The organism is Moraxella tetraodonis (assembly GCF_022359095.1).
GTDB lineage: Bacteria > Pseudomonadota > Gammaproteobacteria > Pseudomonadales > Moraxellaceae > Faucicola > Faucicola tetraodonis.
Map to the genome: position 1 here is coordinate 1095761 of NZ_JACSYB010000001.1, position 57671 is coordinate 1153431.

Sequence of the window (57671 nt, forward strand, 5' to 3'; positions counted from 1 at the left end):
TGAAATTCAAGGTCATCCTGAGTGGCAAGAAGCAGTTTTTCATCTGATTAATTTATCGCAAGAATACGGCAATAAAATTATCTTTGCCAGTCGATTGCCTGTCAAGGCGTTAAATTTTGAGCTGCGAGATTTGCTATCAAGGCTTGCTCGAGCCGCGACTTTTCAATTGCCAACGGGCAGTGATAGGCTTGATAGACAGCTGATTTTGGAATCGGTATTACGCCGTCGTCATTGGCACTTTGACCCGCGCATCATTGACTATTTGCTCAATGAAGGTCCACATCGCATCGGCGCGATGTTGGCAGTGTTAAACGAATTGCAGCCATTGTTTTCTAACATGGAACGCACCCCATTAAACAAAGTGAGCAAAGCCAAAATTCAAGATGCGATGAACATCATTGATAATTTAACGCTCAATTTTGAATTGGCGGACTTTGATGAAATTGCAGAAAATGAAAATTTTTTAGATTTTTGATGGGGTTTGTCATAGGAATTGCGTGATAAATGGGTTAGAATCCATTAACAGTTTGGTGTAAAACAACAGGATATCCTATGAATAAACAGTACTTATGGACGGCTGCTGCGTTGACTGCGGGCGTGTTAGCAACCACACAAACATTTGCCCAAGTCACCTTGAATGTTACTGATAATACCGTGGTGACTGCCATTAATGGTCAAGAAGTCAAAAACGGCTTGCTTTCAAAGCCGCAAAAAACCTACAAACTTGAGCCAGGCAAACATGTGATTACTGCCAAGTACAATCGGTTGTACGAGCTGCGCGGTGACAATCACGATGTGTTACGTTCAAGCAATATTAGCGTTCCGGTAGAGCTTGCCGACAATCAAACGTATGTGTTGGATATGCTAGGCCAACCAGAAGACTATAATGCGGCCAAAGAATATGTCAAACAACCCACACTAGCGGTGCTACAAGGCAAGCAAGTCATTGCAAGTCAGCAAGCTACCTCAAGCAGTAGTTCAAGCATTTTTAGCGGGTTGGGTAATGCGTTAGGCGGTGTGTTTGGTGGTAGCTCAAAAGCGGTTGAAGCCAATCAACAAACCATCAATGCCTTAGGACAATCAGGCGGCGCGATTCCCGCTATCAATCAACCTAGTAATCAATATGGCAATCAAGCTGTTGTGACCACGGTCAGTTCATCGGATAGTCTGGATCAATTTATGCAGCTATGGTTGAGAGCAACGCCAGCAGAGCGTGATAAAATTCGTCAGTGGGTGCAAAAATAATCACCCCATGCGCCCCCATGCGCCAAAACAACGATGCCAAGTGCATCGTTTTTTATGGTCATTTACCATTGCTTAGTTTTACCATTAGTTAATAGATAAGACAGATTGTACTTCAAGTTTATCGAGGGCTGGCTGGTTGATTTGTAGTTGCTGTATACGGATACCTTGTTGTTCAAACTGATTAAATATATTGGTGATTACACTGGCCTGCGCGTGACTAAAAGCAACTTGGATAGTATTGCCATTCTCGACCACTTGCGCATTGACAATACCTGATTGGCTAAGTATTTGTTTGATAGCATCGGCTTGACTGACTGGTTGGGTTTGGTTGGGATTGATGTTACCTGCTTGACTGCGTAGCCAAAACACATCTGCCATGGTGTCATCGTATTTTTTTTGTGCTTGGTTGGCTTTGCTATGCAGCGTCCAACCACCGACACCAACCACAAAAAAAAGCAAGAAAATTGCCAATATCAGCAGCGCAATCTGATCACGACGTGATAAATTTTGAAAGGCATGACCCAGAGGCGTGGTTAGTTTTTGCAGGGATTGGCTCAGTGAGGGGTGCGGTTTCATAAATTCATCTCAGTCGTAGGTTTAGTCTGCCAATTCAATATCTATCATGGCAAGGGCACTGCCAGCAGAAGTTGGCTCCACTGCACTGGAAACCGCACTGGCAGTATTCGAAGACATTGCAGCGGGCATAGCAGCATCCACAGACCCTAGCTTGGCTTTTATCCCTTTGTTTACCATGTCATTGACGGCTTTGTTTAATGAATCGGCGCTTGATGATAAAAGCTGCAGTTGTAAGTGATTATTTTGAAAATTAAGCTGCTTGGCGGTCAGTTGGTACTGCTGCAATACCGGCTGTATGGACGACAATGTCTGAAGTAGGTTTGGCGTGGCTGATTGCTGGGTGGTTAATTTGCCAGATAACTGTCGTTGTAGGGTGAGTTTGCTACTGAGCGGCTCATTGGGGAACCACTGGGCGTATTGCTGCGCCAGCAAAGTTGCGGCTTGTTTTTGTGCTTGGTTATAATAATACCAACGAAGCGCATCGACCACAAAGGCTGTCAGCAGCGCACAAACCGTGACTAGGGCGATGACTTTGGCATAAGGCGCAAGCGTCGTTTTACCTTTGATTGTCGCAAAGTTAAAAAAATGTCTGACCGGGTCTTTGATTGGGGTAGGCAACAACTCAGACGATTCTATGGATAAATTAGGCATACTGGCTAATTGCTGAGCAACGGTTTCATCGTGAAAACCTGTTAAATATAGCGTTTCTAGCATGGGTAATTTGGTGATTACCAGCGGTAAAAAACTAACCGCCATGCCGTGATAAGTATGGAGTTTTAATAACTGGGTATCTGGATCTTGGTAATACACCGCGCTTGTAGTAGGTATAGCCCTAGTATTCATACTAGTATCTATGGTCGGCAACAATAAAAAATCTGGCAGTAAAGCGATTATTTCAATACCTGCCAACGAGGCAGCATTGATCCATGAATGAATATCGGCAGCATGAAGCCCAAACAACGCGGGTAACTCGCTATTGCTGACCGTTGGCTGAATTTTGACTTGTAAATCGTCTACCGACCCAATGCTGATATCTTCAAATAAATAGCGTCTGCCGGTATCGCCCAAAGCGTTGAGCTGGCTTGCTGAAAGGGTAGGCTGGATTGTTAATAAACTGACACTAGGAAAATAGAGACAGGCTTGTAGCTTGGCTGATTGCGTGGTTTGCAGATTAGCAAGGGTCGCAAGCGTTTGCCAATCGTCAGCCGTTTGCCAAGTCTGGGTGGTTTGTTGCCATAAACGTAAGGCAGCATGCTGAGTTGGCAACCAAATATGAATCACAGAAGTGTCCTACACAAAATTGACAAATTAAATCACCTAACAGGTGGGAACAAAGCGTTTGATCTCAGCGGCAAGACTGGGTGCCAATATACCCATATCATATACACGCGCTTCAGCCAGTGCAAAACCCTCTAAGGGATCATCCGTGAGAATATGGGCAATTTTAGCAATGATATTCATATGACAAACCACCACCATGCAGTCGCCAACCAATTCGCCTAGCGCCTCCACTGCGATGTCTGCATCGTTATCAGGGGTGATGCCCTCATACGTGGTCACAGGCACATGGGGAAAAAATTGCTGGATTTGGGCAAGTGTTTGCTGGGCGCGGTTGTAAGGACTGACGATAAAATGATCGGGCTCAAAGTTTTCGGCAAGCCACGCCGCGGTCTGTGAAGCTTGGGCTTGACCCAGTGCTGATAAATTTCTTTCATGGTCTGGCAGGGTATAAGCCCCTGCATCGCCATGACGAACTAAAATTAATTGCATATATTTACCTAAAAATATTTAAAGTTATGTTTGTCAGTTATGCTTTGGCTGCACTTGATGCGGCATGACGAATTCCACATCACTTCTAAACCCTGCTTCCATTAAGTTTAACGCAACCCCAAGTGGCGCTTTGTCTTCATAGATAATATCGTGCAAGGCATGGGTAATCGGCATATAAATACCCGCTTTCATGGCTTTTTCATTCACCTGCTGGATCGTATTAATCCCTTCAGCGGTTTGCCCCAGTTTTTTGATGGCTTGGTCAAGGCTCATGCCACGCCCTAACATATTACCAATCTGGTAATTACGGCTTAAGGTCGATGAACAAGTTGCATACAAATCACCCACGCCCGACAATCCCAAAAAGGTCAGCGGATTAGCCCCCGCTTTGACGCCAAATCGGCTCATCTCAGCCAATGCGCGGGTTAAAATCATGGCTTTGGTGTTTTCCCCGATGTCATAGGCAGCGGCCATGCCCATGGCAATGGCATAAATATTTTTAAGCGCGCCGCCAAGCTCCACGCCAATTAAATCATCACTGGCAAACACGCGAAAAAACGCACTGTGCAGCGCTGTCTGCACGGCAAGCCGTAGCGCTGCAGATTGGCTGGCAATCACGGTGGCAGACGGCATATTATTCATGATTTCTTTGGCGAGATTGGGGCCGCTCATCACGCCAAAAGCCACATTGGGCAATTCATCTGCGATCACATCACTCATTAGCGCAAAGGTATCTTTTTCCATACCTTTAGTTAGAGACACGATGGCTTGAGCGCTAATAAAAGGCGCAATTTTTTGTAAGGTTTCGCGAAAAGCAGCACTAGGCACTGCCACAAAAATCAAATCTTTGCCTTTGACGGCTGCTTGCAAATCATGGGTAAATTGCAGGCGCTCATCAAGCTTATGGTCGGGCAAATATTTTTTGTTGATATGGGTTTTTTGCATCGATTTGACGCTGCGTTTATCGCGTACCCAAAGCGTGACTTCGCAGCCATTTTTGGACGATAAATTTGCCATTGCCGTACCAAAACTACCACCGCCCAGCACGGCAATTTTAAGGGGGGCAGGTTGGTTGGCGAGCTGATTGTTTAAATCTGTCTCTAATACCGCTGTGGTGTCTGGTTTAGACTTTTTGACCGCTTTTTCAATGACGTCGGCAAACAGCTTGCTGGCTTTTTCACGATTGACATTCAGCTTTTCTAAATTTTCACTTAGATTGGTTGCTAACTGGGGTTTTTTCATTGAAAATCCTTGAATCCACTTGTCCTGCAAATACTGACAACAGGGCACCCTTTACATGAGCAAAATATAAAAACGGCTAGCTTAGCCGTTAGTTTGTGCCATTATCATAAACAATAAATGGTGTGACGTCTATCTTAGAACGCGGTGGGATGGTCGACACCGCTGTTCCAACATAGACAAAAGCAATGACTTGGTTATCATCAGTTACATTAAACAGTTGTTTGATGGCAGGCGCATTGGCAAGTGGGCCGGTGCGCCATACGGTGGCAAACCCTTGTGCCGACAAGGCAAGGAGGAGATTTTGCACCGCACAACTACTTGCCGCTACTTGTTCCCAATGGGGGACTTTATCATGGGGTTTAAAATCGGTCACACACGCGATAATCATCGGCGCACGCAGCGGCATATTTTCCGCTTTTTTGAGGGTTTTCTCGTCGGTTTCACCTTGTGCTATCGCCGCATTTTTTAACGCCGTGCCTAAGGTGTTGAGCGCTTGGTTTTCAAGTACGATAAAACGGTACGGGTTTAAATCCTTGTGATCGGGGGCGGATAGGGCGACTTCAATTGCTTGTTCGACTTGTGCGTGGGTAGGCGCAGGGGCGACAAGATTGCCGATTGAACGGCGCGATTTGATAAAGTCTAAAATTTCTGAATTTGTCATTTTTATTCCTTAAAGAGGTTATTGATTAGCGTTGCCATATTATCCGCTGTCGCTGATTGCAGTTGTGTTAAACCGTCAATCACGCCTTGCTGATTATCCAAAGTTTTATTTTGGCTAAGTTTAAATTTGGCTTCAAAATTATGAATGGTCAACTTAACCCCCACAATCGCGCGGCACATGGCATTGATATAATCACTTGGCGCATCACTTAAAGACCAAGGCTTATGACTGGGGTTAGTTTGTTTAAGTTGATAGCCAAGCGGATTTTGTTCATCTACTTGCCAAAGTAGCGGAACAGGGCAAATTTCAACCGAATCGCCGTTTAATGTCATTATATTTGCTAATGGCGACCCAGCAATAAAATCTTTAACGGCTTCAAAATCGGTTTGGGAAAAATCTTTGGGAATATACATCGTTAAAGCCACTCACCTACATAACAATTAAGGCTTTGGATTATTTAAATGGTCATATCTTCTTTTTTTATCTCATCCAAACGATGTTCTGCTTTGAGATATTCTTCTGATTGCATCTCTAACAGCCGTGAGCGCGTACGCTCAATCTCAAACGCCAATTTTTGCCCATCATACAGTTGTAAAATCGGCTGTTCTGCACGTACCAAAAGCTTGACGCGGCGATCATAAAACTCATCGACGAGGTAAATAAAGCGCCTTGTCGGATCAGCGATAATATCGTTTAGTATAGGCACGTCGTCCACCAGTACCGTGCTAAACTCGTTGGCGATTTCAATAAAATCGCTGGCTGAGCGCGGCTGCATACATAATGCCCGAAAATCAACGTACAGGGTGTTTTCGGTGCGACCTTTAATGGCGATATCACGACCATTGATATGAATGGGGTCTTGGATAATGTGTTGGTTGTTGCTTAGCGCGGTAAAGCGGTTGGCAAGCCAGTGGATGTTTTCTTTGGTCAACGGAGACACATAAAGTTCGGCTTGCTGCAATACGCGCAGACGGTAGTCGATACCACTGTCAATGTTCATTACCGTACAGTTTTTTTCAACTTCGGCAATGGCAGGTAAAAAACGGTCACGGTGAATACCATTTTTATATAAGCCATTTGGTGCGATGTTTGATGTGGCAACCAAAGTGATGCCTTTTTTAAATAGCATGGTAAACAAATCACCCAAAATCATCGCATCGGAGACATTGGAGACAAAAAATTCATCAAAACAAATCACATCCGCTTCATTATGGATGATATCGGCGACTTTTTGTAGCGGGTCTTGTTGACCTTGTAGCTTGTTAAGCTCGGCGTGCACCCGTTTCATAAAATGGTGAAAGTGTTGGCGCATTTTGTTGTCGGCAGGCACCGACTCAAAAAACATATCCATCATCCAAGTCTTACCACGACCGACGCCGCCCCACATATACAGCCCTTTGGGCGGCTCAGTACGTCTTAAAAAGCTAAACAGCCCACGTTGTTTGGCGCGGTTTTCCATGATTTGTTCATAGACATTGTCCAAATAAATCATCGCAGCGCGCTGCTGTGCGTCTTCGCTAAACTCACCAGATTTTAGCGCAAGCTCATAGCGTTGTAAGGGTCGTAAATTTGAGTTGGGCATGTTATCTCTCAGCGTAAATTAAAAAGTTGTCAAAATTCCATTTCAACGTGCTTTGACGTAGGGGTATTAAATAAATAGATGCGATTAAATAGACTGCATTAAACTGCCAAATAGCTCACGATGTCAAATACACCAAAAACCCGAATCAAAAACACCCATAAAAAACATAAATCAGAAACTAGGATAAAATAAAAACTGCCTTATTTGCTACTTAACGCTTCAAGCAGCTGTTTTAATTGCCCTAATTTACCATGAAAAAAGTGCCCTGTATCGTCAATGATGTGCGTTTGAATACCAAAGTTTTCCCCAAATTGTTGTAGCGAGCTTGGCGCAATCACTTCATCATTCGCACCATAAATCATAAAGGTTTGCGTGGTGGGCAGTAGCAAATCTGAGGTGTCGTTCTTTTCAATAGAAGGGGCAATCAAGGCCAAATCCGTGATGTCAAAATCATCGACTCCCAAAAATGCGCCTTGTTCATTGACAAGCTGAGCAAGCTTGGCGGCGATAAATCCGCCAAACGAAAATCCGCCAATCCATAGCTTACGCGCCTCGGTTTGGCTATGAATCCATTGAAGCACGGTTAAGGCGTCTTCGATTTCACCTGTCACATTGCCATACTCGCCCGTTGACTGACCCACACCGCGAAAATTAAAGCGTACCACGTGCATTTTTTGGTCACGGGCAAAACGATACATGGTGGTCACCACTTTATTCATCATCGTGCCTTCTTGTAATGGGTTTGGGTGACAAAGAATGGCAACACGCTCAACCGACGTGGCGTTTGGGTTAGCAACGCCCGTTGAGTCAGCTTGCCAAAGCGCGTCAACTTCAAGCTTACCACAAGGGGCATCTATTAATTGCGAATGGGTTAATTGTGAATGGGCAGGTGAGTGCATAATCGTCCTAATCTAAGCAAAAAACTTTAAAAAAACCACCCATCATGCTAACCAATTTCACCCAAAATAGCTAGTTTGAAAATCAACAAACCAACCAATTGTTGCGCGGATTTTATGATTTGTAAGACCACTTGCGGCGGCTCACTTTTTACCACACACTAATACAAGCCATCAACCAAATTTATTATTGAAATGGTGAATTTGACTGTATTATTGATAATTGATGACAAACTTAACACCGCTATTGAAAAGGGACAGCCTGCAGATCATGAAATCATCTCTCAAACCGTCTTTATTAAACATCACCCCATTAAAAATTACCACTATCGCGCTGGTTGCAGCAGTGAGCTTATCTGCTTGTCAAAGTACACCAACTAATTTACCCGTGCTACAGCGCGCGAACAACACCCTAGAAACCACTGGGTTAGGCAAAAGCAAAAATATCGCCAAAGTAAATGCGTTACATATCGCAACCGAGCAGTGCCGCGGAAAATCGCCCATCGTGTTGACCGATAGCTACCAGTATAATGGCGTGTTGGATGAAAACATGGGGCGCGCGGCTGACCAAGCTATAGGCATGATTGGCAGTGTGTTTGGTAGCAAAAAAACTCTTGCCCGCGATGATGATTACGAATATACCATCACCTTTAAATGCCCCTAATTGTCAAAGTCAAATCATCTATCAATAAAAAAAGGTTAGGAGTGTTCCTAACCTTTATTGTTTTGGTATCACTGACGATTTAACAAATGCTGATTAAGCTGTGCAATCACCGCTTTGTCGCCTAAATGATTGATACTGTCACGAATTTTTGGAATCGGCTCGGCAGCAATCGGCTGACTATCAAATAGCTTTAACAACCGCAGTTGTAATGCTGGCTCACCTTGCTCAATGACAATATCTACGAGGGTAGGCACATCAAAGGGCAAATCCGAAGTTGACTGTGCCATTGCCACCGCATGATAAGCGCCATGTGGGTCTTGGTCGGTTATGATACGGGTATTTACCGCTCTGTAAGCTTTTTCTGAGGTACCGCCTAAGACATTGATTTTGTGTAAACAGTTAAGCGCAGAATTGTTTTGTAATTGTGCAATCGCAATGATGTCTTCAGCCTGCTCCTGCAAATAGGCGCGTTTTTGTGCCAGTGCTTCTAATTGCTGCTCAGTGAGTGGCTCATCGCTTTCGGCTTTTTTTAAATTGGCATTAAATTGAATTTCTGACATGGCTATCCCCTTATTTATATGGTTATTAGATAAGGGTTTTTTTTATAAAATCAAATCCACCGGTTAAACGAGCGCATTTTAATGACAATCAAGCTATTTAATCATAATCCAATTATAATGAATCAAAATAACAAAAGGGCGTGCTATGTTAGTGTTAACAGTCAATGCTGACCACATCAGTGTAACGTTGCAAGATAACCTATGGGACATTGGGCTTACGCTAAAAGTAATTGCAGAGACATTGCACGCATTGCCACCCACTGAATTGGCATGGGAAACGGCGATTATGCGCATAGAAGATGCTATTTCACCGCTAAAACCCAGCTTGCCCAAAGATGAATTATTAAAGGTGATAGGGGCAGAGGATTTACGCTTACTCGCGTTTGAGCAAGATAACAATGGCGACTATATTCGCGCTGAGATGCTAGAAAAAGCTTTTGCAGTGCTAGCGGGCTATCGCTCACTGCGAGATTTGCCAGCTATGCCCAATGACCTAGCGTTTTATGCCAAGGTATTGCTACTACGAGAATGGGTGCACCATTTGGATTTTGATAAGCTTTATTTGGGTTAATTGTCATCAATAAAACAATCGCCAATAAAAAACGTCAATAAAAAAATCGCCAGTACACAACCAGCGATTTTTTTAAATAAGTAGTTTAAGGCTGTTTTGAATACTTACTAACCAGTATTTCTTAAGCCTTGGGCAATACCATTGATAGTTAAATGAACCAAGTTAAGTGCTGCGGTATAAGACGCTTCATTATCGCTAGTCGTTTCATCAGCAGTTGCTTCGCGAAGTTGTTTTAATAAGGCGACTTGCAACCAGTTCAAGGCATTCAAATACGGCAAGCGTAGCGCAAGTGAGCGTGCCAATGTACGGTTATCATCCAGTAGCGTTTCTTTATTGGTGAGTGTCAACAAGGCTTTAAGGCTGCGATGATATTCTGCAGTAATAAGTGCAAAAATAGCGTTGGCTTCAGTGGTATTGTTGGCAAGCTCAACATAGGCTTGGGCGATTTCGATATCGGTTTTCGCCATCACCTGTGCCATATTTGATAACATGGCTTGCATAAAGGCGCTGTGTTGGGCGTTGTGTTGCAGTTTTGCTAAGTTTTCTGGGTTATCTGCAATCAGTTTTTCGACTGCGGTGCCAAAGCCATACCACGCTGGCAGCATCAAGCGATTTTGCATCCAAGAAAATACCCAAGGAATCGCGCGCAAATCTTGAATACGCGCCAACGACTTGCGGCTAGCCGGACGTGAGCCAATATTTAAACTGGCAATTTCTTTGACCAAACTTGTCTGCAAGAAATAATCAATAAAATACGGCTGAGTGATAAGCGCGCGGTAGCAATTAAAGGCTTCATGCGATAATTGATTCATTAGATCGCTATCAGGGCTTTCGCTATGGCTTGGCAATAGGCTCGCTTTGAGCGTTGCAGCAATCAGCGTCTCAAGGTTGCGTTCCGCGTTGCCCGCATCGGCATATTTTGCGGTAATAACTTCCCCTTGCTCGGTAATACGGATTTGACCATCCACTGAGCCTTCGGGTTGTGCCAAAATCGCTTCAAATGACGGACCACCACCACGACCCACGCTACCGCCACGACCATGGAATAAACGCAGTTGAATGCCATATTTTTCTGCCATTTCGACTAGCTGAATTTCAGCTTGGTATAGCGACCATTGACTGGTGACATAACCGCCATCTTTGTTACTGTCTGAATAACCGAGCATAATCTCTTGCAGATTGTCACGACTAGCGAGCACCGATTTGTACCAAGGTTTATCCAATAACTCACTCATGATGCGGGTACTGTTTTGCAGCGCTTCAATGGTTTCAAACAAAGGTACAATATTGATACGGCTCACGGGTACGCCATCTTTGACCAATAATAGCCCTGATTCTTTCAATAACAACGCTAGTGCCAACAAATCACTTACTTGTTCTGCATTAGAGATAATACTTTGGGTAATCGCTTTGTCACCAAAGCGATTTTTGATATCGGCTGCGGCTTGAAAAATCTCTAACTCACGCTGGGTTTGTGGCTCATAAGTGATATAGGGGTTGTATAAAGGACGTGCAGTTGCCAATTCACGCAGCAGCACACGTTGACGCGCGGATTCAGACAAAGAAAGGTAATCTTCTAAATCGGCATGTTTGAACAAATCATGGACGGTTTCGGCATGAATCCCTGAAAACTGGCGCAAGTCCAATGGCATCAAATAAAACCCAAATACTTCCACCGCGCGGATGATATCGGTGAGTCGTTCATTAGCCAGTAACTCACTGCCATTATCCACCAATGACTGATAAACAACGTACAAATCATCTAAAAACTCGTCACAATCAGCATAGGGCTCACTAAGTCCAAAGCGACAACCGTAAGACAAATCAAACGTATGCGAGGTAGCGACTAAACGTGACGAGATAAACCCGATGGCGCGGCGATAAGGCTCTTCTTCTCTAGAGATATTATCTTCTTTGGATTGCTCGGAGAGTGCCAGTACCGCATCACTCACTTTGACATGGCGGATAGACAGCGGCAACTCTTGATATAGCTTGCCCAGTTGGTCACGATAAAAGTAAAACACCGTCGCTGCTTGGCGTTTGAACGCATAGCGAAGGGTATCGGCTGACACAAACGGATTGCCATCACGGTCGCCACCAATCCAACCACCAATATTAAGTAAGTTTGGCATGTCAGTGTCGGGGAAACGCTCTTTTAGCTGATAATCTAATTTGCGATACAAACTTGGCAAGGCTTCAAAAAAACTTAAATCAAAATAGGCAATGCCATTGTCGATTTCATCTTTGACCGTAATTTTAAAATGGCGGGTTTCATTGGTTTGCCACTGCGACAATAACGTGGCTTCTAGTTGCTCCTCGATACGATGACGTTGGTAGCCAATCGCGGTGTGGTATTGCTCAAGTAAGGCACGAATTTGACGGCGCAGTGATAAAATCGTTTGACGCTGCACTTCAGTCGGATGCGCGGTCAATACCGCACTGATAAAGGTATCATCAAGCTGTGCTTGTAACTCATCGCTGTCAATCCCTTGGGCTTTTAATTCATCAATCACATGGGCAAAACTACTTTTTGACGCAGATTCGTCTTGTTCGTGGGCAAGGCGGCGGCGCTCATGGTGCATGTCTTCGGCGATGTTAAACACTTGCGCAAATAAGCCACAAGCCCGAATGAGATTCTTGCGCTGTTGATGGTTGAGTGTTGGCAAAATGGCTTGAATAGTCTGTTGGGGGTCTTCGCCATTTAACAGTTTATTAATGGTTTGTTTGACCGGTTCTGAGGTTTGCTGCTCAACGACCGTTATCAGCACGCGGCTAAGTAACTGGGTGTCCGCTAGCAAAGGAGAGTCTTTATCATTATCGATAAGCTCAACAAGTGCCGTATTTGACGGATGCGAGTTTAAAGGGGTTAAGCTTAAAACGTGAGGCGGTGCAAGGCTGTTTTCATTTTCAGCTGGGTTGGCGTTGGTCTGGCTCATGACTTTTCCCTTATTTGCTTTAGTCTAAAAAGTGTAACAGGACAATTATGTTAGCACAAACTATTATCACCATAAGAAATACTAATCGTTAAAAATTCGAAATATAAATAGCGTTAAAATTATTTTGGCAAGGCTTGACGTCAGTTATTGTATTTGTTATATTCAAAAACGATACAAAACGTATCATTTGAGTTTATGTGGTGAATTCAAGGAGTGAATTCATGCAATGAGTACAATGACAGGCTTTGCCAAGCAATGAAATGTTTTGCCAACCTCTGAAAACCAAACCTACAATCGACTTTCACCATCCGTTAAGATTCTAGCTAAGGACAGCCAATGAATTTCTCTGACTTATACAATCAATCCATCAACGATAAACAAGCCTTCTGGGGCGAGCAAGCCAAACGAATCTATTGGCATCAACAACCTACCCAAATTTTAGACGATAGTAAGCTGCCCTTTGCCAAATGGTTTGTCGGTGGGGAAACCAATTTGTGTTACAACATGGTCGACCGCCATCTTGAAAACCGGGCAGAGCAAGATGCCTTTGTATGGGTGTCTACCGAAATCAATGCTGAAATGATTGATAATTACCCCAATATTCAGAAAGCTTTTAAGGCACTCGGCAACCCTGTTGAACTGTATACCGACTATGCCAAACGCCGTTTAACTTACAACGATTTATACAAAGAAGTAAACTATTTTGCCGATGTGCTAAAACGTCATGGCATCGACAAAGGCGACCGTGTTGTCATCTATATGCCGATGATTTTGGAAGCAGCGTATGCCATGCTGGCTTGTGTGCGTATCGGGGCGATTCACTCGGTGGTATTTGGCGGATTTGCCTCGCATAACCTTGCCGTACGCATGGATGATGCCGAAGCCAAAATGGTGATTACAGTCGATGCAGGGCTGCGTGGTGGCAAGCTCATTAATTATAAAAACTTGGTCAATAAAGCGGTGGAAGAAGCCAAAGTCAAACCCAATGTGTTGGTGATTGACCGTGGCATTATGCCATATACAGCTGAGCCGCAGGACATCGACTATGCCACTGAGCGGGCGATAAGTGCCGACAACAATGCCAAAGTCGATTGTGTTTGGCTAGAGTCCAATGCGCCATCGTATCTATTATATACCTCTGGCACGACAGGCACACCCAAAGGCGTACAGCGCGATACAGGCGGTCATGCGGTAGCCCTGGCCACCGCGATGGATTTTGTCTATAACGGTAAGGCTGGCGAGACGTTTTGGGCGATTTCGGATATCGGTTGGGCAGTGGGTCACTCATTTAGCATCTATGCCCCTTTACTGACAGGCATGACCAGTATCATATATGAAGGTTTGCCAACCACGCCAAACCCGGGGATTTGGTGGCGAATTGTTGAAGCCAATAAAGTCAATATTTTGTTAACTGCACCGACAGGCGTGCGGATGCTACGTAAACAAGACGAAATGTGGATGAGCCGTCACGATATCTCAAGCCTAAAATCATTCTTCTTGGCAGGTGAGCCACTCGATGAGCCAACGGCCGAGTGGCTAACAGGTCACATGGGCGTGCCAATCATTGACCACTATTGGCAAACTGAGTCGGGCTGGCCCATCCTAAGCCATGCCCCAAAATTTGCAGGCAATCCCGACCACAAGCCACACAAACAAGGCACACCCGGCTATCCGATGTTTGGATTTGACGCCAAAGTCATCAATGAAACCACAGGCGAACCCTGCCAAGCCAATGAAAAAGGCATGCTGGTGTTAGCCGCACCTTTACCACCCGGTTGTTTGGCCACCGTTTGGCGAAATGACGAGCGTTTTATCAATGGCTATTTTTCACTACTCGATGGCAAACAATACGCAACATCAGACTATGCGGTGATGGATGAATACGGCTACTACTATATTCTAGGGCGAACCGATGATGTCATCAATGTGGCAGGTCACCGTTTGGGTACCAAGGAAATCGAGGAGGCCATCGGTCATCACCCCGAAGTCGCCGAATCAGCGGTGGTTGGCATCCATGACGAGCTTAAAGGTGAGCTACCCATTGCCTTTTGTATTCTAAAAAATCATGACTTAGTAGCAGAAACCGAAAACCGTTTCCGCATTGAGCAGCAAATTGTGGGTGAAGTCGCAAGACAGATGGGCGCCCTTGCTAAACCTGCGGCTATTTATTTTCCCAAGGCTTTACCCAAAACCCGCTCAGGCAAAATCTTACGCCGCTCTATCAAGGCACTGGCGGAAGGCAAAGAAACAGGCGACATGAGTACGCTGGATGACCCAACCGCGATTGAGGCGGTCAGACAAGCGATGGCGGATTATTAATGGCAATCGATAAGTTATCCACCAATAAGTTGTCAGGGCTTAAAAATCAGGGGTGATTGTGATGGAAAATTATGCCTTACTGGCTTTTAAGCACGCGCCCACGCCGATAGTGGTATTAAGCTATCGGCGTATCAAAGCGCTCAACGATGCCTTTGCCAATTTGTTCGGTTATGCGCACGATGAGCTACTCAATCAATCGATGCAAAAATTGTTTCCCAGTGTCGAAGATTTTGAAAAAATTGGCAAAGAAGCATTAACAGGTTTGGGATTACAGACCAATATGCATTACTGCGATGAGCGCTTTATGCGTCACAAAACAGGGGATATATTTTGGGCAACCACCCACGGACGCACCTTAACCCCAGATGACCCCTTCAAATTGGCAATTTGGCATTTTGAAAAAAAACCGCAAGTACTGTCCGAATCGCAGCTCACTGCGCGTGAATCCCAAATTGCGCAATTTGTGGTCAATGGCTATACCTGTAAAGAGATTGGTAAGTCACTTGGTTTATCCCCCAGAACCATTGAAGTGCATAAAGCCAACTTAATGAAAAAACTGGGCGCTCGCAGCAAAGGTGAGCTAGCCTCAAAAATTATTGTCATTAACCCTATGGCAGCCGCCCAGCAAAACCACTCTAGCAGAACTACTCCAGAAAAACTACTTAAGTAATTAAGTATGATTGACAGTACCCCGCAACTCATTCACACTGTTTTGCAACGCGTTTAACGCTATCAAACGCTATACACCCAACACGGTAAATAACAAGGATTGTTACGATGACCACCCAAACTGTAAAACAACTCATCAACGGCGAATTTGTCGAATCAACCACTGGCGAGTGGATTGACCTGACCAACCCAGCTACCCAACAAGTGATTGCCAAAGTACCCCAAACTACGCCCGATGAAATCAACCAAGCCGTCGCAGCGGCTGCAGAGGCGTTTAAAACCTGGCGCAAAACCCCAATCAACACCCGCTCGCGTATCTTCTTAAAATACCAACAACTCATTCGTGACAACATGGACGAGCTTGCCGCCATGCTCACCGAAGAACAAGGCAAAACCCTAGCCGATGCTAAAGGCGATGTGTTCCGTGGTCTTGAAGTCGTCGAACACGCCTCAGGCATTGGCAACCTGCAACAAGGCGCGTTTATCGAAAACGTGGCGACTGGCGTGGATATGTATAATATCCAGCAACCACTTGGCGTTTGTGCGGGTATCACCCCGTTTAACTTCCCCGCCATGATTCCACTGTGGATGTTCCCAATGGCGATTGCCACCGGTAACACCTTCGTATTAAAACCATCAGAACAAAACCCGATGGTCACCATGCGATTGGTAGAGCTGGCGTTAGAGGCGGGAATTCCAAAAGGCGTATTAAACGTGGTGCATGGCGGCAAAGACACCGTTGATGCTATTTGTGACCACCCAGATATCAAAGCCATCTCATTTGTGGGTTCTACTGCAGTCGGCACACACGTCTATAACCGCGCCAGTCAAGCAGGTAAACGTGTCCAATGTATGATGGGGGCTAAAAACCACGCAGTCATCCTACCAGATGCCAACAAAGAACAATGTCTAAACCAACTAGCCGGTGCTGCATTTGGTGCGGCCGGTCAGCGCTGTATGGCGTTATCCGTGGTGATTCTAGTCGGGGAAGCCAAAAACTGGGTGGGTGACATCGTGGAACGTGCCAAAAAATTGGTGGTGGCAGCCGGTAAAGATGACAAAGACTTAGGGCCTGTGATTTCAAAAGCGGCTAAAGCGCGTGTTGAACGTCTAATCCAAGCGGGCGCTGATGAAGGCGCACAAGTCCTGCTCGATGGTCGTGGTATCAAGGTGGAAGGCTTTGAAAACGGTAATTTTGTCGGACCGACTATTTTAGATAACGTTACTACCGATATGACGTGCTATAAGGAAGAAATCTTTGGACCGGTGCTTGACATCATGTACGCCGATAGCCTAGATGAAGCGATTGCCATCATCAATGCCAATCCAAACGGTAATGGCACGGCTATCTTTACCCAATCAGGTGCGGCAGCGCATAAATTCCAACAAGACATTGATGTGGGTCAAGTCGGTATTAATTTACCCATTCCGGTGCCACTACCGATGTTCTCATTCACCGGTTCTCGCGCCAGTAAGTTAGGTGATTTAGGTCCTTATGGCAAACAAGCGGTACAGTTTTATACCCAAACCAAAACCGTCACCGCCCGTTGGTTTGATGATGAAGCCAGTAAAGGCGTTAATACTACAATTTCACTAAAATAATATAATTTTCAATGTCATAAAAGGCGTATCCATTACGCCTTCGTTTTCAAACAAATTTATAAGCAGGGTCATGATATGAATTTTTCTCTTACCGAAGACCAACAAGCCTTTGCCGATTTGGCTGCCCAATTTGCCGCTAAATCGCTAGCACCCAACGCTGCCGAATGGGATGCCACAGGCTATTTTCCCAAAGAGGTATTCAAAGCCGCCGGTGAACTGGGCTTTATGGGGCTTTACACCAACCCTGATTTTGGCGGACTGGGCTTGCCGCGCCTTGATGCGGCAATTATCTTTGAAAAACTGGCATATGGCGATACGTCAACTGCCGCATTCATGACCATTCATAACATGGTCGCTTGGATGATTGGCGAGTTTGCCAAACCCGAGATTGCCGAAAAATACTTGCCTGAATTATTAGCGGGCGAAAAATTGGGTAGCTACTGTTTGACAGAGCCCAATGCTGGCTCAGATGCGGGTTCATTAAAAACCAAAGCGGTCAAACAAGGCGACTATTACCACATTACTGGGCAAAAAATGTTTATCTCTGGGGCAGGGGCGACCGATGTGCTTATCGTGATGGCGCGCACCTCGGACAATGGGGCAAAAGGCGTGTCTGCCTTTATCGTTGATGCCAATAGCGATGGCATCAGCTACGGCAAAAATGAACATAAAATGGGCTGGAAAAACCAACCGACCGCCGCGGTGCATTTTACTGATGTCAAAGTTCCTGCCGAAAATCTACTCGGTGAAGAAGGACAGGGCTTTAGCTTTGCCATGAAAGGCTTGGATGGCGGGCGTATCAATATCGCTACGTGTGCGGTGGGTACGGCTCAAGCTGCCCTTGACCGTGCCGTGCAGTATGTACAGGAGCGTAGCCAGTTTGGCAAAACCCTTGACCAATTCCAAAATGTGCAGTTTAAACTTGCCGATATGCTCACCCATTTGGTATCGGCTCGGCAGATGGTGCGATTGGCGGCGTATCATTTGGATAGCAAATCGCCCGATGCCACGGCGTATTGTGCGATGGCAAAACGCCTTGCCACGGATTTGAGTTTTGATATCGCCAACCAAGCGCTACAGCTACACGGGGGCTACGGTTATCTACAAGAATATCCGCTAGAGCGTCATGTGCGCGATTTGCGCGTGCATCAAATCCTAGAAGGCACCAATGAAGTGATGCGGATGATTGTGTCTCGCAAAATGATGGAAGATGGGGCGTTGGCAAGATTGCAATAAATTTAAAGGCATTTTAAAAGGAATTTACCATGTCAAATTACACCAATTTAAAATTAACAATCGACAATCACGTTGCGGTTTTGACGCTCAATAATCCGCCTGCCCACACATGGACAAAAGAAAGTTTAGCCAGTTTAAAACAACTGGTAAATGATTTAAACGCCAACAAACAAGTTACCGCTTTGGTGGTGCATGGCGATGGCGAAAAGTTTTTTTCAGCAGGGGCGGACTTGAACAGCTTTGCCAGTGGTGACAAAGGTCAAGCCGCGGAGATGGCGATGGCATTTGGAGAAGCATTTGAAGCGTTATCGGATTTCCGTGGCGTGTCGATTGCCTGTATCAACGGCTATGCGATGGGTGGTGGTCTTGAGTGTGCATTGGCGTGCGATATCCGCATTGCCGAGAGCCATGCCCAAATGGCACTCCCTGAGCTATCTGTTGGCTTATTGCCATGTGCAGGCGGTACGCAAAACTTGCCGTGGCTGGTGGGCGAAGGATGGGCAAAGCGCATGATTTTATGCGGTGAGCGTATCAAGGCAGATAAGGCGCTGCAAATTGGTTTGGTGGAAGAAGTCGTGGAAAGTGGCAAAGGGTTAGAAACGGCTTTAGAATTGGCTCAAAAAGTGGCGAAGCAATCCCCCGATGCGATTGCGTCGAGTAAAACCTTGATTATGTCGGCACGTTATCAGCCACCAAGTTTTAACTGGATAAAGGAACGTGAGTTATTTATCAAATTATTTGATGGCGACAACCAACAAGAAGGCGTCAATGCGTTCCTTGAAAAACGCTCGCCAGAGTGGAAATAAACAAAAACTATTTATGAGTGAAATTCAACTATTCTTCATAACCGATATTACCAATTTAGTTTTTGCATATGAGCACCCATTAAATGAAGAATGGGAAAATAAACTACTAATAAAAAATCATTATACTTATATTAATGATAAATTACTTAGATATTTAGCCGATAGTTTAGAATGGGTTAATTTTAGTGTTGATGAGAAAGACGTAGTTTATCAAGGATTAGATTTTGAAGGTGTGAATACGCTTTATCCAAATCAAATTACTAGTTTTAAAAAGTTAATTTTGGCTTGGATTGCACTTTTTGAAAATGCAAACCAAACATTTGATTTAAACCGTTTTAACCAACCTCAAACTTTTGATAAATCCACTGTTTTAACGCAACTTTATCAATTAGTTGAGTTTTGTCAAATTGTTGAAAATAACCCAAATAAATGCTTAGTACATATCGGACTATAATAGGAAAATAAAAATGAGCGAGGAAAATCAACAACCTGTAATATTTGAAACGATAGCCACCCACTGTGGTCACCACATCGGCACGATGACATTGAACGACCCGAAAGCCCTAAACGCCCTAAGCGTCGATATGTGCAAACTGATGGCAAATCAGCTTGCAAAATGGGCAACCGATGACAGCATCGTCGCCATTTTGCTAAAGGGAAGTGGCGAAAAAGCCTTTTGTGCAGGGGGCAATATCCGCAAACTGTATGACAGTATGATTGACACTCCGCCCCAAGTGCCTATGCAGCAGCCCAATCCGTACGGGGTTGAATTCTTCGAAAACGAATACAGTCTATACCGGCAAATGCACTTTTACCCAAAACCGATTATCTTGTGGGGTAACGGTATTGTCATGGGCGGTGGTATGGGCTTGATGGCGATGTGTAGCCATCGTATCGTCACCGAAACCACCCGTTTTGCCATGCCAGAGATTACCATCGGCTTATACCCCGATGCCACAGGTTCGTGGTTTTTGGCGCGTATGCCTGCCAAAATTGGGCTGTTTTTGGGCTTGACAGGGGCGAACTGTAACGCCAACGATGCGATTTTCTCTAGCCTTGCTGAGTATGCGGTGGCAAGTAGCGAATATGACAAAGTGCTTGACACGCTAAAACAAGCCAATTGGCAAGCTGACAGCAATTTACACGATATCGCAAGCCAAGCCTTAGCCAAAATTCATCATACCGAGCATTTAGCAGACAGTCATTTGATGAAGCATTTTAATACCATCCAAGCGCTAGTAAACAAAGGCTCAGTGCATGATATAGATGCAGCCTTGCGCGATGACAACTTCACCAAAGTCAACGGCGAAGCGGATAAATGGCTCGCCAAAGCGGTCGAGACTTATCGGCACGGTTGCCCAGTCAGTGCAGCATTGACGGTTGAGATGTTTAAACATGCCAGCAAATTATCGCTTGAGCAAGTGCTATATATGGAGATGAATGCGTCGCTACATTGTGTTAATTACCCCGATTTTCGTGAGGGTGTACGCGCTTTATTGATTGATAAAGACAAATCGCCAAAATGGAGCAAAACCCTTGATGAATGCGATGCCCGCTATATCCAGTCGCATCTTGCGTCAGCTTTTCCCAATAGCGAACATCCCTTTGAGTCTTGGTTGGGTAGCGATTCGCTCTCAGCAAAATTAGCCAAACTTGCTGTATAAAGTTTAAAAACACCACAACATACAAGGAATGTATATGCCAAATAATCAACAAACAGCCATTAAAAAAATTGCCTTTATCGGACTTGGTAACATGGGCAAACCGATGGCAGAAAATCTCATCAAAAATGGCTTTGCCCTCAACGTATTTGACCTAAACACCGCCGTGCTAGACGACCTTGCCAAACAAGGGGCAAACGTGGCGACTTCACCTGTGGACGCAAGCAAAGAGGTGGATATGGTCATCACCATGTTACCTGCAGGTCAACATGTCAAAGAGGTGTATCTGGGTAAAGACGGTAATCAAGGCTTGCTCGATGTGGTGAGTAAAGATACCTTGCTGGTCGATAGTAGCACCATCGCAGCGAGTGATGCGCGTGAAGTTGCCGAAGCTGCGGCAGATAAAGGCATTCAGTTCATGGATGCGCCCGTATCAGGCGGTACCGCAGGGGCAGCAGCAGGGACACTCAGTTTTATTGTGGGCGGGCAAGCTGAGCAATTTGAGCAGGTCAAACCCGTGCTAGAAGCGATGGGAAAAAATATCTTTCACGCTGGTGAGGTCGGTGCAGGTCAAGTCGCCAAAATCTGTAATAACATGCTGCTTGGCGTGATTATGACAGGGACAGCCGAAGCCATGAATTTGGGCGCCAAAAACGGATTAGACCCAAAAGTCTTAGCCAGTATTTTGTCAGCGAGCACCGGTCGTAACTGGGCGCTAGAAGTGTGTAATCCGCATCCCGATGTTGGCGATGCCATGCCATCAAGCCGTGGTTATACAGGTGGATTTATGAGCAAACTCATGCTCAAAGATATGAACCTTGCCAAACAAACGGCCAATGACACTAAGGTGGTGACACCAATGGCAGACCAAGCCACGGCACTGTATAGCAAACATAGTGAGCAGCATGGCGATAAGGATTTCTCAAGCATTATGGCGCATTATGATGCGAACGTTCTGCAATAAGTTTTGGCATTCAGCAAAAAGCTAGGATTTTTTTCTGGCTTTTTTCTGGTCGTTAATTCAAAAGTTAACCCAAAAATAGGGTAGAATTAGCGTCAATTCCAATTTATCGCATTAGTGTTATTATGTCTAAGCCAACAGCACGCCCCAAAAAACCAAAAATTGTCTTTTTTGATATTGATGATACTTTGTACATCAAGCAGCAAGAAAGGGTACCGCAATCCGCGATTGAGGCGCTCAAACAATTAAAGCAGCAAGGCATTATGGTCGCTATCGCCACCGGTCGGGGTCGTGCTGTTTTTCCCAAAGCTGTGTATGAGCTCATTGAAACCGTAGGTATCGATGTGCTTGTCACCATCAACGGTCAATGCAGTCACCACCAAGGTGAATTGTTAGCGCATTATCCGATGACGCCTGCGCAAATTAAACTCATTACCGATTATGTTGAATCAAATAATTTATCCTATGCCTACATGACAGATACTGAAATCATTGCGTTAGCAGAAGATGATGCGCTGGCAGACGCTTTGAATTCGCTTAAAATAGCTTACCGTACTGCCCGTCATGATGACATTGATTTGTCGATACCTATTTATCAAGTCGTGGCATTTCATCCTGACAACACGCAGGTAAATTTTGAATTTCCCTCGACTTTAAAAGTCATGCGCTGGCATAAAAACGGTATCGATATTCTAGATGCGACAGGCTCGAAGGCCCGCGGCATTGCGCAGGCGCTCAATAAACTGGGGCTGGATTTTGAAGATGCGATGGCATTCGGCGATGGGGTGAATGATATCGAAATGTTACAGACAGTCGGCTTTGGCGTGGCGATGGGGAATGCTCATCCCGATGTGAAAGCGGCGGCTGACTATGTATGTCCAACTGCGTGGGAAGATGGCATCTATCAAGGCTTACAACATTTGGGTTTGTTGCCACATGGGTGAGGCAGCAAATGATTAAGCCGTGCCATGTATATACAATTCATGAGTAAAATCGCTTTAAGCGTTTTAACTTTACCTTGTCAAAAGTGTCAAGGATAACATTTAAGTCTCCCCAAAAAACGCATCACGAATATCATCGGCAGCTTTTTGCATATCAGGTACAAACCCAATCAAGTCATCGAGGGATTTGCGCGTTTTAGGTGCGGTTGTGTACAGTGAACCGATGTAACGACCTTGGGTGTCATTGATTGCGACAGCAATTGAGACCGCTTGGGCAATATATTCTTCATCAGAAATTGCATAGCGCTGCTTGGCTACCTGTTCAAGACTTTGATTGAGCGCATCCCTATCGGTAATCGTGGCAGGGGTGATAGCGGTTAATGATAAATTTTTTAGCAGCGTGACCCTATCGTCTTTTGTGAGCGTACTGAGGTAGATTTTACCAGCCGCCGTACACCAAATGGGTGCTTGCGAATCAGTGGGCATATACACTTGTAAGGCAGAAGGACAAGGTACGCGGTCGGTATATACCATGTTGACGTAATAAGGTACCGCCATGCCACAGGTTTCACCGATTTTATCCACCAGTCTTTGCAAAATCGCAAACCGCTGAATCGCCACTTGCTGGCTTTGCCAAAGATGAATCGCCATATGCCGCGTACGCGACGCAGGCACAATCGTACCATTGATATCGACCCGCACAAAGCCTTCTTCTTGCAGCTGCTGTATCAGTCGGTGCATGGTCGGTTTTGGAATATCCAAAATCTCAGACAAATCCAGCGGGGATAAAGGACGCTGTGCCGCAGACACGGCTTCGATGATTTTTAAAACACGGGTAATAGAAGAAACTCGAGCCATTATATTGTCTTTTTAAGTCTAGGGTCAGCACGTCGCCAGAAAAAATTGAAAAAAATATTTTGCAAAGTTGGCAGTGATTAAAGTGCAAGGTTTTTTGATTATACCAAAATTTTTTTAAACTTCACCTGCTATTTGCGGGTTCATCATGCATAACCTCAGTGTTGCAGACCCAATTTGCTTTCAAATTGAGCTTACGGGCAATATCCGCTAATATAGTCGGCATTTAACGCTTAACCAAGCCACATTTATCAATACCAAGACATATTTATCAATTTGGGGAAAACACATGCCGCGTTTTGTCAGTTTTAATATCAATGGATTGCGGGCGCGCCCACACCAGCTTGAAGCCATTCGCGATATTATCGCACCCGATGTCATCGGGCTACAGGAAACCAAAGTACATGATGACGCATTTCCGCTACACAGCGTGCAGCAATTGGGCTATCATGTCGAGTTTTTTGGGCAAAAATCTCACTATGGCGTGGCGTTATTATCGCGACAAAAACCTATTTTTGTACAAAAAGGCTTTCCAACCGACAGCGACGATGCGCAGCGACGGTTTATCCATGCGCGCTATGATTTTAATGGCAAATATATTGATGTGCTCAATGGCTATTTTCCGCAAGGTGAAAATCGCAAGCATGAAACCAAATTTCCGATGAAGCGCAAATTCTATGCCGATTTAACCGACTATATCTTGCAGCTTAAAGCAGAAAATCGCAGTATGATTTTGATGGGGGATATGAATATTGCGCCGCTTGATTTTGATATTGGTATTAGCGAGGATAGTGTCAAACGTTGGCTAAAAAATGGCACGTGCTCGTTTTTGCCAGAGGAGCGAGAATGGTACCAAGCCCTGCTTGCGACAGATTTGCATGATACTTATCGGGCGTTATATGCCGACGGTCAGCAACTTAGCTGGTTTGATTATCGCAGCAAGGGATTTGACGATGAGCCAAAGCGGGGGCTGCGGATTGACCATATCTTGATGACGCCTGATTTAGCAGATAAGCTCAACGGTGCAGGCGTTAGCTATGATTTGCGTGCCATGGAAAAACCCAGCGACCATGCCCCGATTTGGGCAGATTTTTTGGATTAATCAATTAAACAACAGTAAGGAGCGCTCTCATGCCAGTTGGCAATGTCGAACTTGTAAAATTAAACCCAGTGAAAGGGATAAAAATTGGCATCACCGAAGCCCACGTGCGCTATGCAGGGCGCAAAGACTTAACGGTTTTTGACATCATAGCGGGCGCAAATACCGCGGTTGTCACCACGCAAAACCAATTTTGTGCCGCACCTGTGCAGTTGCTGCGAGAATTTATCGCCAAAGACAGTCCGCGTTATTTGATTGTCAACACAGGCAACGCCAATGCTGCCACAGGTGAAGACGGTAAACAGCGTGCCAAAACAACTTGTGTGGCATTGGCAGAAAAAACCGGTGTCGCAGCCGAGCAAGTATTGCCTTATTCCACCGGGGTGATTGGGGAAACCCTGCCGGCGGATAAAATTATCGCGGGGTTAGATAGCGCCTTAGCCAATTTAACCGAAGATAATTGGCTTGGCGCCGCCCACAGTATCATGACTACCGATACCACCCCAAAAGGACATAGCGAAATCGTGGAAATTGATGGTACAACTTACACGGTGACAGGTATCTCAAAAGGCGCGGGCATGATTCGCCCCAATATGGCGACCATGCTTGGCTTTGTGGCAACCGATGCCAACATTGAGAAATCATTGCTACAAAATATCTTGACCGACACGGTGAATCAGTCATTTAACCGCATCACGGTGGATGGCGATACCTCGACCAATGACTGCTGTACGTTAATTGCCACAGGACAAGTTGGGGAGATGATTGACAGTGAAAATCACCCGCATTATCAAGCGATTTATGAGGCAATTAACAATGTGATGATTCGAATCGCTCAATTGATTGTACGCGATGGTGAAGGGGCAACCAAATTTATCACGGTCAAAGTGACAGGCGGTGAAACCTCTGAAGAATGTGCCAAAATCGCGTATGAAGTCGCGCATTCACCGCTGGTAAAAACCGCATTTTTTGCCAGTGACCCAAATTGGGGGCGTATTTTGGCAGCGGTAGGCAAAGCGGGCGTGATGCTCGACCAGTCAAAAGTGGCGGTATCACTCGATGAGGTGCGTATCTGCGAGCGCGGCGGCTTGGCACAAGACTATACCGAGGCGCGTGGTAGCGAGGTGATGAAGCGTCCTGAAATTACCATTCACATTGAATTGGGTCGCGGACAGGCGAGTGATACCGTCTATACCTGTGATTTATCATACGAGTATGTCAAAATCAATGCTGATTATCGTTCTTAAAGTCAATCTTAAAGTCAATTAAAGGTAACGAATGAAAAAACTAACCACCCTGCTTTTTTTGCTGACCACCGCTGTTATCTTACAAGGGTGTGTGCATAAAGTTGTCACTGTCCCTGTCAAAGTTGCCTATAAAACCACCAAAGGGGTGGTCAAAGGCACGGTAGCCGTCGCTAAAGCGGTAATACCAGGCGATAGTGAGGACAAAAAAGACTAAACACAGGCTGTCTAGTGATGTATGTCACACTCATTCACTGATGGCATTGATGGCAATTATTTATGGCAATCATGCGTAGCGTCTTTGCCGTAACATTTCATACAGACACAGTGACCCTGCTATCGCCACGTTTAGGCTTTCTTGACCATTGGGCTGCGGTAGCGCAATCGGAGCAGATTGACTAAGTAACCTCTCATCCACGCCTTGTCCTTCATGCCCCATAATTAAGGCTAACGGTTGTCTCAAATCGGTCTGATAAATAATATGATCGGTATGTGAGCTCGTGGCAAACATCGGCACTTGGACCTTCATCAATACCTCATCTACGCTGATGCCTTCAAAAATGGTTAAACTAAAATTTGCCCCCATGCCCGCTCGCAAGGTTTTGGGCGACCACGCCGATGCTGTGCCCGTGGTACAGATAATGGTTTTAATTCCCACAGCGGATGCGGTGCGAAATAGTGTACCCAAATTGCCATTGTCCTGCACACCATTGATGATTAAGCAATCGCTGGTGATGGGCGGATTAAAGTCTAAATGTGGCATATCAATCATCGCCATGATGGGCAGGCTCTCGCCCAGAGTGCGAATCTCTTTATACAGATTATCGCTAACCGTTAACGTTTTTACCTGGTTAAGCCGACCGAGCAGGGCGTTGATTTCGTCATTGTGCAAACCACTTTCGCTGACAATCACGGTTTCGGGCGTGAGACTAGCATTGAGATAGCTTTCTAGCAAATGCGTGCCTTCGATCACGGTTTTGCCCAGTTTCTTACGCTGGCGCGACCCAGTGAGTAGCGCATGGGCAGTTTTGATGGTTGGGTTGTCTTTTGAAGTGATAAGCATTATTTGACTTCTTCATGCAGCTTTTTAACATACTCCACTTCGTTTTTTGCCCCCAGTACCACAGGCACCCGCTGGTGGATACTGGTCGGCTCGATATCCAAAATACGGTTGGTGGCATCGGTACTCAAACCTCCTGCTTGCTCAATCAGCAAGCTCATCGGATTGGCTTCATACATCAGACGCAGTTTACCCGGTTTATCAGGGTGTTTGGTGTCAAATGGATAACTAAAAATCCCCCCACGGCACAAAATACGGTGAATATCGCCCACCATCGCCGCCACCCAGCGCATATTAAAGTCTTTACCGCGCACGCCAGTTTTTCCCGCCGTAAACTCGTCAATATAACGCTGCATGGGTGGCAACCAATAGCGATAGTTGGAGGCATTAATCGCATACTCCTTGGTATCTGCGCTGATTTGCACTTGGTCTTTGATTTGCACAAACGCTTTGGTGTCTGGGTCAAGACTAAACATGGCGACACCCTTGCCAAGCGTGATTGACATCACAGTGGAGGTGCCATACAAAATATAACCCGATGCCAACTGCGCCGTCCCTTTTTGCAAAAAGTCCTCATCCGTCGCAGGGTGACCTTGGTTGTTGTAGGGTAAAATCGAGAAAATTGTACCGACTGCCATATTAATATCAATATTAGATGAGCCATCAAGCGGGTCAAACAGTACCAATACATCGCCATGTTGATTGGCAGGGGTGGCGTTATCTAATTCTTCAGAAGCCACGCCCGCGCAATGCGGATTGCTGCTCAAAGCGTCTAGCAACAAATCATTGGCAATGACATCGAGTTTTTTTTGCTCTTCGCCCTGCACATTTTGGTTACCCGCTTCGCCCAAAATATCCGCGAGCGCGCCGCGTTTGAGCAAGTCGCTGATTTGAATGCCGACTTTGGTAATGGTGGTAATGATATCGGCAACGGCAGGTTGGGCGTTTTGCGCGGCAAGATAAGTTTCAAGATTTGACATAAGTAGACCTTATTATAGGAATTTACACAGCATGAATTAAAAAAAATATAGACAATTTGCCGCAAATTGTAGCACTTTTTGACCCGTCGTATCAGCGATAATCGCAAAATATTGGCGTATTTATTCCAGCCGATTTACGGTAAAATAGGCAAAATTTATACAAATAACAACAAATCTAGGTGGCTGATGAATATTTTAAACACCCAAACCTTATCTAACGAAGCACTGCAGAGCAAGCTTGATCAGGCGATGGCAAAGCCAGAGCTGACCGCAGCAGGTGATTTGCGGCATTTTATCGGCGTAGAAGGATTATCCAAAGCCCAGCTGATGGCCATCATCGAAAAAGCCAATGGTTACTTAACTGATAATGCCGGTCGCCCCAACAGCATCCGTAACAGTGATGAGCTTGAAGGCTGTACGGTGATGAATTTGTTCTTTGAAAATTCTACCCGTACTCGAACTACCTTTGATGTGGCTGCCAAACGTCTTGGCGCCAGTGTCATCAGTATCGATATTGCCAAATCCAGCACCCAAAAAGGCGAAAGCTTACGAGATACGCTGTGGAATCTTGAAGCCATGACAGCGGATATTTTTGTGGTGCGTCATTCATCGAGTGGCGCCGCACATTTTATGGCAACCGAAGTCACCCCAAATATTGCCATTATCAACGGTGGTGACGGCTGGCACGCGCATCCGACCCAAGCGATGCTCGATATGCTCACGATTTATCGTGAAGCGCCAAGACCGTTTGAGGAATTAACGGTAGCGATTATCGGCGATATCAAGCATAGCCGCGTTGCCCGTTCGGACATTGCAGCGCTCAAAACCTTGGGGGTTAAAGAAATTCGCGTCGTGGCGCCCAAGACATTATTACCAAAAGGCATTGAGCGGTATGGTGTCAGTGTCTATAACGATTTAGACTCGGCAGTGGTTGACTGTGATGTCATCATTGGTCTACGTATTCAAAATGAGCGTATTGGCTCGCCGCTGTTGCCATCGACATCCGAATATTTTAAAGCGTATGGCATTACCACCGAACGCCTTGCCCTTGCCAAACCTGACGCGCTTGTCATGCACCCAGGACCGATGAATCGCGGCGTTGAAATCTCATCAGCTGTTGCCGATGGTGAGCAATCGGTGATTTTAAAACAAGTCAATAACGGCATTGCGGTACGTATGGCGGTGTTGGCACTGGCTATGCAAGGGCAACGTGCCGCACGCAGCGCATCTTAAATTTAGCGAAAAAAATGACAAAGTAGGCAAAACCAAAGTAGGCAAAACCATGACGCTTCAAAATCTTTTACCTGCCAACTGGCAATTTGATACCACGCAGCTTAACCCTATCGACAGCCATGGCAAATGGCTATTACCGCCGCTGGTGGATTTATGTGCGCGTTTGCGTGAACCTGGGCACCAGTCGCATGGCACACTAAAATCAGAAGGCGCCGCGGCTCGAAAAAACGGTTTTTTGCATGTCGTTATACCACCTGATACCAATCCCGTGCTTGAAAACGGCTCATTACTGGCAGGCTTGCGAGAGCGGGCTTATCAAGATGGCGGCATCTATCTGCATATATTGGGGGCGATGACCGCAGGTCTTGAAGGTGAAAAACCCGCCAATATGCTTGGGCTGAAGCAAGGTGGCATCATTGGGGTCAGCAATGCTCGCCGCAAATTCGCCAATGATGACGTACTACTGCAAGCACTGGATTATGCGGCGACTTATGACATCAAAGTATTTTTTTACCCTGATGAACCCAGTTTATCCAAAAACGGTGTCGCCCATGATGGCTACATCGCATCTTATCACGGCTTGGCAGGTATTCCTTGGATTGCTGAAACAGTGGCATTATCCAAGCAACTGTTGATTGTCGAAGAAACAGGCGTATCGGCACATTTTGGTCAGCTGACCACCAAATCATCGATTGATTTGATTCGCTGGGCGAAACAAAGGGGCTTGCCCGTGACCTGTGATGTGGCGATGCACCAGTTACATTTAACCGATGATGCCTTGATTGGTTTTAATGCTTTGGCGTATGTATTGCCGCCCCTGCGTTCCAATACGGATAAAAAAGCGCTGCAAGAGGGCTTGCAAGATGGCACGATTGATGCGATTTGTAGCCACCATGAGCCATTGGCAAAAACCGCTAAACAAGCGCCATTTGCGGAGTGCAAACCCGGTATTAGCAACTTTGATACTTTTATGGGGCTAGCCTGTCAATTGGTTAAAGAGTGTATTTTGACCCCAGAGCAGCTAGTAGAAAAAATCGCACTCAACCCTGCAAAAATCGCTGGCATTGAAGCTAGCTATCATCAAACGGGCGGGGCGGTGTTGGTTGACCCCAGTCTGACTTGGACGGTGACAAAAGAATCGATGATATCGCAAGGCAAAAATACGCCATTTATCAATAGCGAGCTGACAGGGAAAGTCGAGCAAGTCTATTTTTAGGCTTGTTTGAAGCTTGTTTTAAGATTGGATACGGTAATGAATCATGCCAAAGGCGTTTAAGCAGATAGCCCGGCCAGTCCCTAATAGCCATCATGCCAAGAACGCCATCATCATGGTCGCTATCTATGAGCTGGTAAAAGGATTGGTAGCGCTAGGGGTAGCGGCTATTATCTTTGTAGGGCATGATAAATTGCAATGGATTGCGCGGGTGGTTTCACAGGCGCTGCATCGTATCATGAGTATGGCACTGCACCACCAAATAGAAGCACTTAATCACTATGCTTGGGTCGCTAACCAAAATTGGCAAAAAGCCTTTTGGATAGTCGTGGGCTATGCGCTGCTGCGTTTTGTGGAAGCCTATGGTCTTTATCGAGATAAGATATGGGCGTATTGGTATAGTGTTTTGGGCTACGGCGTGTTTTTACCGCTTGAGGTTTATGAGTTATTTAGCCATCGGTTTAATTGGCTTAACTTTTTGATACTGCTAGTGAATATCGTCATTGTTGTGGTGGTTTATCGCAATATGCGCGCCAAAGGGTTATTGGGTAAAAAGATGACACAGGCTTAAGCTATCGATAAAAAAAGCGAGTAAAAAAGGGCAGAATCTGCCCTTTTTTACTCGCCAAACTAGCTGTCTGGTTTAGCTATCTGGTTTATCTTTTTCGGTAATGATACGCGGGGATTTTTTGCTCGCATTGGCTGCAATTTTTGATTTGATGAAATTGAAAGGATTGTACGGGCTATCGAGTACACTAGCCGGGACAATCTGACGAATTTTAGCCATTACCGCTGTATTATCACCTTTTGGTTTGTCATCATCCGCTAGGACTTTTGATTGGACTGTTTGGGTGGTGGTAATTTCATTGCTAAAACTCGTGTCATCTAGGTTACTGATGTCCCAACGCATATTGTCAAAATTATTGGCATTCAAATAATTATCAATCGCAAATTTATGCTCGTCTGTGGCATTGCCACTTTGTGTGGATGAGGGCGTCGCTTTGTTTTCGCTATGACTATCGTATTCACTGTTACTTTCTTCAAGCGTCTTTAGCGGATGTTTATCATCTAACCCCTTATCATTTGACAAGTGTTTTTGGTTATCATGACCTTGCTTAGCAACTGATGATTCATGTGATAATTCATCCGATAACTCATCGTTATTTAAGGCATTAAAATCACGCGGTTGACTCGATAAGCTACCTTGACCTTTAAAATCAAGCGTGCCATCAAAGCCAGTCGCTTGCTCGGCGTCAGTTTCTTTGATACGTTTATCTTCATTGACCACGTCACTGACTTGACCGCCTGATAGACCTGAACCTTCACGTTGACCGGCTAGTTTGTTGCCTTTACCTTTGTCTTTTTTTCCTGTATCTGGCTCGATGTCTTCGGCATTTGGGGTCTGACGCGGTGCGATACTATCAAAAATACTTGCCATCGATATATCAAAATTATATTTGAGCATGGCTTCACCACGGGCTAAGGTATTAATCCACTGCACAGTCCAAGGCGCGTTATTTTTAAGTTTTCGCAAATCCTTTTCATGCGGCAAAGGATAAGGCATATTTTGATAAAAATCCCAAAAACTATAATCATCGAGCGAGCGTTTAAGCACATATTCATCTTTGTCACTGGTGGTGATGAGATTGTTATCTTGTAAAAAGCTAATATAAGTGTACCAATTTGGCATCTCTTGGCGACCTAGCACATCACGCAGACCAGCTTCGGTGACGACATTGCCTTTTTTATGCTCACGGTATAACACGTTTAACATATCCATCAAGCTAAACAAGGCATGACGTGGGAAGATTTCTTTGGTCTCAAAAATGGTCAAACAATAGCTGATTTGCACCCCAAGCAGAATGATATTCCAAGAAATATAAATCCAAAGTAAGAATAACGGCAAAATTGCAAATGCCCCATACACCGCTTTATAACTGGTAAAGTTATCGACAATTACGCCAAAGGTGAGTTTTAAGATTTCAAAGATAATCCCAACCACAACACCGGCAACCAACGCATGTTTAAAACGTACTTGGCAGCGCGGGATAAACCAATACATGGCCACCAGACCCATCAGCATAACTGCAATGGAGCCGATTTGTACCCAAATCGCCCAGTCAATCCCATAACCACCAATCTTTTGATTTAAAAAACTCAAACTTTGAACGGTACTCGAGACAATCATCGCTAACGCAAGCACAATAGGCAACAGGGTAATAATCACCCAATAACGCACAAGATTGAGCCAGCTGGTCTCTTTTTTTTCAACGCGCCAAATTTGGTTAAACGCGGTTTCAATCGTCATTAAAGTGGAAATGGTGGTAAAAAATAAGATACCCACACCGATGATGGTTAAGTTCGATGAATTACTGGTAAATTGGTTGAGATACTTGGTGACCTGTAATCCGGTACTGGGCAAAATATTGCTAAATATTAAGTTTTGAATCTGCTCACGCGCTTCTGCTAACTGCGGAATGGTGGAGAGAATCACCACCAACAAGGTTAAAATCGGCACAATAGACAGCAGCGTGGTATAAGTCAATAATGCAGCTTTTTGGCTACAATTATCATCGATAAAATTTTTGATAAGATACATCAAAAACTGTACCCATTTATGTTGAAAAATGGATAATTTTTTTAGTTTGGCAATGAGTTCATTCATAGTAGTTCTTATTGATAAAAAATTTCAAAGTTTGACCATCAAATCGGCGAAAAAGGCAGTGATTGTATGGCAGTATGGTATCATATTCAAAAAAATTGTTTATTGAATTACTGTGAACAGTTTTGGTGTTTTGCAATTGGCAATCTGGCTAGTAGATTGCCTTGACCCTGCCATCAAAATTCATTCATCAAAATTTATTCACCCAAACTAGCTTGACGTAACAATTATCAAAATTGATGTGAGAAAAAACCATGAGTCAACCTTATATTTTAGTCTTGTATTACAGCCAAAATGGCTCTACCAAAGATTTGGCGTATCTGGTCGCACAAGGTATTGAAGATAGTGGCACAGGCATAGCCGCTCGGATTCGCACCGTACCCAAGGTCAGTAGCGAGACTGAAAAAGTTGCGCCAAGTATTCCTGATGAGGGTGACCTGTACGCCACCATGGATGACTTAAAAAACTGTGTAGGACTGGCACTCGGCAGCCCCACCCATTTTGGCAATATGGCAGCATCGATGAAGTATTTTTGGGATAATAGCGTCACAATTTGGCTCGCGGGGGATTTGCAAAACAAACCGGCATCTGTATTTACCAGTACGGGTACCATGCACGGCGGGCAGGAGACGACTTTGACTAGTATGATGACGCCGCTACTGCATCATGGCATGGTAATTGTGGGAATTCCCTATAGTGAGCCTGCGCTCAATACCACGAGCCAAGGTGGAAGCCCGTATGGTGCAAGCCATGTCAGTGGCGCAAAGCATGATCACATCATGAGCGCAGACGAAAAAACATTAGCCATCGCCCAAGGTCAACGTCTAGCCAAAATTGCCAAGGCATTACAAGCGTTATGAGAAAACAAGCATTATGAGAGAAAAAGACTCGCACTCACTATCTGCCCCCAAACCCATTTATCCCATCCACCGCCGCTTAACCATAGTATGGTGGGTTTGGCTGGGGTTTCGATTGCTGGCAGTACCGCTATTGACGCATTGGTTGGCAAGTGCAAAGCCTGCTATGGTCGGCGGGATTGCTTGGCAAGCTTTGTGGTTGATACCTGCGCTGTTATCAACGCCTTATATCGTGAAAGGCAAAAGCCCATACGCGCTACTGCTGCTAAGTATGCTTACTTTTGTATATTTGGGGGGCAGTGGTATGGTTGCACTAAAATACGGGTATCAAACGCATTGGGGATTGATGGCGGTTTGGTTGGTGGATTTTGTTTTGCTAGGATGGGTCAATTACTGGTTATTTATTTTGTTAAAACGACTGCCAAAAATGAATGGCTAATTGCCAAAAGAGCGTACCCAAGTCACCAAGTCACGTACGCTCTTTTTAGGCTAAAAAATTATGCTAAAACATCGTTAGGCCAACACATCATTTAGCCATTTACCGATAATTTTGAGTTGCGGCATACACACTTGATGCGCCATTGGATAGCTGTAAAACTGCGGCTGATAACCTTTTGACTCAAGCCATGCTTTGGCTTCTTGCCCAAGCTGTACTGGGACAACAGGGTCTTGTGTACCATGATGAATGGCAATGTTTAGATTTTTATTGGCATCACTTAAAGTTAGGCTGTCTTTGGTCGCTAAATAAGTCGATAGGGTTAACAGTCCGGCTAATGGTTTGTCATAGGTTAACGCGGTTTGATAGGCGACCGCACCGCCTTGTGAAAATCCAGCAATCACGATATGCTCAGGCGATACACCGCGCTCGGCTTCACGCTTGATTAATTCTCCAATCGAGCGGGCGGATTGTTCAATCTGTGCGGTGTCGATTTTGCGCTCAAGCGACATTTCCAAAATATCATACCAAGCTGGCATCACATAACCTTGGTTGATGGTTACAGGAATGGCGGGGGCGTGAGGAAATACAAACCGTATGCCATGTTTGCCATCGAGTCCCAAGTCAGGGACGACCGGCTCAAAGTCATGACCATTTGCGCCCAGTCCGTGTAGCCAAATCACCGCTCTATCAACCGGTAGATTGTTGGGATTGTGAATGACTTCAACCGTTTTTAATAAACTCATAAATTCTCCTTTCATGTGAAACTAACAAATGTCATAAAAATTAATTGTCATAAAAATAATTAGCCGATAGCTTAAAAATAGGGATAACGCTTGATTTTAGCTTATTCATACCACATTATCTAGGCAATGTTTACCATAAGAATAGCCTAAGTGAATGAAAGAACTTATATCGACTGCTGTACCATTAAATGACCCTCAACTAGACAAACCTCAAACAGACAAGCACCATGGTGTGAAATTACCTGTCATGGCAAAAGACAGCTATTATCTATCACGCCTTGCCCAACAATTAAAACAAATCAAAGACAAAGAAAGCGAAGACTATAGGTCAAGATTTGATCGCTACCAAAAACAACTCAAACACTCGCAAGACAGGGTGCAAAGCCGTATTGCCAGTCTGCCAACGATACATCTAAACGAAGACTTGCCCGTCAGCCAACAAGCCGATAGACTCATCAAAGCCATCCAAGACCACCAAGTCATCATCGTGGCAGGGGAGACAGGCTCAGGCAAAACTACCCAATTACCTAAGATTGCCATGCTCGCAGGGCGAGGGGTAACAGGGCAAATCGGACACACACAGCCAAGACGATTAGCGGCGCGTAGTGTGGCAAATCGCATTGCTGAAGAATTAGGGGAAACGCTCGGACAGACAGTGAGCTTTAAAGTGCGTTTTACTGAGCAAGGCTCATCGGATTCCATTGTCAAACTGATGACCGACGGTATTTTGCTTGCCGAAATGGCGCATGACAAGTTTTTGAGCCGCTATGATACCATTATCATTGATGAAGCCCATGAGCGCAGTCTTAATATCGACTTTATCATGGGTTATCTCAAGCGTCTATTGCCAAAACGTCCCGATTTAAAGGTGATTATCACATCGGCAACGCTCGATACAGCAAGGTTTAGCCAGTATTTTTCTAGCGTTGATGGTAAAACCAAAAAAGCGACGCCCGCGCCTGTGTTTGTGGCTGAAGGTCGCAGTTATCCCGTGGAAGTGCGCTACCGTCCGTTGACGGAGGAGATTGTCACAGGTTCGGATGATGACAGCTTTGATGATGTGGAAGATAACTTGCCGCGAGCGATTACCGCAGCGGTGGAAGAGTGCTACCAAGACGCTGCCAGCAAAGGGCATGCTGACCAAGCGGATATTTTGATTTTTGCGGCAACAGAAGCGCAAATTCATGATTTGGCAGATATTTTAAACCAATACGCCCCCCGTCATACCCAGATTTTGCCGTTATTCGCCCGTCAAAGTTTTGCCGAGCAACAGCAGATTTTTCACCCGACAGGCGGACGTCGCATTATCATCGCCACCAACGTTGCCGAAACTGCCTTGACCGTGCCCAATATCCGCTACGTCATTGATTTGGGTTTTGCTCGGATGTCACGCTATGACTATCGCTCGCGGGTACAACGCTTGCCGATTGAAGCGATTAGCCAAGCTGCCGCCAATCAACGAAAAGGTCGCTGTGGACGTATCGCGGCGGGCGTGTGTATCCGTTTATATTCAGAAGAAGACTTTACCAGCCGTCCTGAATTTACCGAGCCTGAAATTCTGCGTACCAACTTGGCGTCGGTGATTTTGCAAATGGCAAACTTGGGTCTGGGCGAGGTAGAAAACTTTGACTTTATCCAGCCCCCTGACAATCGACTGGTCAATGATGGGCGTAAACTATTAGAAGAATTGGGTGCGATTGCCACCAAAAAAACTGAAAATAGCCTAAGCACATCTAATAACAATAGCAAAGGTCAATCCAAACGCCATCCAAATCAGCTTACCAAAGTCGGTCAAATGATGGCAAAAATGCCCATAGACCCTCGTTTGGCACGTATGCTGATTGCAGGTGAGCAATATGGTTGTTTAAAAGAACTATTGGTGATTGTATCGGGCTTGTCAGTGCAAGACCCTCGAGAACGCCCGAGCGATAAGCAAACCCAAGCCGACCAAAAACACGCATTATTTCGCCAAGCCGACAGCGATTTTTTATTTTATCTCAGTCTTTGGCAGGCAATTCATGGGGCTTTATTTAAAAGCGGTGGATTTAAAAGCGGTGGTATTGACGGTCAAAAAAATGCAACGCTAGACGATGAAGCCACGCCAATCGCGCAAAGCCCGTATGGAAACGACAAATTAACCAATAGCCAACGTAAAAGCTTTGCCAAAAAACATTTTTTAAGCTCGCCGCGCTTACGTGAATGGCAACAAACCCATAGCCAGTTGTTGCAAATGGTTGATGGTTTAAAATTAACCATCAACCAAGAGCCAGCCAGTTATGTGCCTATTCACCGAGCATTGCTCACGGGTCTGCTGTCGTTTATTGCCCAAAAAGTCAATGATCTCGATAAAAGCGGCAAGCTAATCAAAGCCAAACGCGGCGAGTATGTCACCGCGCGTCAGCACAAAGCCAAGATTTTTCCTGCCAGTACCTTGTTTAAACAAAATCCGCTATGGGTGATGGCGTTTGAGGTGGTTGAGACCTCGCAGGTGTTTATGCGTACCGCTGCCAAAATCGAGCCAGAGTGGATATTGGCGATGGCAGGGGATTTGCTCAAATACCATTATTTTGAGCCGCATTGGTCAGCCAAAACGGGGCATGTCAAGGCATACGCCCAAATCAGCCTGTTTGGTCTGATTGTGGTACACAAACAACTGATGAATTATGAGCGGGTCAACCTTACCGAGTCTCGAGAAATCTTTTTGCGAGATGCCTTGGTCTTGGGCAATCTGAATGCCCCGTCCACAGGGGATAATAAAAAGGGCAAATTGCCGCCATTTTTGCAGCATAATATAGATAAAGTCGCTGATGTCTCCTTGATTGAAGATAAGCTGCGACGTCGAGATTTGCTGGTTGATGAAGAGCAATTATACGACTTTTATGCCAAGCGAGTGCCTGAGCATATCGCTAGTCGCAAAGTATTTGAAGATTGGCGAAAAGAAGTAGAAAAAACCGACCCACAGTTTTTATTTTTTAGTGATAAAGATGTACTTAATGAACAAGCACCCGCTACCCAAGCTTTCCCAGAAACGTGGCAATTGGGTAATCTGAAACTACCCCTGTCGTATATTTTTGACCCGACCAGCGACGATGATGGCGTGACCATTAAAGTCCCGCTCGTTGCCTTACCACAGGTTGATGCGGTTGAATTATTATGGGGTATTGCAGGGTGGCGCTATGAGCTGGTTTTGCAGCTATTAAAGACGTTGCCCAAAGATATTCGCCGTCAAATTGTGCCCGTGCCCGATACCGCCAAACAAATTTTTGACACGCTTGAAAAAAACCATCATGGTGGACTGCTAAGGCAACTGTGCCAAGCCTTAAACCAGCGCGGCGTGCGTGGGGCAAACAATCAATTTGTAGAGCCAAAAGACTTTAACCCAAGCGAGGTTGAAACCTATTTGCAGCCACAAATTGCGTTGGTCGATGACAAAAACCGCCTGATTGAAAAAGGGCGAGATATTGACGCATTAAAACTGCGCCATCAGGTCACCACAAGTCAAGCCGTTGCCAGTGGTAAAGGTGTACATAGCGAGTTTCCCGAGCATTTTAACTTTATGCAAAACCGCCACAGTGCAGGCGTGATGATCAAGCAGTTTTCGGCACTGGTTGCTGATGGACAGCCAAGCTATAGCGATAAGAATGCTGTGTCTATTCAGCAATTTACCGATGTCAGTGTGGCACTCAACAAACACCGTCAAGGCTTACTTGCCTTAATCGGCAATGAGCTCGGAGCGAAAGCCAGACAGCTTACCAGCCAAATTGATAAAAACTTTAAACTTGCCTTTGCGCCGCTTGGTGAGCTTGATAGACTCAAAGATTTGCTGATTCATGCCACGCTTGATGCCGCTTTTGAAAAATTTGTTGCAGAGTTTGACCATGAAAAATTCACGGCAGGGATTCATGATAAAGAGTTGGTGATTGCCATCAATCAGTTGCCTTTGACCTTGGATGAATTTAACCAAGCCAAAGCCGTTGTGCTTGCCAATTTCTTGAGCGTGGGTCAAAGTGTATTAGCCCAGCTAAAATCGGTGTATGAGCAGTGGCAGCAAGTTCGCCAAAAACTGCTGTTACTTGACCGTGATATTTTTGAAGAAAGTATTGAAGATATCGAAGACCAGCTCGATGATTTGAGTTTGTCGGACTTTGTGTATCGCATGAGTTATCAAGATTGGCAGCAATATCCGCGTTATTTGCAGGCGTTGTTGGTGCGACTTGATAGGCTTGAGCATAATTTGGATGCCGATCTCGATGCCGTGTATCAGCTTGATAAACACATGGAGAGGCTATCTGTTAAGGGTAATGATGAGACAATTATGCCGTATCGTTGGTTGGTTGAGGAGTTTCGGATTCAGCTGTTTGCCCAGCCGATGAAAACCCGTGTGCCTGTGTCGGATAAACGCCTAGAAAAATTGTGGGATGAGTTGAATGGTTAATAAAAAAATCCGTCAAAATTTGGCGGATTTTTTATAAAATATTGATTTAAAATAATTTTTACAAACTTTGTTTGAACTAAAATCATGATCAATAGTGTTTTTGCAGGGTATGGCTCATATTGAGTAGTCATGATGGGGAGTGCTACAGTTGATAGGGGTTTTACGAACAATAGGTTATGAACAATAGATTAATTTTTTTAGCATTTGAAATTTTTACCTATACAGTTAATTTGAGTTGATGAAAAATTAAAAAGTTGATTTGGTAAAAACAGCAAAACTTAGTAAAATAGTCAGATTAAATTTTTTAAAAGTGAAAGTCATGCCAAGCCAACCGCAAGTTTTTAATCCCCAGTCTACCAATAAACCTGCCACCCACCATCAAGCCAATCATAATGAAAACCGTACTTTAGGTCAAAGCGCCAGCCAAACGGCGCACCAACTGGCTCAAGATATAGTAACGACAAAAGCGCCTAAGATTGGTTTTGTCTCGCTTGGCTGCCCCAAAGCCTTGGTGGATAGCGAGCGCATTATCACCGAGCTTAGCCGTGATGGCTACCAAGTCGCCAGTGACTATGATGGCGCAGACTTGGTGGTGGTCAATACTTGTGGCTTTATCGAATCTGCGGTGCAAGAGTCGCTTGACGCCATTGGTGAGGCAATTACCAAAAACGGCAAGGTGATTGTCACCGGTTGCCTTGGCAAAGATGCCGAAAAAATCAAAACCATGCACCCAGCCGTGCTTGCGGTGACTGGCGCACATGCCTATGAAGAAGTCGTCAATGCCGTGTCGCATTATGTGCCCAAACCTGAACCATCAAAAACTTACGACCCAAAAATTGACCTAATCAATGATGCGGGCATTAAGCTTACGCCAAAACATTATGCTTATGTCAAAATATCCGAAGGCTGTAACCACCGTTGCACATTCTGTATTATCCCAAGCTTTCGTGGTGACCTCGTTAGTCGCCCGATTGACAGTATCATGACTGAAGCGGCTGCGCTCAAAAACGCAGGCGTCAAAGAGCTATTAATCATCTCGCAAGATACCTCAGCCTATGGCGTAGATCTTAAATACAAAACCAGTTTTTGGAATGGCATGCCCATCAAATCCAAATTTTACGATATGTGCGAGGCACTCAATCGTCTGGGCATTTGGGTGCGTTTGCATTACATCTATCCTTACCCGCATGTTGATGCTGTGGTGAAACTGATGAGTGAAGACAAGCTACTGCCATACCTTGATATCCCATTCCAACATGCTAGCCCCAATGTGCTCAAAGCCATGAAACGCCCCGCGCATAGCGAAAACGTACTGGCGCGTATCAAAACTTGGCGCGCGATTTGCCCCGATATTGTCATTCGTTCCACCTTTGTGGTGGGTTTCCCTGGGGAGACAGAAGAAGATTTTGAATATTTGCTTGACTGGCTCAAAGAGGCGCGATTAGACAGAGTAGGGGCGTTTACCTATTCAGAAATAGAAGGCGCGGCGGCAAACGACTTGCCGAACCCTGTGCCAGAGGCTATCAAACAACAACGTTATGAACGACTGATGACGCTACAGCAACAAATCAGTGCCGAAAAACTGGCTGAGAAAGTCGGTAAAACCTTAAAAGTGCTGGTTGATGAGATTGATGAAGAAGAAAATATCGCCATTTGCCGTAGCTATGCCGATGCGCCAGAAATTGACGGTCACGTGTATGTGGATAATATTGATGCATCGGTTAAAGTCGGTGAATTTTTGACCGTCACCATTGATGAAGCCAATGAGTATGACCTTTTTGCCAGTTTTACAGGTGAACTGTTATAAGGATAACAATTGTCATGTCTCAATCAATGTTAGCGTATTGCTTTTTAGCAATTGCGATTGTTAGTGAGGTTACTGGTTCAACTTTTTTGGCAAAATCAGAGGGGTTTAGCAAACCCTTGCCCACTATTATCACCATGATTTGTTTTGGGATTGCTTTTTATCTTCTTTCACAAGTCATCAAAATCATACCACTGGGGATTGCTTATGCCATTTGGTCAGGGGTAGGTATTGTGTTGACCGCTATCATTGGGTACTTTATTTTGGGTAACAAATTGGATTTACCCGCCATCGCGGGAATGAGTCTAATTGTATTGGGTGTGATTGTGATTAATCTGTTTTCTCATTCAGCCACGCATTAGTCACGTTTTAATAATCCAAACATTAATATAGTACCTTAACAGTTTAATGGCTAAAGCTGACTGAATTTTCAAGGTGAGAGCAGGGTAAAAATTAAAATGACTGTTGAAATTATCTTTACACTATCTAAAAACCGTTAATTTTGTTAAAATTTCGCCATTTGCATTATTTGTTATCCAACAGCCAACAAGAGGTCAACCATGTCTGATAAAGCTCCCCGTTACCAACGTATTTTGCTCAAACTCTCTGGCGAGGCCCTGGCAGGCAAAAATGATATGGGGATTGATTCAGGCGTATTAGACAACATGAGTCTTGCGATTGCGCACTTGGTAGGATTGGGTGTGCAAGTGGGTATCGTGGTCGGTGGTGGCAACTTGTATCGTGGCGCTGCGCTACAAAAACAAGGCTTGGTGGGCCGTGTCACAGGCGACCAAATGGGTATGCTTGCGACCGTGATGAATGGCTTGGCGATGCGTGACGCCCTAGAGCGCCGTAATATCAAATGCCGTTTGATGTCAGCCTTACCAATTGGTGAAGTGACTGAAAACTACAGCAGCCGCAACGCCATACGTTATTTACAAAATAATGAAGTGTGCGTGTTTGTCGCAGGTACCGGCAATCCGTTTTTTACCACGGATACTGCAGCATGTTTACGTGGCATCGAGATTGAAGCCAATTTAATCCTAAAAGCCACCAAAGTCGATGGCGTGTATAACAAAGACCCAAATACCCACGACGATGCCGTCAAATACGACGAACTCACCTTTGACCAAGTGTTGGATCAAAAATTGGGGGTGATGGATTTGACTGCGATTGCCTTGCTGCGTGAGCATAACGTACCGCTGCAAGTATTTGATATGGCAAAACCCAACGCGCTGCTTCATGTGGTGATGGGCGAGTCAGAAGGCACCAAAGTTATCAATTACTAATTTCTAAATTTGACATACAGAGTTTTAAAAGGATGCAACATGATTAACGATATTAAAAAACAAGGCGAAGACAAAATGAAAAAGGCAATTGAAGCCTTAGAAAATGCCTTTAGCAAATTACGTACGGGCCGTGCCCATCCTGGTATTTTGCAGGGTGTGATGGTGTCTTACTATGGCTCTGAGATGCCACTTAATCAAGTGGCGAGCATCAACGTTGAAGACTCGCGTACCCTGTTAGTGCAGCCTTTTGATCGTAGCATGGTGCAGGCAGTCGACAAAGCAATTCGTGAATCAGATTTGGGTCTCAACCCAATGAGCGCAGAAGTGATTCGGGTACCATTACCCGCATTGACGGAAGAAACCCGTAAAGATATGCAAAAATTGGCACGTCATGAAGCCGAAGAGCGCCGTGTATCCGTGCGTAACGCTCGCCGTGATGCCAACAATGCCTTAAAAGCCTTGGTAAAAGACAAGCAAATCTCAGAAGACGATGAACGCCGTGCCAATGACGACATCCAAAAAATGACCGATAAATACATTGATAGCATTGATAAAATGCTCTCTAGCAAAGAAGCAGAGTTAATGGCCGTTTAATCGTTATTTATCCAATAAAAGAACCAATTCATAAGTCATAAGAAGTAGGTCATGGTTGAGTCAAAGGCAGCAATGCCACAACATATTGCCATCATTATGGATGGCAATAACCGATATGCCAAAGCACATGGGCTACCAACCGGTGGCGGGCATATTGCCGGCAAAGATAATTTAGACCCTTTGGTTGAGCATTGTATGGATATTGGTATACGTGCGTTGACGGTGTTTGCTTTTTCTAGCGAAAATTGGCAGCGCCCAGCCAATGAAGTGGCGTTATTGATGAAGCTGCTTGAGCAAACCGTCCATGACCAATTACCGCGAATGCTGCGTCACCAAATTTCTTTGCGCTTTATCGGCGATAGGGATGCCTTGACGCCGCATTTACGCGCGATTATGCAAGATGCAGAAGAGCAAACTGCCCATTTTACTAAAATGAGTTTGGTGATTGCTATCAGCTACGGCGGTCAATGGGACATCGTCAATGCCTGCCGCCAAGTCGCCAAGCAAGTGGAACAAGGCGCGCTTACTGCCGATGCCATTACCCAAGACGATTTTGCACGCCACCTGTCACTATCGGATTTACCAGCCGTTGATATGTTAATCCGTACAGGGGGTGATTACCGCATTTCTAATTTTTTACTTTGGCAATGTGCGTATGCTGAGTTATTTTTTACCGAAACGCTTTGGCCAGATTTCAAGGCGGCTGAATTAGACCAAATGATTGATGTTTTCATGGGTCGTGAGCGTCGATTTGGTAAGACCAGCGAGCAATTATTAGGTTTGGGCTTTTAATTAATCAATAGGAATTGTCATGTGGGAACGCATTAGAACCGCCATTATTTTGTTAGTGATTGTTGGCGCTGCGATGTTTGCTACCCGCGAGCCTATTTTGATGTTGCCGCTATTGTTAGTCGGTGCAGGCTTTGGGGCTTTTGAGTGGTCAAAGCTCATGCCGTCACTTGAACAAAATCCCGGCAGTTATGTACCGCCTACCACCCAAATTCCCACCAAACCTGCCAAACCAATTGATTATATGTATACCCTTGTGATGCTAGGGATTGTCAGTCTGTTACTGGTGATGGCAAAGCTGACTGGCAGTATAGCCTCTTGGGTATTTTTTTGGCTGGTTGCGGCGCTGATTTGGTTGGTGGCGATTGGCTGGATTCGCCGTTATCCCAACAATACGCAAGCTTGGTATGGTAAGCATTTATACGTCATCGGTATGATTATACTGTCATCCGCCATTACTGCGATGTATTATCTGTGGTCACTTTCAGCTTGGTGGCTGTTATATGTGTTTGTATTGGTGTGGTGCGCGGATAGCGGCGCTTATTTTGTCGGACGAAAACTTGGTAGACGCAAAATGTCCCCACACGTCTCACCCAATAAAAGTGTGGAAGGCTTATTAGGTGGACTTGCCACGGGCACGCTTGTGGTGATTGGCGTCTCTTTTGGGTTGTTAAACGATTGGTCGATGATGGCTATTGGGTTGTTTTTGCTCTTATCCTTGCTCACTATCATCATGTCCGTGTTCGGTGATTTATTTGAAAGTATGCTAAAGCGCCATGCAGGCGTCAAAGATGCCGGGGCATTGTTGCCAGGGCATGGGGGTATTCTTGATCGTATTGATTCGCAGCTTTCAGCCGTGCCAATTTTTGCATTGGGGTTTTGGGCGATGAAATTTTACGGATTAATTTAATGCTACATTGGGTTTAGCTTTCGAAAATTTTCACATCTGCTTAATATCAATTTTTCAATACCCATCTAGCCAATATCAATTTGTTTAATTCACTAATCAATGCAAGCTTGTGTTTCATTCAATCTTTTTTGCGCAACTGCTTGTTGATTGATGCTGAAAAATCTTCTCGCGTGTTAATATGCTTATGACAGTGGCAATTTGCCGCTGTAAACGCAAAATATTAGGTTTAACCGCCGTCTGCCCGCAACTTACTAGGTCATTGTAATGCTATCTTCAACTCATACTATACCGCAAAAAAACATTGCTATTATGGGCGCAACAGGCTCTATCGGCGATAGTACGCTATCGGTCGTCAGTCAGCATCCTGATTTGTATAACGTGGTCGGGGTGACAGGGTTTTCGCGGCTCGATAAACTGTTGAGTATTTGTCAGCAATTTAAGCCAACTTATGTTTGTGTTGCCAAAGAAAAGGAAGCAACATTTGCGCAGATGCTCAGCGAGGCTCATCTAAACTGCAAGATTTTGATTGGTGAGCAAGGTTTAGTTGAGCTTGCCACACTAGCAGAAGTGGACATGGTGGTTGCGGCTATCGTCGGTGCTGCAGGCTTGCCATCAACGCTGGCAGCGGCGAACGCGGGTAAAACGATTTTGCTTGCCAATAAAGAAGCATTAGTGATGGCAGGTGAACTGATGATTAAAGCCGTCAAACAGTCAAATGCCAAATTGCTCCCAATTGATAGTGAGCACAATGCCATTTTTCAATGTTTGCCTACCGCGGTGCAACAACAGCGCAATGCCATTCATGATGATAACCATGGTATTAAAAAGCTTTGGTTAACTGCCTCAGGTGGACCATTTTTACACAAAACACTCGATGATATGAAACGCGCCAGCGTTGCAGAGGCTGTCAAGCACCCGAACTGGTCCATGGGGCAAAAAATATCAGTAGATAGTGCTACCATGATGAATAAAGGCTTGGAGCTGATTGAAGCAAGTTTTTTATTTGATATGCCAGTCTCTGAGATTGAAGTGGTCATTCATCCGCAAAGCATCGTGCACTCTATGGTTGAATACAACGATGGTAGTTTTTTAGCCCAGCTTGGCAGTCCTGATATGCGTACCCCCATTGCCCATGCTATGGCATACCCTGATCGTATCAGCAGTGGGGTGGAACGATTAGATATTTTTAAGTTAAGTGGCTTAAATTTTGTCCGACCTGATTTAGAAAAGTTTAAATGCTTAGGTTTGGCTTATCAAGCCATGCAACAAGGTAGCTATGCGTGTATCGCCTTGAATGCCAGTAATGAGATAGCCGTTCAAGCGTTTTTAAATGGTGACATTCGTTTAACCGATATTGCTGATATCAATGAAAAAGTGCTATTGCAAGCCGAAAAACAGCCGATTGGGTCATTGCAAGCGATTTTGGCGGTAGATAAATTAAGCCGTGAACAAGCACACCAATGTATTGCCGATTTAAACGCTTAAATAATGCTTAAAAAAGCTTAAAAATAGTTGGCAACACTGGTTGATAATCGTTAAAAATGACTACATAACTTATTAAGATATTGATAGTTAAATTATTTTTAGCCTGTGATTTTGTCAAAAGGATAGCCATGAATTTCATCTTGACCGTTTTAGCTGCGATTGTGGTACTAGGACCTTTGGTTGCGCTACATGAGTGGGGGCATTATATGGTCGCTCGGCTGTGCGGTGTTAAGGTATTGACCTATTCAATTGGGTTTGGTCCAAAGCTGCTAAGCTGGACCAGTAAAAAAACGCGGATTAATTATGCGGTCTCTGCGATTCCGCTTGGTGGTTATGTCAAAATGCTCGATGAGCGAGAAGGCAAAGTCAACCCGGCCGAACGTCATTTAGCCTTTAATACCCAGCAACCTTGGAAAAAAATCGCCATCGTCGCAGCGGGTCCGGTGATGAACTTACTGATTGCGATTTTTTTGTATTGGCTGCTATTTATCACCCCAACCCAAGTCTTGGCGACCAAAGTTGGCAGTATTTTGCCCAATTCACCCGTCAGTCAAACCAGTCTGACAGTTGGTGACGAAATTGTTGCGGTTGATAATAAACCCATCCAAAGTTGGCAAGATATTAACTATGCGTTAGCCGATCGCATGGGCGAGTCGGGGCAAGTTAATTTAACGGTGAATGGCGCGCAAGGTCAAACCAATGTTGCCGTGCCAATACAGCGCTTTATGAAAGTAGAAGCGGGTAAAGCAACCAACCCCATTGATAGTCTAGGCGCGATTCCATGGCAACCAAAAATTCCTGCGGTGGTCGGTGAAATTGTCCCAAATAGCGCTGCCGCGCGTCAAGGTCTGCAAGTCGGTGATACCATCACCCGTGTCAACGGTCAACCGGTGAGCGATTGGCTGGCGTTTTCACAAGTTGTCAAATCCAGCCCCGAGCAGTTATTAACCCTTGAAGTACAGCGCCAAGGCAAAATCATCCCCTTAAAAGTCATGCCACAAGCAAAAAAAGATACCATGGGCAATCGATTTGGACAAATTGGCGCAGCGGCAGCCGCATCTAAGATTACGCCGCCACCTGAGTATATAAAAACCATTCAATATACGCCCATCCAAGCGGTCGAAAAATCCGTGCATCAAACTGTCGATTTAAGTGCCATGACCCTCAAATCAATGGGTAAAATGTTGACGGGCACCATTGGGGTAGAGAACCTATCAGGTCCCATTACTATTGCCAAAGTCGCCAATCAAAGCTTTAGCATCGGTTGGGAAGCGGTATTGTCGTTTATGGCGATTATCAGTTTAAGCCTTGCTGTGCTCAATTTATTACCCGTACCTGTGCTCGATGGCGGTCATATTGTCATGTATGCCTATGAGGCTATTTTTGGTAAACCTATGCCGGAGAAAGTACAAATGATGGGAATGAATATTGGTTTAGTTTTGCTTGCAGGTTTCATGCTGTTGGCGATTGGTAACGATATCTCACGCTTGTTTTAATCGACCCAAATTTGGCTAAAATATTGATTTGTAGTTTTGTTTTTTCGCTAGACTTTACGCAAAATTTAGCTTACCTTATGCCAGTAAAATTTATTTACGGATCTCTTGTACTTTGATAATACAAGCTACACATCAAAGACAAACTATTACTAGAAGTTTAATCAAGTCACCCTTTTTGATAGCATTTGTCATTTTTAGCTAACCAAACTTAGATTACCAAATTCAGGTAAATACCTTTGGCTAACTAATTTTGGATACCTAAAAGTGCCAGGTTTCATGCATTATCTTTGGGCAGTCGTCAATTCGGAAACAAGTTATATGCGAAATTCAGCGTTATTTTTGGTTGCACCGTTAGCACTCGTTACCTCGTATGCACAAGCGGCAAATTTTACCGTGAGCGATATTCAATTTAATGGATTGACACGGGTATCCGCTGATAACCTCTATCCCGTGCTTGCTGTCAATACCGGTGAAGTAGCAAACGATGCCAATATCGCAGCTAGTATCAAAGCCCTCTATGAAACTGGCAATTTCTCAGATGTTAAAGCATCCCAATCAGGCAATAAATTGGTATTTGACGTGGTAGAGCGCCCAATTATCGCAAGTGTCACTTATGACGGTAATAAACTGATTCCAAAAGAAGCATTGACCGAAGGCCTAAAACGTATTGGTATCGTAGAAGGCAATGTGTTAAAACAGGCGACGGTTGAGCAAGTGCAAAATGAGCTAAAACAGCAATATAATCAGCAAGGTTATTATAATAGTGAAGTTACGGTGACCCAAACGCCTTTAGATAATAACCGCGTCGCGCTTAAATTTAATTTTGTTGAAGGTAAAGCGGCGCGTGTTGTCGATATCAAGGTGATTGGTAACAAACATTTTAGCGACAAAGAAATCAGACAAGCAATGAGCATCAAAGAAAGCTCATGGATCAATGTGATTAGCAAATCTGACCGCTATGCCAAAGAAAAGCTTGCGGCAAGTTTAGAAAATGTCACCGCCATGTACCAAAACGCAGGCTTCGTCAAATTCACCATCAATGATGCCACCATTAATTTAAGTCCAGAAAAAGATAAAGTATTTATCGAGCTCAATCTTACTGAAGGTGAGCAATATAAATTCGGCAATGTCAACTTTATGGGTACGCCCAACTACGACACCGATAAGCTTCGTAAGCAGGTGGCATTTAAGCCAGGTGAGCGTTATTCACAACGTCAAATGACGACAACCTTACAAAATCTTGGCACACTGTATGGTAACGATGGCTACTATTTTGCCCAAATCCGCCCAGTGCCGCGTATCAATGAGGACACTCGCACGGTAGATGTCGATTTCTTTATTGATCCTGTGCGTCCTGTATATGTTCGCCGTATCAATTTTACCGGTAACAATAAAACCGCAGATGAAGTATTGCGCCGAGAAATGCGCCAAATGGAAGGCGCATTGGCCGCCAATGAAAAAATCGATTTGTCGCGCACGCGTTTGATGCGTACAGGCTTCTTCAAAACTGTCAACATGGATGTCAAACCTGTCCCTAATACCCCCGATCAGGTAGATATCAATGTCGCAGTAGAGGAGCAGCCATCAGGTACCAGTACCATTGCGGCTGGTTATTCACAAAGTGGTGGTATCACCTTCCAAGCAGGTTTAAGTCAATCTAACTTTTTGGGTACAGGTAATCAGGTCAATATTTCGTTATCGCGTTCTCAGACGTTAGATAGTTATAATTTGGGCTATACCAACCCGTACTTTACGCCAGATGGGATATCGCAAAGTGCCAGTATCTATACACGCAAAACCAAATATGACAGAAAAAACATTTCAAACTATGTAACAGACTCGTATGGTGGCACCTTAGGTTTTAGCTACCCGATTGATGAAAATAAGAGTTTAAGTGCTGGTCTCACACTTGATAGTACCAAAATCAAAGCAGGCGCTTTGTTAGCGGTATCAAACTATCAATACTTAAAAGACGAGGGCAATCTTGAAATAGGTTCAGACTCCGATGGCAATGAATCATTCGAATCAGACCCATTTAATACCGCGAGCCTAAATTTAGGCTGGAATATGAACACGCTTGACCGTGGGCGTTTTCCAACCAACGGTATGTCCCATAACGTCAATTTAGAACTGGCCTTTGGCGATGCCACTTACCAAAAACTGGTCTATCAAGGAAACTACTATCGCCCATTCCTAAAAAATACCGTACTACGCGGTTATACCAAGTTAGGATATGGTAACGATTTACCTTTCTGGAAAAACTTCTTTGCAGGGGGTTATGGCTCAGTGCGTGGTTATGAGAATGCCACTTTAGGCCCTACCAGTAAGCGTTATTACCCAGTGAAGAATTATAGTGGGGTCGATAATTACCCAGAAGAGATTGGCGGTAATGCACTCGCGCAAGTGGGTACTGAATTAATCTTGCCGATGCCGTTTAAAGGCGATTGGGCAGACCAAATCCGTCCCGTGTTATTTGTTGAAGGGGCACAAGTGTTTGACACCACCAATAAATATGACCAAAAAATCACAGTGGGTGGCAATACCGTATCGCTATTAAATGAAAAAGACAATGACATGCGGTTTAGCGCGGGTGCTGGCTTCACTTGGATTACCCCAATTGGTCCAATCTCATTAAGCTATGCCGTTCCGCTCAATGATAAAGATAAAGATAAAGTCGACAATGTACAGTTCGAGATTGGACGTACATTCTAAAAGGTCTATATATATGAAAATAATGACTCAGTTAGCCACAGCGAGCATTTTAAGTGTATTGGCAATGCCAGTGTTTGCCAATACCGTTGCGGTTTGGAATTCCCAAGTTGCCATCAGTAATACTAACATCGCCAAAACCAAAATTGGCGTGGTGCAAGCGGCGGTCAAACCAAAGCAGCAGCAGCTTGATAGCTACAAAGCCACCATTGAGCGTTTGCAAAAACAATATGCCACGCAAAACGCTCAGATGACCCAAGCACAAAAGGATGATTTGCGTAAGCAAATTCAAACCAACCTACAAAACTATGAACAGGTTGCCAGTCAAATCCAGTCCATCATTGATGCCAATGAGGCAGAAGTGATGCAGCGAATTGCCCCCAAAATCCAAGCCATTAAAGAAACTATTGTGCGTCAAAAAAATATTGATGTGCTCATTGATAATCGTGATAGAACGGTTAGTTATGTCAAACCTGAATGGGATGTAACGGCAGATTTTACCAAAGCGATTAACGATCAAGTAAAATAATATTTTTTAAGCTTAGAGGTTTTAGCAAAAACGCAATATTCGACTATTGCGTTTTTTATTTTGTGTGTAAAATTAAGGCAAATTTTAAGCAAACGATTGGAGTAATCAAATGGCGTTCACCCTCACACAAATTTTGGATTTTTTAGCTAGTGACGTCATTGGGCAAGGGGACGCGCAAAGCGACCAAAACTTGCAGAAACAAATTTCCAAAATCGCCGCCCTTGAGGACGCCACCGACAGCGATATCACGTTTATCGCCAACCCTCTATTTGAATCAAAATTGCAGACCACGGGCGCGGGCGCCGTGCTAGTCCCTGCATCCTTGCAGGAAAAATGCCCAAGCCATAGCGTTGCCATCGTGGTCAAATCACCTTATGCCGCGTATGCCAAACTCACCGCATTGTTTGAACCGACGCAAGCGTATCATCAGACAGTCAACCCTAATTTATCAGATGGTTTGATTCACCCGACTGCCATTTTGGGTAACAATCTGCAATTGGGCGACAACGTGCGTATTGGGGCGTATAGCCAAATTGGCGATAACTGCGTCATTGGTGATGGCGTCAAGATTGATGCCCAAGTCAATATTCAGCCCAATGTCGTGATTGGCGAAGGTAGCTTAATCGCGCCGCACGTGTACATCGGTCATGATTGTGTATTGGGTAAACATGTCAGCTTGCATAGTCATGCCAGCATTGGCAATGACGGGTTTGGCTTTGCCCCTAGAGGCAGTACAGATGAAGCAGGTTGGCAAAAAATTCACCAATTAGGACGAGTGATACTGGGCGATCATGTCAGCGTAGGCAGCCACACCTGTATCGATCGTGGTGCGCTGAATGATACGGTTATCGGTAATCATGTCATTATCGATAATTTGGTGCAAATTGCCCATAATGTAAAAATTGGTGCTGGCACGGTGATTGCAGCGTGTGTTGGGATTGCTGGCAGTACAGAAATTGGTAAACGCTGCATGATTGGCGGGGCATCAGGTTTTGCAGGTCATATCAAAATTTGTGATGATGTCACGATTACTGGCATGACGATGGTAACCAAATCGATTCACCAACCGGGTGTATATTCTTCAGGCATGCCAGTGATGCCCAATAGCTTATGGAAAAGAGCCTATATTAATTTTAAGCAACTTGGCAAACCAAAAAGTTAATCGTTACCTTTATCCATCAAATAATTTGAGAAAACAACTGTAAACTCAATCTTAAAACCGTTACAATGGTTGTTTTTCACAAATCTATTTTTTTGATAAAGATGATTTAAAAGTATAAAGGATATATCCATGGATTTTGATAAGTTGATTGATGAAGACATCGCGGGCCTTGCACAGATTGGGGTGACATTACCTCTCAATGCCGTTGTGTTACGTGATTATCTGCCTCACCGTTATCCTTTTATGCTATTAGACAGAGTTACTGCGGTAAAACCCAATGAGTGGATTACCGGTGTTAAAAATATCACCATTAACGAGCCTTTTTTTAATGGTCACTTTCCTGAAGAGCCTATCATGCCAGGCGTCTTAATGATTGAAGCCATGGCGCAGGTAGCGGGTGTACTAGGTTTTATCAGCAAAAATGTCAAACCCAGAGATGGTTATATTTATCTGTTTGCTGGGGTGGATAAAGTACGTTTTAAACGTCAAGTCATCCCCGGTGATCAGCTTATTTTACGTGCCGAAAAAACCATGGAGCGTCACAGTATCTATAAATTTAGTTGTACAGCGTGCGTGGGCGATGAGTTGGCAGCCAGTGCAGAAATCACCATTGCAGAGCAGCGTACCCAATACCATCAATCATGACTTTAACATCATTTTTACATGGCTTGAATAAGGCACTTTTGAGTAAGCCATACCGATAAAATCTGTTTAAGTTAAGCAAAATCCTTGATAAAAATGGCATACTTTAGTAAAAATGCTATAATGTCGTTTTTATTTTAACCTGCTGTTTATAGTTAGCTTTGCCTATGGTTTCAGCTAAACTTGTATTTTTAATTCTTCTTGAATAGTGGGCTGGTATAAGGATTTTTCATGACGATTCACCCAACGGCGATTATTGATGCCACTGCAACGATACACCCGTCGGTCAAGATAGGGCCGTATTGCATTATTGGTGAACATGTCACAATTGGGGCACAGACCGTGCTTCACCCCCATGTCGTCATTAGCAAGTTTACCCGTATCGGTGAGCGCAACCAGATTTTTCAATTCGCTAGCATCGGCGAAGACTGCCAAGATCTCAAATACCAAGGTGAGGAGACGTGGCTAGAAATTGGCGATGACAATCGCATTCGCGAAGCCTGTAGCATTCATCGCGGCACGGTACAAGATAAAGGCATCACACGCGTTGGTAGCCGTAATCTGTTTATGGTCAATACCCATATTGCGCATGATTGCGTAATTGGCAACGACAACATTGTGGCTAATAATGTGGGGATTGCAGGGCATGTCCGCGTCGGTAACCATGTGATTGTTGGTGGTAATTCAGGTATTCACCAATTTTGTAGCATTGATGATTATAGTTTGATTGGTGGCGCAAGCTTGATTTTAAAAGATGTTGCGGCTTTTAACATGGTATCGGGTAACCCTGCCAAAAGCCATGGTCTTAATATCGAAGGCATGCGCCGCAAAGGTTGGTCAAAGCAAACCATCGATTATCTGCGACAAGCTTATCGGGTGATTTTCCGTTCAGGACTGACCAAGGAAGAAGCCATTGTGGCAGTGACCGAGCAGCTATTACCCCAAGAACCTTTGGTACAATTGCTATTGGATTCCCTGATTCATAGCGAACGCGGCTTAGTCAGATAACGTGGTAAGATAAGGTAGTAAGAAAGGATAGCGTTGCTATTTAGCGTATCAACAGCAGCGTATAAAAAGTAAAAAAGAGCCAAATCGGCTCTTTTTTTATGTGTTTTTAGGTGGTTTTTAGGTCAAATGCAAATCAGGTTTTGGTAAGTTTTGCTGCTGATAAAAAGTATCGACAAACGCATCAAACTTATCATCTTCAATAGACTGACGGATATCTGCCATCAAGCGCTGATAGTAACGCAAATTGTGTATGGTGCCCAACTGTGCCGATAACATTTCATTGCACTTAAACAAATGATGCAAATAGGCGCGGCTAAAATTCTGACAAGTATAACAATCACACGCACTATCAAGCGGACTTTGGTCAAAACGGTGCACCGCATTTTTAATTTTAACGGCGCCAAAAGTGGTGAAATAATGACCGTTTCGTGCGTTACGTGTTGGCATCACGCAATCAAACATATCAACGCCGCGGCGTACCGCTTCCACGATATCTTCAGGTTTACCTACACCCATCAAGTATCTAGGCTTATCGGCTGGCATATCATCGGGTAAGTAATCAAGCACCGCCATCATTTCTTCTTTTGGCTCACCGACTGACAGTCCACCAATGGCATAGCCATCAAACCCAATATTTAACAGACCTTCTAGGGATTTTTCACGAAGGTTGCGATACATACTGCCTTGGATAATACCAAACAAAGCATTCTTGTTACCCAGTTTTTCATGCTCATTTTTACAGCGCTCGCCCCAACGCAGCGATAATTCAAGCGATGTATCCGCTTCGCTAGGCGTCGCAGGGTAAGGCGTGCATTCATCAAACTGCATGACGATGTCTGAGTTCAGTGAGTATTGAATTTGCATCGATATTTCAGGTGATAAAAACACCTTTGCGCCATCAATCGGCGAGCGAAAATGCACACCTTCCTCGACGATTTTACGCATTGCACCCAGGCTAAAGACTTGAAAACCGCCGGAATCGGTTAAAATCGGCTTGTTCCAACCGATAAAGTCATGTAAGCCGCCAAATTTGTCAATGACATCGGTCGTCGGGCGCAGCCACAAATGAAAGGTATTGCCTAAGATGATTTCGGCACCGATTTCGTGGATATCCCGCGGCAGCATGCCTTTGACGGTGCCATAAGTACCGACAGGCATAAAGGCAGGGGTTTGCACATCGCCATGAGCGAGATGAACCGTACCACGGCGAGCACGGCTCTCGCCTGTAGCGTTTTTATGTAAGGTGAATTGCATATTTTGCTTTAGTAAGTTTTGCTAAAAGGCGGTATTATACCATTAACTTACGTGGCTGAAAATGCTATTAATTTTTAGTTTTTCTAATATCAATAGTAATAAAAAATAACAGGTAAGACAAAACACAAAACGTGCTAACCGCATAAATAATCACCACCCAAAGCGATTGCTTTTTTCTGTGTTCAATATGCTTGACTGCATCGGCATAATCATAAATTACTTTGCCATCGATTGAAAGTTCGTATAAAAGACGTGTGGCATCGACTTGCGATGTTTTTTGTAATGATGCCCAATCAAGGCTAACTGTTTGATTTTCTAAAGGTAAATAGTTATGCAAACAATCTTGAATATAAGGTGTGAATGGACATTGATAAAATCGTAAAGTATTTTCTGATACCACCGCCATATTTGGCAAATAGATAAGTTTGCTGTTGATTTGTTGATAAGGGGTAAATTTAGCCGTACCTTGCGAGTGAAAAAGTTCAGTTTTAGCAGGAATTGGATAGTTTAAAATCATAACTGCAGATTTAAGCGTACTAAAAAAAGCAATGCTAACTGCTAACCACAAACCAACGATTAGGTATAAAGACAATGTAGTCATTTTATTAACAAGCTGAGAAATTACTAACATCATTCTACTTTATCTAACAACATCGCATCACCGTAACTAAAGAAACGATATCGTTGCTCGATGGCGTGCTGATAAGCCTGTTTGATAGGCTCACTGCCTGCAAACGCTGACACCAGCATCAATAGCGTGGATTTTGGCAAATGAAAATTGGTGATGAGCTTATCAATCACCCCAAACCTAAATGACGGATAAATAAAAATATCGGTGTCACCTGACCAAGCCGATAGCATCGGGTTTTCAAAACTGGCGGTTTTTTGAAACGCCGTTTCTAATACCCGTGTCACCGTGGTACCGACTGCAATCACTTGCCCGCCACGGGCTTTGGTTTGGTTAATCAAATCGGCAGTCGCTTGGGGCAACTCGGCATATTCTGAGTGCATTTTATGGCGCAAAACATCCTCTGTCTTGACAGGGGCAAATGTGCCTGCACCGACATGCAACGTGACAAAGGCGGTATTAATGCCCTTGGAATTGAGTGCAGCCAATACGTTATCATCAAAATGCAGGCTTGCTGTCGGTGCGGCTACGCTGGCAAGTTTGGTTGGGTCATGAAATACCGTTTGATAGCGGGTTTCGTCATTGTCATCGGCATGGCGCTCAAAATAGGGCGGAATCGGCAGTTCACCATAGTGCTCAAGCACAGGCAAGATCGGCTGGTCAAATTCTATCAAAAATAAATTGTCCTCACGCCCCATTACCGTGGCATGAATATTACCATCGGCAAGGCTCAACGTTTGCCCCTCTTTTGGGCTGCGGCTGGCGCGTACATGACACAACGCTGTGTGCTTTTGGCTGCTAGTAGCATCATCGGGCAAAATACGCTCAACCAATACTTCGACCGCGCCGCCACTGGCTTTTTGCCCAAACAGCCTTGCTTTCATGACCTTGGTGTCATTAAACACCACCAAGTCACCACTATTTAACAACTCTGGCAAATCCACAAATTGTTGGTCTTTGGGTTGACCATGGGCAGGCAAATACAGCAATCGAGAGGCGGAGCGCACCGCTAACGGATAGCGGGCAATGAGTTCATCGGGCAGTTGATAATCAAAATCATCTAAAGTTAAAGGCATTTGTGGGTTACTCGGTGATAGCAGAATCTTTGGCAAGGTGGACATTGGCTTTAGGAAATGGACGGATTTTATCGGCGTCTGACCAAGCTTTGACCCAGTCATCAGGTGGCATATTAATATCTTTATAATCCAGCGCGCTGAGCACTTGCTCAGTCGGCAAAACCTTGCCAGTCACGATGTTGGTAATACCGGTGCGTAGCAGCGCAGAGCAAGTAGGCTGACCTTTGACCCACATGCTTTGCTCGATGTAAAACCAGCGCTCATCAACAGCTATCAATCGGGTTTTGATGGTGACCTTATCAAATAAACGAACACGCTTACGATATTGGATGGTACTACCAGCGACCACCAGCCCCCAGCGATGCTTGAATAATTTTTTGGCAAGTCCTGAGCGAATGGCAAGATCATTTCGCCCCAAATCAAACAGCGTAAAAATACGTCCGTTGTTCATTTCAAAAAAATTGTCAATGTCGTTGATATTAGCGGTCAAGGTGATTTCGCTGGTATCGGTTAATTGAAGCGAATGACCTTGTTTTTGTTTAATCGCGCTTTTGATGGCATGGGTGCCCAGTCGTAAA

The 57671-nt window shown here is 44.7% G+C and carries 54 protein-coding genes (2 of these 54 running past the window's edge); 35 read left to right on the forward strand and 19 right to left on the reverse strand.

The window, feature by feature from the left end; all coding sequences use genetic code 11:
- Positions 1-475 carry the 3' portion of a DnaA ATPase domain-containing protein gene (locus tag H9W84_RS04905; RefSeq protein ID WP_239742054.1) on the forward strand. Its footprint begins 311 nt before the window's first position, so the window shows 475 of its 786 coding nt (coding positions 312-786); its start codon lies off the left edge, out of view; it ends in the stop codon at positions 473-475.
- A 77-nt stretch (positions 476-552) separates the two neighbouring features.
- The gene (locus tag H9W84_RS04910) at positions 553-1245 is read left to right on the forward strand and encodes a DUF2057 family protein (protein WP_239742056.1); all 693 of its coding nucleotides are present in this window, start codon (positions 553-555) and stop codon (positions 1243-1245) included.
- Between the two features lie 84 nt (positions 1246-1329).
- Here H9W84_RS04910 and gspM read toward each other — a convergent pair whose 3' ends face one another.
- The 8 genes from gspM to H9W84_RS04950 all read right to left on the reverse strand — a co-directional run bounded on the left by gspM (position 1330) and on the right by H9W84_RS04950 (position 7975).
- Positions 1330-1821 carry a type II secretion system protein GspM gene (gene gspM, locus H9W84_RS04915; protein ID WP_239742058.1) on the reverse strand — a complete coding sequence of 164 codons (492 nt, stop codon included), beginning with the start codon at positions 1819-1821 and terminating at the stop codon, positions 1330-1332.
- A 21-nt stretch (positions 1822-1842) separates the two neighbouring features.
- Positions 1843-3102, reverse strand: coding sequence for a type II secretion system protein GspL (gspL, locus tag H9W84_RS04920; protein WP_239742060.1), 1260 nt, complete (start codon positions 3100-3102; stop codon positions 1843-1845).
- Between the two features lie 36 nt (positions 3103-3138).
- Complete coding sequence (gene sixA, locus H9W84_RS04925) at positions 3139-3591, reverse strand: phosphohistidine phosphatase SixA (protein ID WP_144917531.1); 453 nt, start codon at positions 3589-3591, stop codon at positions 3139-3141.
- A gap of 33 nt (positions 3592-3624) precedes the next feature.
- The gene (locus H9W84_RS04930; protein ID WP_239742062.1) at positions 3625-4833 is read right to left on the reverse strand and encodes an NAD(P)H-dependent glycerol-3-phosphate dehydrogenase; all 1209 of its coding nucleotides are present in this window, start codon (positions 4831-4833) and stop codon (positions 3625-3627) included.
- An 88-nt stretch (positions 4834-4921) separates the two neighbouring features.
- The gene (locus H9W84_RS04935) at positions 4922-5494 is read right to left on the reverse strand and encodes a nitroreductase family protein (protein WP_201664305.1); all 573 of its coding nucleotides are present in this window, start codon (positions 5492-5494) and stop codon (positions 4922-4924) included.
- 2 nt (positions 5495-5496) lie between these two features.
- The gene (locus H9W84_RS04940) at positions 5497-5907 is read right to left on the reverse strand and encodes an FMN-binding negative transcriptional regulator (protein WP_239742063.1); all 411 of its coding nucleotides are present in this window, start codon (positions 5905-5907) and stop codon (positions 5497-5499) included.
- A gap of 44 nt (positions 5908-5951) precedes the next feature.
- Complete coding sequence (gene zapE, locus H9W84_RS04945; protein WP_219331139.1) at positions 5952-7076, reverse strand: cell division protein ZapE; 1125 nt, start codon at positions 7074-7076, stop codon at positions 5952-5954.
- A 200-nt stretch (positions 7077-7276) separates the two neighbouring features.
- Positions 7277-7975, reverse strand: a complete 699-nt coding sequence (locus H9W84_RS04950; protein ID WP_239742065.1) for an alpha/beta hydrolase — start codon at positions 7973-7975, stop codon at positions 7277-7279.
- 268 nt (positions 7976-8243) lie between these two features.
- Here H9W84_RS04950 and H9W84_RS04955 point away from each other — a divergent pair, with 268 nt between their 5' ends.
- Positions 8244-8636 carry a hypothetical protein gene (locus H9W84_RS04955; protein ID WP_239742068.1) on the forward strand — a complete coding sequence of 131 codons (393 nt, stop codon included), beginning with the start codon at positions 8244-8246 and terminating at the stop codon, positions 8634-8636.
- A 68-nt stretch (positions 8637-8704) separates the two neighbouring features.
- On the opposite strand, the gene H9W84_RS04960 is transcribed toward H9W84_RS04955, so the two are convergent.
- Positions 8705-9196, reverse strand: coding sequence for a hypothetical protein (locus H9W84_RS04960; RefSeq protein WP_239742070.1), 492 nt, complete (start codon positions 9194-9196; stop codon positions 8705-8707).
- Positions 9197-9341: 145 nt separating this feature from the next.
- Here H9W84_RS04960 and H9W84_RS04965 point away from each other — a divergent pair, with 145 nt between their 5' ends.
- On the forward strand, positions 9342-9767 hold the full coding sequence (locus tag H9W84_RS04965) for a hypothetical protein (protein ID WP_239742072.1): 426 nt from the start codon (positions 9342-9344) through the stop codon (positions 9765-9767).
- Between the two features lie 107 nt (positions 9768-9874).
- On the opposite strand, the gene ppc is transcribed toward H9W84_RS04965, so the two are convergent.
- On the reverse strand, positions 9875-12703 hold the full coding sequence (ppc, locus tag H9W84_RS04970; protein WP_239742074.1) for a phosphoenolpyruvate carboxylase: 2829 nt from the start codon (positions 12701-12703) through the stop codon (positions 9875-9877).
- A 336-nt stretch (positions 12704-13039) separates the two neighbouring features.
- Here ppc and H9W84_RS04975 point away from each other — a divergent pair, with 336 nt between their 5' ends.
- The 9 genes from H9W84_RS04975 (at position 13040) to H9W84_RS05015 (ending at position 22901) form a co-directional block, all read left to right on the forward strand.
- A complete protein-coding gene (locus H9W84_RS04975; RefSeq protein WP_239742075.1) occupies positions 13040-15022 on the forward strand; it encodes a propionate--CoA ligase in 1983 nt (660 codons plus the stop codon).
- 61 nt (positions 15023-15083) lie between these two features.
- Positions 15084-15692, forward strand: coding sequence for a LuxR family transcriptional regulator (locus tag H9W84_RS04980; RefSeq protein WP_239742078.1), 609 nt, complete (start codon positions 15084-15086; stop codon positions 15690-15692).
- A gap of 89 nt (positions 15693-15781) precedes the next feature.
- A complete protein-coding gene (locus tag H9W84_RS04985; RefSeq protein ID WP_420846666.1) occupies positions 15782-17293 on the forward strand; it encodes a CoA-acylating methylmalonate-semialdehyde dehydrogenase in 1512 nt (503 codons plus the stop codon).
- A gap of 75 nt (positions 17294-17368) precedes the next feature.
- Positions 17369-18529, forward strand: a complete 1161-nt coding sequence (locus H9W84_RS04990; RefSeq protein WP_239742082.1) for an acyl-CoA dehydrogenase family protein — start codon at positions 17369-17371, stop codon at positions 18527-18529.
- A gap of 29 nt (positions 18530-18558) precedes the next feature.
- A complete protein-coding gene (locus H9W84_RS04995; RefSeq protein ID WP_239742084.1) occupies positions 18559-19335 on the forward strand; it encodes an enoyl-CoA hydratase in 777 nt (258 codons plus the stop codon).
- A gap of 13 nt (positions 19336-19348) precedes the next feature.
- Positions 19349-19789 (forward strand): hypothetical protein, encoded by a 441-nt coding sequence (locus H9W84_RS05000; protein ID WP_239742086.1) that lies wholly within the window; start codon positions 19349-19351, stop codon positions 19787-19789.
- Positions 19790-19802: 13 nt separating this feature from the next.
- A complete protein-coding gene (locus tag H9W84_RS05005) occupies positions 19803-20999 on the forward strand; it encodes an enoyl-CoA hydratase/isomerase family protein (RefSeq protein WP_239742088.1) in 1197 nt (398 codons plus the stop codon).
- Between the two features lie 34 nt (positions 21000-21033).
- Positions 21034-21960 carry a 3-hydroxyisobutyrate dehydrogenase gene (gene mmsB / locus H9W84_RS05010; protein ID WP_076775962.1) on the forward strand — a complete coding sequence of 309 codons (927 nt, stop codon included), beginning with the start codon at positions 21034-21036 and terminating at the stop codon, positions 21958-21960.
- Positions 21961-22082: 122 nt separating this feature from the next.
- Positions 22083-22901 (forward strand): Cof-type HAD-IIB family hydrolase, encoded by an 819-nt coding sequence (locus tag H9W84_RS05015; protein WP_239742090.1) that lies wholly within the window; start codon positions 22083-22085, stop codon positions 22899-22901.
- Positions 22902-23000: 99 nt separating this feature from the next.
- Here H9W84_RS05015 and H9W84_RS05020 read toward each other — a convergent pair whose 3' ends face one another.
- On the reverse strand, positions 23001-23756 hold the full coding sequence (locus H9W84_RS05020; protein ID WP_060995118.1) for an IclR family transcriptional regulator: 756 nt from the start codon (positions 23754-23756) through the stop codon (positions 23001-23003).
- Positions 23757-24042: 286 nt separating this feature from the next.
- On the opposite strand from H9W84_RS05020, the gene xthA reads away from it, so the two are divergent.
- From xthA to H9W84_RS05035, 3 genes are read left to right on the forward strand one after another with little or no spacing between them, the layout of a single operon-like run.
- Positions 24043-24855: an exodeoxyribonuclease III gene (gene xthA / locus H9W84_RS05025; RefSeq protein WP_239742092.1), complete on the forward strand. Its 813-nt coding sequence runs from the start codon at positions 24043-24045 to the stop codon at positions 24853-24855.
- 29 nt (positions 24856-24884) lie between these two features.
- Entirely contained in the window at positions 24885-26099 is a 1215-nt protein-coding gene (gene argJ / locus H9W84_RS05030) for a bifunctional glutamate N-acetyltransferase/amino-acid acetyltransferase ArgJ (RefSeq protein WP_239742094.1), read from the forward strand.
- A 31-nt stretch (positions 26100-26130) separates the two neighbouring features.
- Entirely contained in the window at positions 26131-26313 is a 183-nt protein-coding gene (locus H9W84_RS05035; RefSeq protein ID WP_099833854.1) for an NF038104 family lipoprotein, read from the forward strand.
- Positions 26314-26382: 69 nt separating this feature from the next.
- Here the strand turns inward: H9W84_RS05035 and H9W84_RS05040 are convergent, their stop codons facing one another.
- A complete protein-coding gene (locus tag H9W84_RS05040) occupies positions 26383-27159 on the reverse strand; it encodes a TrmH family RNA methyltransferase (RefSeq protein ID WP_239742096.1) in 777 nt (258 codons plus the stop codon).
- Positions 27159-28136 (reverse strand): class 1 fructose-bisphosphatase, encoded by a 978-nt coding sequence (locus tag H9W84_RS05045; RefSeq protein ID WP_239742097.1) that lies wholly within the window; start codon positions 28134-28136, stop codon positions 27159-27161. Before H9W84_RS05045 ends, H9W84_RS05040 begins: the two co-directional genes overlap by 1 nt.
- A 249-nt stretch (positions 28137-28385) precedes the next feature.
- Between H9W84_RS05045 and H9W84_RS05050 the strand changes: the two genes are divergently transcribed.
- From H9W84_RS05050 to H9W84_RS05060, 3 genes are read left to right on the forward strand one after another with little or no spacing between them, the layout of a single operon-like run.
- Positions 28386-29369: an aspartate carbamoyltransferase catalytic subunit gene (locus tag H9W84_RS05050; RefSeq protein ID WP_409455528.1), complete on the forward strand. Its 984-nt coding sequence runs from the start codon at positions 28386-28388 to the stop codon at positions 29367-29369.
- A 49-nt stretch (positions 29370-29418) separates the two neighbouring features.
- Complete coding sequence (locus H9W84_RS05055) at positions 29419-30585, forward strand: dihydroorotase (protein WP_239742101.1); 1167 nt, start codon at positions 29419-29421, stop codon at positions 30583-30585.
- Between the two features lie 43 nt (positions 30586-30628).
- Entirely contained in the window at positions 30629-31153 is a 525-nt protein-coding gene (locus H9W84_RS05060) for a DUF2127 domain-containing protein (protein ID WP_239742102.1), read from the forward strand.
- A gap of 72 nt (positions 31154-31225) precedes the next feature.
- Here H9W84_RS05060 and H9W84_RS05065 read toward each other — a convergent pair whose 3' ends face one another.
- Positions 31226-33247: a YihY/virulence factor BrkB family protein gene (locus tag H9W84_RS05065; RefSeq protein ID WP_239742104.1), complete on the reverse strand. Its 2022-nt coding sequence runs from the start codon at positions 33245-33247 to the stop codon at positions 31226-31228.
- 251 nt (positions 33248-33498) lie between these two features.
- Here H9W84_RS05065 and wrbA point away from each other — a divergent pair, with 251 nt between their 5' ends.
- Positions 33499-34104 (forward strand): NAD(P)H:quinone oxidoreductase, encoded by a 606-nt coding sequence (wrbA, locus tag H9W84_RS05070; protein ID WP_060995109.1) that lies wholly within the window; start codon positions 33499-33501, stop codon positions 34102-34104.
- A gap of 13 nt (positions 34105-34117) precedes the next feature.
- Positions 34118-34540, forward strand: a complete 423-nt coding sequence (locus tag H9W84_RS05075) for a hypothetical protein (protein ID WP_007116810.1) — start codon at positions 34118-34120, stop codon at positions 34538-34540.
- Between the two features lie 74 nt (positions 34541-34614).
- Here H9W84_RS05075 and H9W84_RS05080 read toward each other — a convergent pair whose 3' ends face one another.
- Entirely contained in the window at positions 34615-35283 is a 669-nt protein-coding gene (locus tag H9W84_RS05080; protein WP_239742106.1) for an alpha/beta hydrolase, read from the reverse strand.
- Between the two features lie 247 nt (positions 35284-35530).
- On the opposite strand from H9W84_RS05080, the gene hrpA reads away from it, so the two are divergent.
- The 14 genes from hrpA to lpxA all read left to right on the forward strand — a co-directional run bounded on the left by hrpA (position 35531) and on the right by lpxA (position 54135).
- Positions 35531-39718 (forward strand): ATP-dependent RNA helicase HrpA, encoded by a 4188-nt coding sequence (hrpA, locus tag H9W84_RS05085; protein ID WP_239743669.1) that lies wholly within the window; start codon positions 35531-35533, stop codon positions 39716-39718.
- A gap of 319 nt (positions 39719-40037) precedes the next feature.
- A complete protein-coding gene (rimO, locus tag H9W84_RS05090; protein ID WP_239742108.1) occupies positions 40038-41525 on the forward strand; it encodes a 30S ribosomal protein S12 methylthiotransferase RimO in 1488 nt (495 codons plus the stop codon).
- Positions 41526-41539: 14 nt separating this feature from the next.
- Positions 41540-41884: a DMT family transporter gene (locus H9W84_RS05095; RefSeq protein ID WP_007116805.1), complete on the forward strand. Its 345-nt coding sequence runs from the start codon at positions 41540-41542 to the stop codon at positions 41882-41884.
- Positions 41885-42082: 198 nt separating this feature from the next.
- Positions 42083-42811 (forward strand): UMP kinase, encoded by a 729-nt coding sequence (pyrH, locus tag H9W84_RS05100; RefSeq protein ID WP_224053785.1) that lies wholly within the window; start codon positions 42083-42085, stop codon positions 42809-42811.
- A 39-nt stretch (positions 42812-42850) separates the two neighbouring features.
- A complete protein-coding gene (gene frr / locus H9W84_RS05105) occupies positions 42851-43405 on the forward strand; it encodes a ribosome recycling factor (protein ID WP_007116803.1) in 555 nt (184 codons plus the stop codon).
- Between the two features lie 51 nt (positions 43406-43456).
- Entirely contained in the window at positions 43457-44197 is a 741-nt protein-coding gene (gene uppS, locus H9W84_RS05110; RefSeq protein ID WP_239742110.1) for a polyprenyl diphosphate synthase, read from the forward strand.
- A gap of 19 nt (positions 44198-44216) precedes the next feature.
- Positions 44217-45104: a phosphatidate cytidylyltransferase gene (locus H9W84_RS05115; RefSeq protein WP_239742112.1), complete on the forward strand. Its 888-nt coding sequence runs from the start codon at positions 44217-44219 to the stop codon at positions 45102-45104.
- 264 nt (positions 45105-45368) lie between these two features.
- Positions 45369-46589 carry a 1-deoxy-D-xylulose-5-phosphate reductoisomerase gene (gene ispC / locus H9W84_RS05120; protein ID WP_239742114.1) on the forward strand — a complete coding sequence of 407 codons (1221 nt, stop codon included), beginning with the start codon at positions 45369-45371 and terminating at the stop codon, positions 46587-46589.
- A 128-nt stretch (positions 46590-46717) separates the two neighbouring features.
- Positions 46718-48085, forward strand: coding sequence for an RIP metalloprotease RseP (gene rseP, locus H9W84_RS05125; protein ID WP_239742115.1), 1368 nt, complete (start codon positions 46718-46720; stop codon positions 48083-48085).
- A 318-nt stretch (positions 48086-48403) separates the two neighbouring features.
- Entirely contained in the window at positions 48404-50797 is a 2394-nt protein-coding gene (bamA, locus tag H9W84_RS05130) for an outer membrane protein assembly factor BamA (RefSeq protein ID WP_239742117.1), read from the forward strand.
- A 13-nt stretch (positions 50798-50810) separates the two neighbouring features.
- Entirely contained in the window at positions 50811-51323 is a 513-nt protein-coding gene (locus H9W84_RS05135) for an OmpH/Skp family outer membrane protein (RefSeq protein WP_239742119.1), read from the forward strand.
- Between the two features lie 109 nt (positions 51324-51432).
- Entirely contained in the window at positions 51433-52485 is a 1053-nt protein-coding gene (gene lpxD, locus H9W84_RS05140) for a UDP-3-O-(3-hydroxymyristoyl)glucosamine N-acyltransferase (RefSeq protein ID WP_239742121.1), read from the forward strand.
- 129 nt (positions 52486-52614) lie between these two features.
- Positions 52615-53130, forward strand: a complete 516-nt coding sequence (gene fabZ / locus H9W84_RS05145) for a 3-hydroxyacyl-ACP dehydratase FabZ (protein ID WP_203171797.1) — start codon at positions 52615-52617, stop codon at positions 53128-53130.
- Between the two features lie 228 nt (positions 53131-53358).
- Positions 53359-54135 carry an acyl-ACP--UDP-N-acetylglucosamine O-acyltransferase gene (gene lpxA / locus H9W84_RS05150; protein WP_095355529.1) on the forward strand — a complete coding sequence of 259 codons (777 nt, stop codon included), beginning with the start codon at positions 53359-53361 and terminating at the stop codon, positions 54133-54135.
- Positions 54136-54252: 117 nt separating this feature from the next.
- Here the strand turns inward: lpxA and tgt are convergent, their stop codons facing one another.
- From tgt to H9W84_RS05170, 4 genes are all read right to left on the reverse strand, one after another.
- On the reverse strand, positions 54253-55389 hold the full coding sequence (tgt, locus tag H9W84_RS05155) for a tRNA guanosine(34) transglycosylase Tgt (protein ID WP_239742123.1): 1137 nt from the start codon (positions 55387-55389) through the stop codon (positions 54253-54255).
- Positions 55390-55456: 67 nt separating this feature from the next.
- On the reverse strand, positions 55457-56020 hold the full coding sequence (locus H9W84_RS05160) for a hypothetical protein (protein WP_239742125.1): 564 nt from the start codon (positions 56018-56020) through the stop codon (positions 55457-55459).
- Complete coding sequence (gene queA / locus H9W84_RS05165) at positions 56020-57093, reverse strand: tRNA preQ1(34) S-adenosylmethionine ribosyltransferase-isomerase QueA (RefSeq protein WP_239742127.1); 1074 nt, start codon at positions 57091-57093, stop codon at positions 56020-56022. Before queA ends, H9W84_RS05160 begins: the two co-directional genes overlap by 1 nt.
- 7 nt (positions 57094-57100) lie before the next feature.
- Positions 57101-57671, reverse strand: partial view of an acyl-CoA thioesterase gene (locus tag H9W84_RS05170; RefSeq protein ID WP_007116790.1) — the 3' portion only. Its footprint extends 11 nt past the window's final position; the window shows 571 of its 582 coding nt (coding positions 12-582); the start codon falls outside the window, past its right edge; the stop codon is at positions 57101-57103.

Bases quoted from the DNA above. Each gene is read 5' to 3' on its own strand.
- H9W84_RS04910 (WP_239742056.1), top strand. From the start codon at position 553: ATGAATAAACAGTACTTATGGACGGCTGCTGCGTTGACTGCGGGCGTG.
- gspM (WP_239742058.1), bottom strand. From the start codon at position 1,821: ATGAAACCGCACCCCTCACTGAGCCAATCCCTGCAAAAACTAACCACG.
- sixA (WP_144917531.1), bottom strand. From the start codon at position 3,591: ATGCAATTAATTTTAGTTCGTCATGGCGATGCAGGGGCTTATACCCTG.
- H9W84_RS04930 (WP_239742062.1), bottom strand. From the start codon at position 4,833: ATGAAAAAACCCCAGTTAGCAACCAATCTAAGTGAAAATTTAGAAAAG.
- H9W84_RS04935 (WP_201664305.1), bottom strand. From the start codon at position 5,494: ATGACAAATTCAGAAATTTTAGACTTTATCAAATCGCGCCGTTCAATC.
- H9W84_RS04940 (WP_239742063.1), bottom strand. From the start codon at position 5,907: ATGTATATTCCCAAAGATTTTTCCCAAACCGATTTTGAAGCCGTTAAA.
- zapE (WP_219331139.1), bottom strand. From the start codon at position 7,076: ATGCCCAACTCAAATTTACGACCCTTACAACGCTATGAGCTTGCGCTA.
- H9W84_RS04950 (WP_239742065.1), bottom strand. From the start codon at position 7,975: ATGCACTCACCTGCCCATTCACAATTAACCCATTCGCAATTAATAGAT.
- H9W84_RS04955 (WP_239742068.1), top strand. From the start codon at position 8,244: ATGAAATCATCTCTCAAACCGTCTTTATTAAACATCACCCCATTAAAA.
- H9W84_RS04960 (WP_239742070.1), bottom strand. From the start codon at position 9,196: ATGTCAGAAATTCAATTTAATGCCAATTTAAAAAAAGCCGAAAGCGAT.
- H9W84_RS04965 (WP_239742072.1), top strand. From the start codon at position 9,342: ATGTTAGTGTTAACAGTCAATGCTGACCACATCAGTGTAACGTTGCAA.
- ppc (WP_239742074.1), bottom strand. From the start codon at position 12,703: ATGAGCCAGACCAACGCCAACCCAGCTGAAAATGAAAACAGCCTTGCA.
- H9W84_RS04975 (WP_239742075.1), top strand. From the start codon at position 13,040: ATGAATTTCTCTGACTTATACAATCAATCCATCAACGATAAACAAGCC.
- H9W84_RS04980 (WP_239742078.1), top strand. From the start codon at position 15,084: ATGGAAAATTATGCCTTACTGGCTTTTAAGCACGCGCCCACGCCGATA.
- H9W84_RS04990 (WP_239742082.1), top strand. From the start codon at position 17,369: ATGAATTTTTCTCTTACCGAAGACCAACAAGCCTTTGCCGATTTGGCT.
- H9W84_RS04995 (WP_239742084.1), top strand. From the start codon at position 18,559: ATGTCAAATTACACCAATTTAAAATTAACAATCGACAATCACGTTGCG.
- H9W84_RS05000 (WP_239742086.1), top strand. From the start codon at position 19,349: ATGAGTGAAATTCAACTATTCTTCATAACCGATATTACCAATTTAGTT.
- H9W84_RS05005 (WP_239742088.1), top strand. From the start codon at position 19,803: ATGAGCGAGGAAAATCAACAACCTGTAATATTTGAAACGATAGCCACC.
- mmsB (WP_076775962.1), top strand. From the start codon at position 21,034: ATGCCAAATAATCAACAAACAGCCATTAAAAAAATTGCCTTTATCGGA.
- H9W84_RS05015 (WP_239742090.1), top strand. From the start codon at position 22,083: ATGTCTAAGCCAACAGCACGCCCCAAAAAACCAAAAATTGTCTTTTTT.
- H9W84_RS05020 (WP_060995118.1), bottom strand. From the start codon at position 23,756: ATGGCTCGAGTTTCTTCTATTACCCGTGTTTTAAAAATCATCGAAGCC.
- xthA (WP_239742092.1), top strand. From the start codon at position 24,043: ATGCCGCGTTTTGTCAGTTTTAATATCAATGGATTGCGGGCGCGCCCA.
- argJ (WP_239742094.1), top strand. From the start codon at position 24,885: ATGCCAGTTGGCAATGTCGAACTTGTAAAATTAAACCCAGTGAAAGGG.
- H9W84_RS05035 (WP_099833854.1), top strand. From the start codon at position 26,131: ATGAAAAAACTAACCACCCTGCTTTTTTTGCTGACCACCGCTGTTATC.
- H9W84_RS05040 (WP_239742096.1), bottom strand. From the start codon at position 27,159: ATGCTTATCACTTCAAAAGACAACCCAACCATCAAAACTGCCCATGCG.
- H9W84_RS05045 (WP_239742097.1), bottom strand. From the start codon at position 28,136: ATGTCAAATCTTGAAACTTATCTTGCCGCGCAAAACGCCCAACCTGCC.
- H9W84_RS05050 (WP_409455528.1), top strand. From the start codon at position 28,386: ATGGCAAAGCCAGAGCTGACCGCAGCAGGTGATTTGCGGCATTTTATC.
- H9W84_RS05055 (WP_239742101.1), top strand. From the start codon at position 29,419: ATGACGCTTCAAAATCTTTTACCTGCCAACTGGCAATTTGATACCACG.
- H9W84_RS05060 (WP_239742102.1), top strand. From the start codon at position 30,629: ATGCCAAAGGCGTTTAAGCAGATAGCCCGGCCAGTCCCTAATAGCCAT.
- H9W84_RS05065 (WP_239742104.1), bottom strand. From the start codon at position 33,247: ATGAATGAACTCATTGCCAAACTAAAAAAATTATCCATTTTTCAACAT.
- wrbA (WP_060995109.1), top strand. From the start codon at position 33,499: ATGAGTCAACCTTATATTTTAGTCTTGTATTACAGCCAAAATGGCTCT.
- H9W84_RS05075 (WP_007116810.1), top strand. From the start codon at position 34,118: ATGAGAGAAAAAGACTCGCACTCACTATCTGCCCCCAAACCCATTTAT.
- H9W84_RS05080 (WP_239742106.1), bottom strand. From the start codon at position 35,283: ATGAGTTTATTAAAAACGGTTGAAGTCATTCACAATCCCAACAATCTA.
- hrpA (WP_239743669.1), top strand. From the start codon at position 35,531: ATGGCAAAAGACAGCTATTATCTATCACGCCTTGCCCAACAATTAAAA.
- rimO (WP_239742108.1), top strand. From the start codon at position 40,038: ATGCCAAGCCAACCGCAAGTTTTTAATCCCCAGTCTACCAATAAACCT.
- H9W84_RS05095 (WP_007116805.1), top strand. From the start codon at position 41,540: ATGTCTCAATCAATGTTAGCGTATTGCTTTTTAGCAATTGCGATTGTT.
- pyrH (WP_224053785.1), top strand. From the start codon at position 42,083: ATGTCTGATAAAGCTCCCCGTTACCAACGTATTTTGCTCAAACTCTCT.
- frr (WP_007116803.1), top strand. From the start codon at position 42,851: ATGATTAACGATATTAAAAAACAAGGCGAAGACAAAATGAAAAAGGCA.
- uppS (WP_239742110.1), top strand. From the start codon at position 43,457: ATGGTTGAGTCAAAGGCAGCAATGCCACAACATATTGCCATCATTATG.
- H9W84_RS05115 (WP_239742112.1), top strand. From the start codon at position 44,217: ATGTGGGAACGCATTAGAACCGCCATTATTTTGTTAGTGATTGTTGGC.
- ispC (WP_239742114.1), top strand. From the start codon at position 45,369: ATGCTATCTTCAACTCATACTATACCGCAAAAAAACATTGCTATTATG.
- rseP (WP_239742115.1), top strand. From the start codon at position 46,718: ATGAATTTCATCTTGACCGTTTTAGCTGCGATTGTGGTACTAGGACCT.
- bamA (WP_239742117.1), top strand. From the start codon at position 48,404: ATGCGAAATTCAGCGTTATTTTTGGTTGCACCGTTAGCACTCGTTACC.
- H9W84_RS05135 (WP_239742119.1), top strand. From the start codon at position 50,811: ATGAAAATAATGACTCAGTTAGCCACAGCGAGCATTTTAAGTGTATTG.
- lpxD (WP_239742121.1), top strand. From the start codon at position 51,433: ATGGCGTTCACCCTCACACAAATTTTGGATTTTTTAGCTAGTGACGTC.
- fabZ (WP_203171797.1), top strand. From the start codon at position 52,615: ATGGATTTTGATAAGTTGATTGATGAAGACATCGCGGGCCTTGCACAG.
- lpxA (WP_095355529.1), top strand. From the start codon at position 53,359: ATGACGATTCACCCAACGGCGATTATTGATGCCACTGCAACGATACAC.
- tgt (WP_239742123.1), bottom strand. From the start codon at position 55,389: ATGCAATTCACCTTACATAAAAACGCTACAGGCGAGAGCCGTGCTCGC.
- H9W84_RS05160 (WP_239742125.1), bottom strand. From the start codon at position 56,020: ATGTTAGTAATTTCTCAGCTTGTTAATAAAATGACTACATTGTCTTTA.
- queA (WP_239742127.1), bottom strand. From the start codon at position 57,093: ATGCCTTTAACTTTAGATGATTTTGATTATCAACTGCCCGATGAACTC.